48 protein-coding genes, 1 tRNA gene and 17 pseudogenes (2 of these 66 only partly in view) are annotated in these 57,671 nt (G+C 29.8%); 44 read left to right on the forward strand and 22 right to left on the reverse strand.

The window, feature by feature from the left end; genetic code table 11:
- The 3 genes and pseudogenes from gldE to mutY form a co-directional block, all read right to left on the reverse strand.
- On the reverse strand, window positions 1-869 hold the 5' portion of the coding sequence (gene gldE / locus ACZ1HD_RS01315) for a gliding motility-associated protein GldE (protein WP_472688420.1). 460 nt of this gene lie to the left of the window's left edge; the window shows 869 of its 1,329 coding nt (coding positions 1-869); its start codon is at window positions 867-869; the stop codon falls past the left edge of the window.
- Window positions 870-892: 23 nt separating this feature from the next.
- Window positions 893-1,318: a single-stranded DNA-binding protein gene (locus ACZ1HD_RS01320; protein WP_472688421.1), complete on the reverse strand. Its 426-nt coding sequence runs from the start codon at window positions 1,316-1,318 to the stop codon at window positions 893-895.
- A gap of 41 nt (window positions 1,319-1,359) precedes the next feature.
- Window positions 1,360-2,400 (reverse strand): annotated as a pseudogene (gene mutY / locus ACZ1HD_RS01325) (A/G-specific adenine glycosylase).
- A gap of 141 nt (window positions 2,401-2,541) precedes the next feature.
- Here mutY and ACZ1HD_RS01330 point away from each other — a divergent pair.
- Both ACZ1HD_RS01330 and ACZ1HD_RS01335 read left to right on the forward strand, forming a co-directional pair.
- Window positions 2,542-2,832, forward strand: a complete 291-nt coding sequence (locus tag ACZ1HD_RS01330; RefSeq protein ID WP_077810882.1) for an HU family DNA-binding protein — start codon at window positions 2,542-2,544, stop codon at window positions 2,830-2,832.
- Between the two features lie 328 nt (window positions 2,833-3,160).
- Window positions 3,161-4,690: an Rne/Rng family ribonuclease gene (locus ACZ1HD_RS01335; protein ID WP_472688422.1), complete on the forward strand. Its 1,530-nt coding sequence runs from the start codon at window positions 3,161-3,163 to the stop codon at window positions 4,688-4,690.
- Between the two features lie 88 nt (window positions 4,691-4,778).
- On the opposite strand, the pseudogene ACZ1HD_RS01340 reads toward ACZ1HD_RS01335, so the two are convergent.
- A pseudogene (locus ACZ1HD_RS01340) lies at window positions 4,779-5,833 on the reverse strand (endonuclease/exonuclease/phosphatase family protein).
- Between the two features lie 89 nt (window positions 5,834-5,922).
- Here ACZ1HD_RS01340 and ACZ1HD_RS01345 point away from each other — a divergent pair.
- From ACZ1HD_RS01345 to truB, 11 genes and pseudogenes are all read left to right on the forward strand, one after another.
- Window positions 5,923-6,750 (forward strand): carboxypeptidase-like regulatory domain-containing protein, encoded by an 828-nt coding sequence (locus tag ACZ1HD_RS01345; protein WP_472688423.1) that lies wholly within the window; start codon window positions 5,923-5,925, stop codon window positions 6,748-6,750.
- Window positions 6,717-8,702 (forward strand): TonB-dependent receptor, encoded by a 1,986-nt coding sequence (locus tag ACZ1HD_RS01350; protein ID WP_472688424.1) that lies wholly within the window; start codon window positions 6,717-6,719, stop codon window positions 8,700-8,702. The genes ACZ1HD_RS01345 and ACZ1HD_RS01350 overlap by 34 nt, the downstream gene beginning before the upstream one ends.
- 11 nt (window positions 8,703-8,713) lie before the next feature.
- Window positions 8,714-9,358, forward strand: coding sequence for a DUF5689 domain-containing protein (locus ACZ1HD_RS01355; RefSeq protein WP_472688425.1), 645 nt, complete (start codon window positions 8,714-8,716; stop codon window positions 9,356-9,358).
- A gap of 37 nt (window positions 9,359-9,395) precedes the next feature.
- Window positions 9,396-9,665, forward strand: a pseudogene (locus ACZ1HD_RS01360) (DUF5689 domain-containing protein); the annotation flags it as partial.
- On the forward strand, window positions 9,662-10,132 hold the full coding sequence (locus ACZ1HD_RS01365) for a choice-of-anchor J domain-containing protein (protein ID WP_472689428.1): 471 nt from the start codon (window positions 9,662-9,664) through the stop codon (window positions 10,130-10,132). The pseudogene ACZ1HD_RS01360 and the gene ACZ1HD_RS01365, both read left to right, overlap by 4 nt.
- Before the next feature lie 72 nt (window positions 10,133-10,204).
- Window positions 10,205-10,651, forward strand: coding sequence for a hypothetical protein (locus ACZ1HD_RS01370; RefSeq protein ID WP_472688426.1), 447 nt, complete (start codon window positions 10,205-10,207; stop codon window positions 10,649-10,651).
- Between the two features lie 23 nt (window positions 10,652-10,674).
- Window positions 10,675-11,076: a methylmalonyl-CoA epimerase gene (mce, locus tag ACZ1HD_RS01375; protein ID WP_472688427.1), complete on the forward strand. Its 402-nt coding sequence runs from the start codon at window positions 10,675-10,677 to the stop codon at window positions 11,074-11,076.
- 74 nt (window positions 11,077-11,150) lie between these two features.
- Window positions 11,151-12,030: pseudogene (locus ACZ1HD_RS01380) on the forward strand (cell division protein FtsX).
- Window positions 12,031-12,093: 63 nt separating this feature from the next.
- Entirely contained in the window at window positions 12,094-12,276 is a 183-nt protein-coding gene (locus tag ACZ1HD_RS01385; protein WP_472688428.1) for a DUF3098 domain-containing protein, read from the forward strand.
- Window positions 12,277-12,278: 2 nt separating this feature from the next.
- A pseudogene (locus tag ACZ1HD_RS01390) lies at window positions 12,279-13,071 on the forward strand (undecaprenyl-diphosphate phosphatase).
- Window positions 13,072-13,094: 23 nt separating this feature from the next.
- Window positions 13,095-13,786: pseudogene (gene truB / locus ACZ1HD_RS01395) on the forward strand (tRNA pseudouridine(55) synthase TruB).
- A gap of 7 nt (window positions 13,787-13,793) precedes the next feature.
- Here the strand turns inward: truB and ACZ1HD_RS01400 are convergent.
- The gene (locus ACZ1HD_RS01400) at window positions 13,794-14,984 is read right to left on the reverse strand and encodes an RluA family pseudouridine synthase (protein WP_472688429.1); all 1,191 of its coding nucleotides are present in this window, start codon (window positions 14,982-14,984) and stop codon (window positions 13,794-13,796) included.
- 642 nt (window positions 14,985-15,626) lie between these two features.
- Between ACZ1HD_RS01400 and ACZ1HD_RS01405 the strand changes: the two genes are divergently transcribed.
- The 3 genes from ACZ1HD_RS01405 to ACZ1HD_RS01415 all read left to right on the forward strand — a co-directional run bounded on the left by ACZ1HD_RS01405 (window position 15,627) and on the right by ACZ1HD_RS01415 (window position 16,958).
- Window positions 15,627-15,839, forward strand: a complete 213-nt coding sequence (locus tag ACZ1HD_RS01405) for a hypothetical protein (protein WP_472688430.1) — start codon at window positions 15,627-15,629, stop codon at window positions 15,837-15,839.
- Window positions 15,836-16,324, forward strand: coding sequence for a hypothetical protein (locus ACZ1HD_RS01410; protein ID WP_472688431.1), 489 nt, complete (start codon window positions 15,836-15,838; stop codon window positions 16,322-16,324). The genes ACZ1HD_RS01405 and ACZ1HD_RS01410 overlap by 4 nt, the downstream gene beginning before the upstream one ends.
- Window positions 16,325-16,484: 160 nt before the next feature.
- Complete coding sequence (locus ACZ1HD_RS01415) at window positions 16,485-16,958, forward strand: hypothetical protein (RefSeq protein ID WP_079737983.1); 474 nt, start codon at window positions 16,485-16,487, stop codon at window positions 16,956-16,958.
- Between the two features lie 172 nt (window positions 16,959-17,130).
- Here the strand turns inward: ACZ1HD_RS01415 and ACZ1HD_RS01420 are convergent, their stop codons facing one another.
- The 4 genes from ACZ1HD_RS01420 to ACZ1HD_RS01435 form a co-directional block, all read right to left on the reverse strand.
- Window positions 17,131-18,003, reverse strand: coding sequence for a lycopene cyclase family protein (locus tag ACZ1HD_RS01420; protein ID WP_472689429.1), 873 nt, complete (start codon window positions 18,001-18,003; stop codon window positions 17,131-17,133).
- Window positions 18,004-18,175: 172 nt separating this feature from the next.
- Window positions 18,176-18,661 carry an ABC transporter ATPase gene (locus ACZ1HD_RS01425; RefSeq protein WP_340931503.1) on the reverse strand — a complete coding sequence of 162 codons (486 nt, stop codon included), beginning with the start codon at window positions 18,659-18,661 and terminating at the stop codon, window positions 18,176-18,178.
- Between the two features lie 67 nt (window positions 18,662-18,728).
- Complete coding sequence (locus ACZ1HD_RS01430; protein WP_472688432.1) at window positions 18,729-19,358, reverse strand: thioredoxin family protein; 630 nt, start codon at window positions 19,356-19,358, stop codon at window positions 18,729-18,731.
- A 68-nt stretch (window positions 19,359-19,426) separates the two neighbouring features.
- A complete protein-coding gene (locus ACZ1HD_RS01435) occupies window positions 19,427-20,368 on the reverse strand; it encodes an NAD-dependent epimerase/dehydratase family protein (RefSeq protein ID WP_472688433.1) in 942 nt (313 codons plus the stop codon).
- A 173-nt stretch (window positions 20,369-20,541) separates the two neighbouring features.
- Between ACZ1HD_RS01435 and ACZ1HD_RS01440 the strand changes: the two genes are divergently transcribed.
- The gene (locus tag ACZ1HD_RS01440; RefSeq protein WP_340931499.1) at window positions 20,542-21,165 is read left to right on the forward strand and encodes a hypothetical protein; all 624 of its coding nucleotides are present in this window, start codon (window positions 20,542-20,544) and stop codon (window positions 21,163-21,165) included.
- Between the two features lie 5 nt (window positions 21,166-21,170).
- Window positions 21,171-21,686 (forward strand): nuclear transport factor 2 family protein, encoded by a 516-nt coding sequence (locus ACZ1HD_RS01445; protein ID WP_472688434.1) that lies wholly within the window; start codon window positions 21,171-21,173, stop codon window positions 21,684-21,686.
- Window positions 21,687-21,787: 101 nt separating this feature from the next.
- Here ACZ1HD_RS01445 and ACZ1HD_RS01450 read toward each other — a convergent pair whose 3' ends face one another.
- The 6 genes and pseudogenes from ACZ1HD_RS01450 to ACZ1HD_RS01475 form a co-directional block, all read right to left on the reverse strand.
- Window positions 21,788-22,264, reverse strand: a complete 477-nt coding sequence (locus ACZ1HD_RS01450; RefSeq protein WP_231963573.1) for a regulatory protein RecX — start codon at window positions 22,262-22,264, stop codon at window positions 21,788-21,790.
- Between the two features lie 74 nt (window positions 22,265-22,338).
- Window positions 22,339-25,850: pseudogene (locus ACZ1HD_RS01455) on the reverse strand (efflux RND transporter permease subunit).
- Window positions 25,851-25,863: 13 nt separating this feature from the next.
- On the reverse strand, window positions 25,864-26,343 hold the full coding sequence (locus ACZ1HD_RS01460; protein WP_472688435.1) for an efflux RND transporter periplasmic adaptor subunit: 480 nt from the start codon (window positions 26,341-26,343) through the stop codon (window positions 25,864-25,866).
- Between the two features lie 80 nt (window positions 26,344-26,423).
- A complete protein-coding gene (locus tag ACZ1HD_RS01465) occupies window positions 26,424-27,035 on the reverse strand; it encodes an efflux RND transporter periplasmic adaptor subunit (RefSeq protein ID WP_472688436.1) in 612 nt (203 codons plus the stop codon).
- Window positions 27,036-27,044: 9 nt separating this feature from the next.
- Window positions 27,045-28,130, reverse strand: coding sequence for a TolC family protein (locus ACZ1HD_RS01470; RefSeq protein ID WP_472688437.1), 1,086 nt, complete (start codon window positions 28,128-28,130; stop codon window positions 27,045-27,047).
- 251 nt (window positions 28,131-28,381) lie between these two features.
- Window positions 28,382-28,981, reverse strand: a complete 600-nt coding sequence (locus ACZ1HD_RS01475) for a TetR/AcrR family transcriptional regulator (protein WP_472688438.1) — start codon at window positions 28,979-28,981, stop codon at window positions 28,382-28,384.
- A 127-nt stretch (window positions 28,982-29,108) separates the two neighbouring features.
- Between ACZ1HD_RS01475 and ACZ1HD_RS01480 the strand changes: the two genes are divergently transcribed.
- From ACZ1HD_RS01480 to ACZ1HD_RS01490, 3 genes are all read left to right on the forward strand, one after another.
- Complete coding sequence (locus ACZ1HD_RS01480) at window positions 29,109-30,080, forward strand: polyprenyl synthetase family protein (RefSeq protein WP_472688439.1); 972 nt, start codon at window positions 29,109-29,111, stop codon at window positions 30,078-30,080.
- A 59-nt stretch (window positions 30,081-30,139) separates the two neighbouring features.
- A tRNA-Ile gene (locus tag ACZ1HD_RS01485) sits at window positions 30,140-30,213 on the forward strand.
- 85 nt (window positions 30,214-30,298) lie between these two features.
- The gene (locus ACZ1HD_RS01490) at window positions 30,299-30,478 is read left to right on the forward strand and encodes a PID-CTERM protein-sorting domain-containing protein (RefSeq protein WP_472688440.1); all 180 of its coding nucleotides are present in this window, start codon (window positions 30,299-30,301) and stop codon (window positions 30,476-30,478) included.
- Window positions 30,479-30,496: 18 nt separating this feature from the next.
- On the opposite strand, the pseudogene ACZ1HD_RS01495 reads toward ACZ1HD_RS01490, so the two are convergent.
- Window positions 30,497-31,088: pseudogene (locus ACZ1HD_RS01495) on the reverse strand (riboflavin synthase).
- A gap of 57 nt (window positions 31,089-31,145) precedes the next feature.
- Here ACZ1HD_RS01495 and pdxA point away from each other — a divergent pair.
- The 9 genes and pseudogenes from pdxA to ACZ1HD_RS01540 all read left to right on the forward strand — a co-directional run bounded on the left by pdxA (window position 31,146) and on the right by ACZ1HD_RS01540 (window position 37,662).
- A pseudogene (pdxA, locus tag ACZ1HD_RS01500) lies at window positions 31,146-32,184 on the forward strand (4-hydroxythreonine-4-phosphate dehydrogenase PdxA).
- 79 nt (window positions 32,185-32,263) lie between these two features.
- Window positions 32,264-32,799 (forward strand): annotated as a pseudogene (locus ACZ1HD_RS01505) (YceD family protein).
- Window position 32,800: 1 nt separating this feature from the next.
- Window positions 32,801-32,995: a 50S ribosomal protein L32 gene (gene rpmF / locus ACZ1HD_RS01510; RefSeq protein ID WP_068361688.1), complete on the forward strand. Its 195-nt coding sequence runs from the start codon at window positions 32,801-32,803 to the stop codon at window positions 32,993-32,995.
- Between the two features lie 153 nt (window positions 32,996-33,148).
- Window positions 33,149-34,138 carry a beta-ketoacyl-ACP synthase III gene (locus tag ACZ1HD_RS01515; RefSeq protein WP_472688441.1) on the forward strand — a complete coding sequence of 330 codons (990 nt, stop codon included), beginning with the start codon at window positions 33,149-33,151 and terminating at the stop codon, window positions 34,136-34,138.
- A 32-nt stretch (window positions 34,139-34,170) separates the two neighbouring features.
- Window positions 34,171-34,659: an acetyl-CoA carboxylase biotin carboxyl carrier protein gene (gene accB, locus ACZ1HD_RS01520; protein ID WP_472688442.1), complete on the forward strand. Its 489-nt coding sequence runs from the start codon at window positions 34,171-34,173 to the stop codon at window positions 34,657-34,659.
- An 80-nt stretch (window positions 34,660-34,739) separates the two neighbouring features.
- The gene (gene accC / locus ACZ1HD_RS01525; RefSeq protein ID WP_079737997.1) at window positions 34,740-36,077 is read left to right on the forward strand and encodes an acetyl-CoA carboxylase biotin carboxylase subunit; all 1,338 of its coding nucleotides are present in this window, start codon (window positions 34,740-34,742) and stop codon (window positions 36,075-36,077) included.
- Window positions 36,078-36,170: 93 nt separating this feature from the next.
- Window positions 36,171-36,621, forward strand: a pseudogene (locus ACZ1HD_RS01530) (Lrp/AsnC family transcriptional regulator).
- A gap of 69 nt (window positions 36,622-36,690) precedes the next feature.
- A complete protein-coding gene (locus tag ACZ1HD_RS01535; RefSeq protein WP_472688443.1) occupies window positions 36,691-36,942 on the forward strand; it encodes an Hpt domain-containing protein in 252 nt (83 codons plus the stop codon).
- Window positions 36,943-36,955: 13 nt separating this feature from the next.
- A pseudogene (locus ACZ1HD_RS01540) lies at window positions 36,956-37,662 on the forward strand (LytR/AlgR family response regulator transcription factor).
- Window positions 37,663-37,917: 255 nt separating this feature from the next.
- On the opposite strand, the pseudogene ACZ1HD_RS01545 reads toward ACZ1HD_RS01540, so the two are convergent.
- The 4 genes and pseudogenes from ACZ1HD_RS01545 to ACZ1HD_RS01560 form a co-directional block, all read right to left on the reverse strand.
- Window positions 37,918-38,936: pseudogene (locus ACZ1HD_RS01545) on the reverse strand (UDP-glucose--hexose-1-phosphate uridylyltransferase).
- A 5-nt stretch (window positions 38,937-38,941) separates the two neighbouring features.
- Complete coding sequence (gene galK / locus ACZ1HD_RS01550) at window positions 38,942-40,027, reverse strand: galactokinase (protein WP_472688444.1); 1,086 nt, start codon at window positions 40,025-40,027, stop codon at window positions 38,942-38,944.
- 76 nt (window positions 40,028-40,103) lie between these two features.
- Window positions 40,104-40,991 carry an aldose epimerase family protein gene (locus ACZ1HD_RS01555; RefSeq protein WP_472688445.1) on the reverse strand — a complete coding sequence of 296 codons (888 nt, stop codon included), beginning with the start codon at window positions 40,989-40,991 and terminating at the stop codon, window positions 40,104-40,106.
- Between the two features lie 3 nt (window positions 40,992-40,994).
- On the reverse strand, window positions 40,995-41,993 hold the full coding sequence (locus ACZ1HD_RS01560; RefSeq protein ID WP_472688446.1) for a GntR family transcriptional regulator: 999 nt from the start codon (window positions 41,991-41,993) through the stop codon (window positions 40,995-40,997).
- A 106-nt stretch (window positions 41,994-42,099) separates the two neighbouring features.
- On the opposite strand from ACZ1HD_RS01560, the pseudogene galE reads away from it, so the two are divergent.
- Together galE and ACZ1HD_RS01570 are read left to right on the forward strand one after the other, a co-directional pair.
- Window positions 42,100-43,112, forward strand: a pseudogene (gene galE, locus ACZ1HD_RS01565) (UDP-glucose 4-epimerase GalE).
- A gap of 55 nt (window positions 43,113-43,167) precedes the next feature.
- Window positions 43,168-44,783 (forward strand): annotated as a pseudogene (locus ACZ1HD_RS01570) (solute:sodium symporter family transporter).
- A gap of 911 nt (window positions 44,784-45,694) precedes the next feature.
- On the opposite strand, the gene ACZ1HD_RS01575 reads toward ACZ1HD_RS01570, so the two are convergent.
- Window positions 45,695-46,408 carry an AraC family ligand binding domain-containing protein gene (locus ACZ1HD_RS01575; protein ID WP_472689430.1) on the reverse strand — a complete coding sequence of 238 codons (714 nt, stop codon included), beginning with the start codon at window positions 46,406-46,408 and terminating at the stop codon, window positions 45,695-45,697.
- Window positions 46,375-46,587 carry a hypothetical protein gene (locus ACZ1HD_RS01580; RefSeq protein WP_472688447.1) on the reverse strand — a complete coding sequence of 71 codons (213 nt, stop codon included), beginning with the start codon at window positions 46,585-46,587 and terminating at the stop codon, window positions 46,375-46,377. The genes ACZ1HD_RS01575 and ACZ1HD_RS01580 overlap by 34 nt, the downstream gene beginning before the upstream one ends.
- 516 nt (window positions 46,588-47,103) lie before the next feature.
- On the opposite strand from ACZ1HD_RS01580, the gene ACZ1HD_RS01585 reads away from it, so the two are divergent.
- The 12 genes and pseudogenes from ACZ1HD_RS01585 to ACZ1HD_RS01640 all read left to right on the forward strand — a co-directional run.
- Window positions 47,104-48,465 carry a hypothetical protein gene (locus ACZ1HD_RS01585; protein WP_472688448.1) on the forward strand — a complete coding sequence of 454 codons (1,362 nt, stop codon included), beginning with the start codon at window positions 47,104-47,106 and terminating at the stop codon, window positions 48,463-48,465.
- Between the two features lie 42 nt (window positions 48,466-48,507).
- Complete coding sequence (locus tag ACZ1HD_RS01590) at window positions 48,508-49,530, forward strand: TonB-dependent receptor plug domain-containing protein (protein WP_472688449.1); 1,023 nt, start codon at window positions 48,508-48,510, stop codon at window positions 49,528-49,530.
- A gap of 92 nt (window positions 49,531-49,622) precedes the next feature.
- Window positions 49,623-50,447 carry a hypothetical protein gene (locus ACZ1HD_RS01595; RefSeq protein ID WP_472688450.1) on the forward strand — a complete coding sequence of 275 codons (825 nt, stop codon included), beginning with the start codon at window positions 49,623-49,625 and terminating at the stop codon, window positions 50,445-50,447.
- Complete coding sequence (locus ACZ1HD_RS01600; RefSeq protein WP_472688451.1) at window positions 50,416-51,066, forward strand: TonB-dependent receptor domain-containing protein; 651 nt, start codon at window positions 50,416-50,418, stop codon at window positions 51,064-51,066. Before ACZ1HD_RS01595 ends, ACZ1HD_RS01600 begins: the two co-directional genes overlap by 32 nt.
- 8 nt (window positions 51,067-51,074) lie before the next feature.
- Entirely contained in the window at window positions 51,075-51,248 is a 174-nt protein-coding gene (locus tag ACZ1HD_RS01605; protein ID WP_472688452.1) for a hypothetical protein, read from the forward strand.
- Between the two features lie 287 nt (window positions 51,249-51,535).
- On the forward strand, window positions 51,536-53,116 hold the full coding sequence (locus ACZ1HD_RS01610) for a RagB/SusD family nutrient uptake outer membrane protein (protein WP_472688453.1): 1,581 nt from the start codon (window positions 51,536-51,538) through the stop codon (window positions 53,114-53,116).
- A 21-nt stretch (window positions 53,117-53,137) separates the two neighbouring features.
- The gene (locus ACZ1HD_RS01615) at window positions 53,138-53,716 is read left to right on the forward strand and encodes a glycoside hydrolase (protein ID WP_472688454.1); all 579 of its coding nucleotides are present in this window, start codon (window positions 53,138-53,140) and stop codon (window positions 53,714-53,716) included.
- Window positions 53,717-53,741: 25 nt separating this feature from the next.
- A pseudogene (locus ACZ1HD_RS01620) lies at window positions 53,742-54,762 on the forward strand (glycoside hydrolase).
- 307 nt (window positions 54,763-55,069) lie between these two features.
- Window positions 55,070-55,804: a hypothetical protein gene (locus ACZ1HD_RS01625; RefSeq protein ID WP_472688455.1), complete on the forward strand. Its 735-nt coding sequence runs from the start codon at window positions 55,070-55,072 to the stop codon at window positions 55,802-55,804.
- Window positions 55,758-56,048 carry a hypothetical protein gene (locus ACZ1HD_RS01630; protein ID WP_472688456.1) on the forward strand — a complete coding sequence of 97 codons (291 nt, stop codon included), beginning with the start codon at window positions 55,758-55,760 and terminating at the stop codon, window positions 56,046-56,048. Before ACZ1HD_RS01625 ends, ACZ1HD_RS01630 begins: the two co-directional genes overlap by 47 nt.
- Before the next feature lie 315 nt (window positions 56,049-56,363).
- Window positions 56,364-57,168: pseudogene (locus ACZ1HD_RS01635) on the forward strand (glycoside hydrolase).
- Window positions 57,155-57,671 carry the 5' portion of a glycoside hydrolase gene (locus tag ACZ1HD_RS01640; protein WP_472688457.1) on the forward strand. It continues 251 nt past the right edge of the window, so the window shows 517 of its 768 coding nt (coding positions 1-517); it begins with the start codon at window positions 57,155-57,157; the stop codon falls past the right edge of the window. The pseudogene ACZ1HD_RS01635 and the gene ACZ1HD_RS01640 overlap by 14 nt, the downstream one beginning before the upstream one ends.

Consider the following 57,671-nt stretch of genomic DNA (forward strand, 5'->3'; position numbering starts at 1 on the left):
TGCCATTTAAATGATTTCTTATTTAAATGTGCTAGCAAGTCTTTAGCGTATAAAACACCAATAATATTGTCTATACTTTCTTTATAAACAGGGTTTCTAGAATAACCATTTACCAAAATCTTATTTAAAACTTCTTCGTAAGACTCATCATCAGAAATTGCAAAAATATCGATTCTTGGTTTCATTATCTGAACCGTTTCTGTATTACCAAAGTTTACAATTCCTTCTAAAATCTTTTGTTCGTCTTTACTAGTTGCACCTTGTGATGTTAATTCTAAAGCCTGCGAAAGTGTTTCTACAGAAAAATTACTTGCTTTGCTACCAAATTTTTTCTCTACCCATTTTGTAATAGCAATTAAAGGCATACTAAAAGGTGTAAGTAAAAAGCTAACAGACTTAATAAATTTAGACATTTTCCTAGAAAAGCCTAAAGCATTTCTAGATGCATAAACTTTTGGTAAAACTTCACCAAAAAGTAAAATTAAAAAGGTTACTAAAATAATTTCTAGTAAAAAACGAATAGAAACTGTAAATAAGTAAAGGTTTAAAGTAAAGTTAAAACTGCCAAAAAGTGTTTCTGCTAAAGAAGCAAACAATAAAACAATTAAAATATTTATAAAATTATTGGTTATTAAAATTGTTGCTAATAACTTTCTTGGTTTTTCTAATAATGTAACTACTATGTTTTCTTCTTTACCATTATTAGAAAGTTCGTTTAAATCTGTTTGAGAAAGTGAAAAAAATGCAATTTCAGAGCCCGAAATTAAAGCAGAACTAATAAGTAATGCAATTAAAGCAATGCTATTTAAAGTTGTAAAAAGGTCTATTGATGCTAAAAATATAAATATATGATTGGGATCTGGATCCAAAATTATGTGTTATTAATTAGTAATTAAAATGGTAAATCGTCATTTTCTTCTTCTTGAGCAATTGGCTTAGGTGTATTTTGTTGTGCAGCCATTGTGTTGCTTTCTGAATTTTTCTTAGATGATAACATCGTCATTTCAGAAACAAGAACCTCTGTAGAGTAGCGTTTTACGCCATCTTGTTCCCATTGCCTGTTTTTAAGTTTTCCTTCTACATAAACCTTATCTCCTTTAGATAAGTATTTTTCGCAAATTTCTGCTAACTTATTTCTTACAACAATATTATGCCAATCTGTATTGGTTACTTTTTCTCCGGTTTGTTTATTTGTATAACTTTCTGATGTTGCAATAGGAAAGCGACCAACACTATTTTTGTCATCAAAATAATGCATTTTAACATCGTCACCTAAATTACCAATAAGTATAACTTTATTTATTGTACCTGCTGCCATAATAATATTGTTTAACTAATCAAATGTACTAAAAATATCAATTACTTTTTAACGTCGAATACCTCTAAAAAATTAGCAATTAATATAGGTACAGGAAAATCTTGAATATTTTGCCAAAGTGTGGTTGCGTTTTTATGTTTGTTGGTTTCTACAATCCGAATTGTGTATATAAATGCTGATGAGAAAGTTTATGTACAATTTCTTTTTGATTAAATAATGATATCGTGGTTTCGTCAGGAAAAAGATTTTTAAAATCATCAGTAGCTATTAAATCTTCTTTATTTAGGTTTTTATTACTTTCAATTAAAGGAAATTGATACAAACCTTGCCAAATACCTTTGCCTTTTCTTTCTTCGATAATTGTTTTGTTGTCTTGGGTTTTAATAACTATAAAGTTAAAAAACCTTTTTTAATTTTAATTTTCTTCTCTTTAACAGGTAGTTCTTTAGTAAGTTTTTTTCTAAAGCGATACAACTGTCTGCTAAAGGGCAAGAATCACATAACGGATTTTGAGGTTTGCAGTGCAACGCACCAAAATCCATTATTGCTTGGTTAAAAGTACCTGGTTGCTTTGTGTCTATTAAAGATTGTGCTAAAATTTTAAATTCTTTAATTCCTTTTGTTGAATTTATTGGTGTATTAATGCCGTAATATCTAGAAAGTACTCTATAAACATTACCATCTACAACCGCTGCGGGTTCATTAAAGCAAATAGAAGCAATTGCAGATGCTGTATAATCTCCAATTCCTTTTAGTTTTATGATCTCTTTATAAGTAGAAGGAAATTCGCCGTTTAATTCATTTGCAATAACTTTTGCAGAATAATGTAAATTTCTTGCTCTAGAGTAATAACCCAAACCTTGCCACATTTTTAAAACGGTACTTTCGTCTGCATTTGCAAGATCAAAAACTGTTGGAAAACTGCTTGTAAATTTCATATAATAAGACAAACCTTGCGCAACTCTTGTTTGCTGTAGCATGATTTCGCTTAGCCAAATAAAATATGGATTCTTAGTTTTGCGCCAAGGCAATTCTCTGTTGTTTTGTAAGTACCAGTATATTAATGTGTTATAAAATTTCATGAATAAAAAATAGATTTGCAATATTACATTTTAAAATTCACATAAATTTAAGTCTTTATCTTTTTGGAATTGATTAATTATCATATATTTGCATCCGCATTTTTGAAAGTAAATTAATAAAAATATAGTAAAAATAGAGACATGACGAAAGCAGATATCGTATCGAAAATTTCAGATAAATCAGGAATTGAAAAAACAGATGTTTTGGCAACTGTGGAAGCATTTATGACTGAAGTTAAAGGTGCATTAGAAAATGGCGATAACGTTTATTTAAGAGGTTTTGGTAGCTTTATTATCAAAACAAGAGCAGAAAAGACTGGTAGAAATATTTCTAAGAATACAACTATTAAGATTCCTGCACATAATATACCAGCTTTTAAACCAGCTAAAACTTTTACAGAAGGAGTTAAAAGTAAAGTAGTAGTAAAATAACAAAATACTAATCTAAACCTAAATAAAAAAAGGTTTATAAAACAACAGACATTATGCCAAGTGGTAAAAAAAGAAAGAGAGCTAAGATCTCTACGCACAAAAGAAAGAAAAGAGCTAGAGCAAATAGACACAAGAAAAAGTAAGCGAATGCTTACTTTTTCGTTTATTATTTAGACGAAAAAAACAATCAACCAAACAAACAAAAAGTTCATTGACATTAGAAAATTTATTAGCTGTGTAAGGCTGTAAATTTTCTCACGGTATTAAAAATACCTTACAATATTAATCCATCTGCACAATTAAGTGCAGTGTTAAAACCAAATTCAGCATGAAAACAGAATTAATAATTCGTTCGAATTCATCTGATATTGATTTTGCCTTATTAAGAGATGGAAAACTTATTGAATTAAATAATGAAACAACTGGGAATAAATTTTCTGTTGGCGATATTTTTTTAGCCAAAATAGGAAAAGTATTAACAGGTTTAAATGCCTCTTTTGTAAATGTAGGTTACCCAAAAGATGGGTTTTTACATTATCATGATTTAGGAGCGCAAGTAAACTCATTAAATGCATTCATTAAGAAAGTAAGCACAGGTAAGTATAAAGAGTTCACTCTAAAAAACTTCCGATTTGAGGAAGACATTAACAAAGACGGTAGTATTAATGATGTACTTAAAACAGGGCAAAACCTGTTAGTACAAATTGTAAAAGAACCAATTTCTACAAAAGGACCAAGATTAAGTTCTGAGTTGTCTATAGCAGGTAGGTTTTTGGTGTTAGTTCCTTTTTCTAACAGAGTTTCTGTATCACAAAAAATAGCAGACCCAAAAGAAAAAGAACGATTAAAAAGATTAGCAAAAAGCATTAAACCAAAAGGGTTTGGTGTTATTTTAAGAACTGTTGCCGAAGGTAAAAAAGTAGCAGAACTAGACAAAGATTTGCAAAACTCATTAGATCGCTGGAAAAGAATGTGTAAAAGTATAGCAAATACAAACACACCAACTAAAATCTTAAGCGAGTTAAACAGAGCATCTTCTATATTAAGAGATGTTATGAATGAAACTTTTACAAGTATTGTTACAAATGATGAAACTCTAAAAGTAGAAATTAAAGAATATCTACAAGAAATTTATCGAGAAAAAGAAAAAATAGTGAAGTTACACAGATCGGAAACTCCTATTTTCGAAAAATATGGAATAGAAAGACAAATAAAAACATCGTTTGGTAAAACAGTTTCTATGAGTAAAGGTGCCTATTTAGTTATAGAGCACACAGAAGCATTACATGTTATTGATGTAAATAGCGGAAACCGTTCTAATAAAGCTGGCTCTCAAGAAGATACTGCATTAGAAGTAAATTTAATTTCTGCAACAGAAATTGCCCGTCAATTGCAATTGCGAGATATGGGCGGAATTATAGTTGTTGATTTTATAGATATGCATAAAGCTGAAAACAGAAACAAACTGTACCAGCACTTGAAAGAGCAAATGGCTTTAGATAGAACAAAACACAAAATATTACCTCCAAGTAAATTTGGATTGGTACAAATTACTAGACAAAGGGTAAGACCAGAGTTAAGTATAAAAACTACCGAAGCCAACCCAAACAAAAACGGAGATGTAGAAGCGCCAATTGTCTTATTAGACAAGATAGAAGCAGATTTAGAAAAGTTTATTTCTAATCCAAAGAATAAAAAGATTCAATTACACTTGCATCCTTTTATTGCTGCCTATTTATTAAAAGGCGTAAATTCTATACGTTTTAAATGGTATTTAAAACATAAAAAGTGGATTACTATTATACCTAGAGATGCTTACACATACTTACACTATAAATTTAAATCTCCTAGAGATTAATTAATAGCTGTAAAAGGCAATAATTTATTATCAAAAAAAACCCGAAACTTCTTTAGTTTCGGGTTTTTCTGTTTTAAAACAATAAATTTTAGTTTTTTTCTTTTATCAAATACATGTAAACAGGATAATGGTCAGAATATCCGCCAGTATAAGATCCGTTAGAAAAACTTCGAAACGGATATCCTTTAAACTTTCCTTTTTTATGACTTAAAAATTGCTTGTTAAAAATCATAGCTTTAAACATTTTATAACTAGAAAAATCTTTTTTGCCCTTGTTTAAAAGAGTAGATGAAATTAGAATCATATCAAAAAGATTTAACTTATCTCTATAAGCCAAAGTATTAAAGCCTCTTCGATATAAATCTTCATACGGATTATAAATGTCTTTTTCTAGCACATTCTTTTTTCTACTTTTAGTTTTAAGAACGTTTTTGAAACTAGAATTTATTGGGTCATCATTAAAATCGCCCATAGTTAAAATCTTAGCATTTTCATTTTCAGATCTTATTTTTTCGATAATTTTTAAATTCTGATACGCTGCTTTTTCTCTTAAAGGTCTGCTTTTAGATTCTCCGCCTCTTCTAGATGGCCAATGATTTACAATAACATGTATTAGCTCGTCATCTAAATAACCCGAAACTAGTAACTGATCTCTAGTAAAATCTTCTTGTTTTCTTTGTAAATATTTGGGTTGAATGATTCATGATAAATGGGTTTAAAATATCTTTTTTGATATAATAACGCTACATCAATACCTCTTTTATCTGGAGAATCGTAATGCACAATACCATAGTTTTTATCTTTTAAATGTTTCGAATTAATTAAATCTTCTAAAACATTTAAATTTTCTATTTCAGAAACACCAATTATTGCCGGACTTGTATTTGATTTTTCGAAACCAATTTTTGAAATTGTGCTCGAAAGTTTGTCTATTTTATCCCAATAAACCTTAGATCGATTAAATTTTAATTCCATTATGGGGCTAGCTTCATCATTTAAAGAAACATCATTAATCGTGTCAAATAAATTTTCTAAGTTGTAAAAAGCAATAGTTCTTATAGCATATTTTTTGCTGTTTTTCTGAGAAAAAGAATTAGAAGTACAAAGAATAAAGAGTAAGAAAAGACATAAATAATTTCGCATTTTTTTAAGCAAATCTATAAAACATTTAGATTCAAATAAAAGAAAAATAGAATTTAGTATTCTTTTTTAGAAAAAAAACTCTAAATTTAGTGCGCTATAAAACTGAAAAAGAAAACTTTATGATTAGAACTATTATTTTAATAGTTGTATTTCTATTGTGCTATACTAAAATTTTTACTCAAAATATTTTAGAAGGAATTGTGATGAGTCACCATTCTAAAGAGCCTTTAGAAAATGTTTCAATAAAAATTGAAAAATTAAATATTGAAACTAAAACTACAGAAAATGGAGTATTTATACTAAAAAATATTCCCAAAGGAAAACATCTTTTGCAAATCTCTTTTTTGGGTTACGAGACTCAAAATTTCCCCATTGATTTAAATACTACTAACATCAATCTTGGTGAAATTATACTTTATAAGTTAGATATAGAACAAGAAGACTTAAGTATTATTACAATTACAGATGACGAGTTAAATGATGATGCTAATTCTGCAGATAATATAGCGGGTTTGTTGCAATCTTCTAGAGATGTTTTTTTAAGAACTGCTGCATTTGAGTTTAGTTCATCTTTTTTTAGAGTTCGTGGTTTAGATTACGGTAACGGAAAAGTTCTAATAAACGGAATAGAAATGAATAAGATTTATGACGGAAGAGCTCAATGGAGCAATTGGGGCGGATTGAATGATGTGCTAAGAAATCAAGAGTTTACCAACGGTTTAACCGCTTCTAATTTTACTTTTGGCGGAATTTTAGGCGCAACTAATATAGATGCTAGGGCGTCTTTACAAAGACCCGGCAGTAGAGTTTCATATTCATCTTCTAATAGAAGTTATGTACATAGATTAATGGCAACTTACAGCTACGGGATTTCAAAAAAAGGTTGGTCTTTTACTTTTTCGGAAGTAGAAGATTAGGTAAAGAAGGGTTTAATGAGGGTACTTCTTACAATGCGTATTCAGCTTTTGCATCCATAGAAAAAAAATTTAATGAAGTACATAGTTTAAACTTTACAGGAATTTTTACACCAAATAGAAGAGGTAAATCCTCACCAAATACACAAGAAGTTTTTGATTTAAAAGGTATTGCATACAACGAATATTGGGGTTTTTTAAATGGTAATAAATTGAATGCGAGAATTAAAGAAGTTGCAGAACCTATTTTAATGCTGAATCATTTTTGGACTATTTCTGAAAAAGCGTCTTTACAAACAAATATTTCTTATCAATTTGGTAATATAGGAAACAGCAGAATCGATTTTAATGGTGGTGCAAACCCGAGTCCGTCTTATTATCAAAAATTACCAAGTTATTTTTTACGAACCAATAATTTGGCAGAAGCATATACTGCTCAAGAAAATTTTTTAGATGACGGCCAAATAAATTGGAGAACTATTTTTGATGCAAATGTAACTACAGCAAACACCTACTCTAATAGTGCTTTTGTTCTATATGAAGATAGAAATGATGACAAATTAATTACGTTAAATAGTATTTATAATTTAGAAATAAATGATAATTTTTCCATCAACTCTAAGTTAGAATATAAACAGTTAAAATCTGAAAACTTTGCAGAAGTAATAGATTTGTTAGGCGGAAATGGTTATTTAGATGTAAATAATTTTGCAGCTTCTAAAGCTCAAATGCAAAACGATTTACAAAATCCTGATAGAATTGTTGGTGTAGGAGAAAAATTTAAATACAATTTCAACTTAAACTCAACAGTTATAAATGCTTTTTTACAAGCACAGTTTAAATATAATAAGTTAGATTTTTTTGCTGCATTAAAAATTTCTAATTCTGCTAGTTATAGAGAAGGGCTTTATAAAAACGGAAGATTTGAAAACAATTCTTTAGGCAATTCAGAAAAACTAAATTTTACGAATTATGGTTTTAAATCCGGCGCTACTTATAAAATAAACGGTCGAAATATAATCAATGCTAATTTTGGTTACTTAACTCAAGCACCAACATTAAGAAATTCTTTTTCCAATTCTAGAGAAAATAACAATTTAGTTGATGATTTACAAAGTGAAAAAATTTTAACTACAGATATAAGTTATATTAGAAGGAGTCCTGTAATTACAGCAAGATTAACAGGTTATTATACAAGCATAAAAGACGCTACAGAAATTTCGTTCTATTTTGCAGATGGTTTAGGTGGTGATAACACAGCTTTTGTACAAGAAATTTTATCAGGAATAGAAAAAAGACAATTAGGTTTAGAATTAGGATTAGAAGCACAAATTACAGCGACTTTAAAATTAAAAGGAGCAGCCTCTGTGGGTAGTTTTGTTTACAATAATAATCCAGATTTATATTTAACATCAGATATTTCTAATACTGGTATTTTCGATGAAAACGGAAGATCTAAAAATTACACATCAAATCTTAAAAATTATAAAATTGCAGCTGGCCCACATAACGCCTATTCTATAGGCTTCGAATATAGAGATCCAGATTATTGGTGGGTTGGTGCCACAACCAATTTCTTTTCAAATACATATGTAGACATTGCTCCGTTAACAAGAACAAGCAATTTTTATACAGATTCGGATGGTTTAAGTTTTTCTAATTATAACACAGAAATTGCTAGAGAATTATTAAAACAAGAAAAATTTGATAGTTATAAAGTTGTAAATATTGTTGGTGGTAAATCTTATAAAATTAAAAAATACTACATAAGTGTATTTGCTACCATTAATAACTTATTAAATAAAGAATATAAATCTGGCGGTTTTGAACAAGGTAGAAATGCAAACTACAACGAATTAAAAGCAGACAAAAGTTTGGCAAAACCGGTGTTTGGTAATAAATATTGGTACGGTAGAGGTACAACTTACTTTTTAAACCTAAACATCAGCTTCTAAAAATATTTAAAATGAAAAGAAATACATTAACAACTTTATTAATTATTACAAGTTTGCTATTTATTACTTGTGTAGCAGATAGCGATTATACAGTCCCAGAAAATTTAGGTGAAGAAGAAAACAAAAATCTTACAGCAGTTTTAGATAGTATTGATAGTAATCTCTTAGAATTGAAGTCTATAAAAGCATTAAAAGAATTATACATTTCTGGCAACAAGCCATTAAAAATTACTTCTGATATTGTTGTGAAAGGCTATGTGAATTCTTCTGATGAAAACGGGAATTATTTTAGAGAGTTTTATATGCAAGATGCTCGAGAAAATCCTACTGCCGGAATAAAAATAGCAGTTAACCTAACCAATACTTTCAATAAATTTAATTTGGGTAGAGAGGTTTACATTCGGTTAAAAGATTTATTTATTGGCGAATTAAATTCAGGTGACGGAATTATAACAATAGGTGGTAAATTAAGTATTACAAATGAAAACGAAATAGAAAGTGTTTCTTCTAAACAAATAGATGGTCATTTTTTTCGTTCAGAAAAAGCAGAAATAATTGTACCTAAAGCAGTTTCTTTAGCAGCATTAAGTGCTTATGATATAGGTACTTTTGTTTCTGTAAATAATGTAATTTTTCCGAGAAAATTTAGCAGGTAAATCTTATGTAGATCCTACAGAAGATTTTGATACTCAAAGAAAAATTCAAACTTGCCAAAGATTAGGTTTTGCAGATCTTGTTTTAGAAACAAGTTCTTTTGCAAACTTTGCAAATAATGCGCTACCAACTGGTGGCGGAACAATTAACGCATTGGTTTCTAAAGATTATAGTGGCGATTTTTTAGTACTTGTATTAAATTCTACAGAAGATGTTTTAATGTCTAATGAAAGATGTACCACGCAAACCGAACAAGATTTTAATATTACTTTATTAGAAGAAGGTTTTGAGACAACTTCGGAGAAATAAGAGTAGCAGATTGGTTAAATTATAGAGAAGAAGGTACAAAATCTTGGCGATCTTACACTGATACTTATTCGCAAAGTAAAGCCGCAAGAATAGGTTCTGCTAATTCTTCTGATGCAAGTACAATAACTTGGCTGATAACCAAAGGTGTTGATTTAGATACTACTTTAGAGGAGTTTCTTTCTTTTGAAACATCAAATAGTTTTGCCAATGGTAGCGAATTAGAAGTTTTAGTTTCTACGGATTTTAATGGTGATTCTAATAATATTAGTACAGCAAATTGGACCGTTTTACCTGCAAAAATTGTTTCTGATGGAGAAGGTTTTAAAAATTGGATACATTCTACATATATAGATTTATCTAATTATTCGGGCACTGCATATATCGCTTTTAAATACAAAGGTAATGGCAATGTAAACTTTGATGGAACTTACGAATTAGATAATATTAAAATTATAGCAAAAGATTAAAATACTGCTATTTATGGGTGTTTTTCCTTAGATAAATACAAAAATCTACATGTATTTTTGAAATAAAAAATTATGGAAATTGTATTAGATAAAACTACCGGATTTACATTTAATGAGGAATTAAAAGAACTAACAATATCTGGTGATGTAGATTTTAATTCTAAACATGGTTCTGTTACGAATAAGAAATTAACTATTCCTGTGTATGGTATTTATAAAATAGATTGGGGTTTTAGTCAAAACTCTTTAAGTACATTTTATAAAGATGCTGTATCAGAATTAAGTTTATATGTAAATAATTATAAATCTGAAATTACCGCACTAATTAACAAAGAAACTAAAAGTTATCATGCTGTAAAATCTATTAATAAATCTATAACTTTATTATTAAGAGAAAAAGATTCTTTGTTTTTGAATGCAGTAAATTTAAATTCAGAAAACTTATTAATGAATAATGTTTATCTAAAAATAGAAAAATTAGAGGTTGAAGACAAAAGTGGTTTTGGTTATGATGGTTAAATAGCTTTTACTATTTTTACCCTATGGATAAAATAGAGCACATAGGTATTGCAGTTAAAGATTTAGAGGTCTCAAATAAATTATTTGCATCACTTTTTGGCGAAAAGCATTACAAAGAAGAAGAAGTTGAATCCGAAGGTGTTAAAACTTCATTTTTTAAAACAGGACCCAATAAAGTAGAGTTGTTACAAGCAACAAAAGAAGATAGCCCAATTGCTAAATTTATAGATAAAAAAGGAGAAGGAATTCATCACATAGCATTTGCTGTAGCAGATATCAATGCAGAAATAACTAGATTAAAAAACGAAGGTTTTATTGTATTAAATGAAACACCAAAAAAAGGAGCTGACAATAAATTAGTTGCTTTTTTACACCCTAAAACAACAAACGGTGTTTTAATTGAGTTATGTCAAGAGATAGAATAGTTAAAATACTGCTAACAGACACTGTTAACTGCATACTAATTATTATCTTGCCACAGTTTTAAAAGTTATTGTAAATGCCTTCAAAATTCGAATCTTATCAAAAAAGACGCTTAGCATCTTCTTACATTTCTGTTGTAATTAGTATTGCTTTAGTACTTTTTATGGTTGGTGTGTTAGGTTTGGTACTTTTAAAATCTACTTTGGTTTCTAATCGAGTCAAAGAAAAAGTAGCAATAACACTATTTTTAAAGGATAATGTAAACAGAAAGCAAATCAATTCTTTTAAAGAGTCAATTCAAAAAGAAGTGTTTACAAAACGAGTAATTTATACTTCAAAAACCCAAGCTGCAAAACAATACAGTAAAGAAATTGGAGAAGATTTTATGAAGTTTTTAGGCGAGAATCCTCTTAAAAACGGAATAGACATTTACTTAAAAGCAGATTTTGTTACTCCGAGAAAAAATGGAAGAGTTAGAATCTAGGTTTTTAAAAAATGCATTTGTTGCAGATGTTTCTTACGATAAACCCTTAATAAATATACTTACCAAGAATATTAAAAGAATTAGCTTTTGGTTATTAGCTTTAAGTGGTTTTTTTAGTTTGGTGGCAATTATACTAATTAATAGTGCTATTAGATTATCTATTTACTCGAAAAGGTTTAATATAAAAACCATGCAAATGGTTGGTGCTACAAAAGGTTTTATTAGAAAACCGTTTATTTGGCAAGGTATAAAATTAGGTATAATTGGTGCAATTTTAGCGCTTATTGGTTTAGGTTTAGTAATCTATTATTTAGATAGTTTAGCACCAAGTTTAAGGTTGTTAAAAGATTACGTTACTATTAGTTATTTGGTTGCAGGTGTGTTATTATCTGCTTTTATTATAACATGGTTAAGTACGTTTTTTGCAACACAGCGCCTTTTAAATTTACAAACAGAAGAACTTTATTATTAATACTATGAAAGACGAACAGGTACAAAATCCGAATTTCTTTTTGGGAAGAAGAATTATATTTTTATGATTATTGGTATTGCAGTAATTAGTTTAGGATTTATTTTTATGTCTGGCGGCGGTAGTGATAACCCGGAGGTTTTTAATAAAGAAATATATAATTGGCAAAGAATTAGACTTGCGCCAACATTAGTAATTCTTGGTTTGGCAATAGAAATTTATGCAATCTTATTAAATCCTAATAAATAAATATGGATATTTTAGAAGCTATAATTCTTGGAATTATACAAGGTTTAACAGAATTTTTACCTGTTTCTTCTAGCGGTCATTTAGAATTAGCAAAAGCTATTTTAGGTGATACTTCTGTGCCGAAGAAAGTTTAACTTTTACGGTGGTTTTGCATTTTGCAACAGCTTTAAGTACAATTGTAATATTTAGAAAAGAAATTTTAGAAATTTTTAAAGGATTGTTTCAATTTAAATGGAACGAAGAGTTTAAGTTTTCTCTTAAAATTATAATTTCTATGATTCCTGCAGTAGCCATAGGATTATTATTTGAAGAACAGTTAGAATCTTTCTTTGGCGGTAAAATTTTGCTTGTAGGTTGCATGCTTTTATTAACAGCTTTGTTATTATTGTTGGCAGATAAAGCTAAAAAGACAGAAAAAAAGTATCATTTTTTAATGCAGTAATTATTGGTGTTTCGCAAGCAATTGCAATGTTGCCTGGTATTTCTAGATCTGGTGCAACAATTTCTACATCAGTATTATTAGGTATTGATAGGACTAGAGCAGCTAAATTTTCTTTTTTAATGGTTGTACCTTTAATTTTTGGTAAAATAGGGAAAGATGTTTTAAGCGGAGATTTAAATTTTCAATCATCAGAAATGATGCCAATTATTGCAGGTTTTATAGCTGCTTTTTTAGCGGGTTTATTGGCTTGTAAATGGATGATTTCTTTGGTGAAGAAAAGCAAACTTTCTTACTTTTCTGTGTATTGTGCTATTGTAGGTTTTATTGCAATAGGATATTCTCTTTTAAATTAATTTTACAAAACGATTCAGCATAAATGACTGAAGAAGATTATAAAAACGGACAGGTTTTACTGATTGATAAACCACTAACTTGGACTTCTTTTCAAGTAGTAAATAAATTGCGTTGGGAAATTAGACAACGCTTTAATATCAAGAAAATAAAGGTTGGTCATGCTGGTACTTTAGATCCTTTAGCAACGGGTTTGCTTATTATTTGTACAGGTAAACAAACCAAGCAAATAGATACATATCAAGGGCAAATTAAAGAGTATACAGGTACTTTTACAATTGGTGCAACAACACCTAGTTACGATTTAGAAACAGAAATCGATAAAACATTTTCTACAGCACATATTACAGAAGATTTATTGCACGAAACTACAAAGCAATTTGTTGGCGAAATTCAGCAAAAACCACCTATTTTTTCTGCAATTAAAAAAGACGGAAAACGTTTGTATGAATTGGCTAGAAAAGGAGAAACAACAGAAATTAAAGCAAGAACTGTTACGGTTTCAGAATTTGAAATAACAAAAGTAAATTTACCGAAGTAGAATTTAGAATCGTTTGTAGTAAAGGAACTTATATAAGGTCTTTAGCTTTTGATTACGGAAAGGCTTTAAATTCCGGTGCACATTTATCAGTATTAAGAAGAACTAAAATTGGAGATTTTTCTGTTGATAATGCTCTTTCTGTTGAAAGCTTTATAGAAAATTTAAAAAAAGAATAAAGTTCATTTAAAAATCGGCATCAACTTTTAAGCTCATTCTTTTAAGAGTTACAGGATGATTAAACTCTATAAATTCTGCATGTAAATGCAATCTATTTTGTTTGTTTCCATAAAGATCATCCCCCACAATAGGCGTGTTTAATCCGTTTTTATGAGCCGCATGAACTCTTAACTGGTGAGTTCTACCAGTTATTGGATAAAAGTAAACTTTCGTTTTGTTATTAATTTCAGAAATTATTTCCCAATCGGTTTCCGCAGGTTTCCCAAACTTAAAATCTACAAGTTGTTTTGGTCTGTCGTCTAAATCTACTCGAAGCGGTAATTTTATTTTTCCTTTATTTTTTGGTAAAATGCCGTCTAGCAAAGCAACATAACGTTTTTTAATAGTTCTATTAATAAACTGACTTTGCAAAACTTTATTAGCTTCTTTCGTTTTGGTTAGTAATAAAATACCAGATGTAGACATATCTAATCGATGCACAATTATTGGTCCAGTTGCTTCCGGATATTTATCTTTAATCCTGGTGTAAACAGAATCTTTAATGTCTTTACCAGGTACAGACAAAAACTCTGCAGGTTTGTTTACCGCAAGTAGTACATCATCCTCATAAATTATTTCTAATTCTTTATTTTCGGCTAAATTTTCCAATAATAAATTGTCATCCATTTTAACACCTTTCAACATATGAGATAAAATGGGTTTACATCTACTTTGACAAGCCGGATAATAGTTTTTATGCTTTCTAATTGCTGAGTTTGGCGAAATTCCCCACCAAAATTCTGCCATTGTAATTGGGGTTAAATCATTCTTAAAAGCATACTGTAAAAGTTTAGGCGCAGAACATTCTCCGTAACCAGCAGGTGGTTTAATTGCTGGATCATTAAATATATCTAATAAGTTTTTAAGTTCTTTGTCTTTATTTAAAAAAGCATATTTGCTAAATAAGGTTTGCTGTAAATAATTCGATTTTTCTTTTCTAGATTTTTTTAATGCTGATATTTCATCTTTAAGTAACAAATAATTGCTACAAACTTTTGATAATTTATCTTGATAATACTCTTGTAATTCTTTCATAAAAAACTGATTGTTGTAACTTTCTTGCATCAGTTTTTTGGTAAGCTTATCAAATTCTAATTTACTTAAAGACTTTTCAGCATTCTTTTTAATTGCTTTTCTTTCAGACTTTAAAGACTTCATTTTTTTCTTTGAAAAGCCAAGTCATCTTCTATTTCTTTAGATAATTTTTTTACATTTTTTTAGCAGTTATAAATTCGTTGCTATTTGTTATTGCACTAAGTTTTGCATTTATAGCGTCTATTTCTAATTCGCCTTTTATGTAAAAACTTCCTTCTGTACGCATGTTAAAAACAGGAGGTACAAATTTTTCTCGGCAAACTTTTATCTGCTAATTTGCCGAAAAAAGCTGCTAAGTAACCAATATTATCATCTTTGTCTTTAACTATTAAAACACCAAACATTTTACCTATTGGTAAAGTTGTTGTATCGTTATTTAAACCAAAATTGTGTTTAAAATCTTGCTGATTTATTAAATATTCTTGCAGCTCATTACTCGCAATTTTAGCTAAAGGATGTGGTTCGTAATAAAACGGAAATGTAAATTTCTCTCGGCAGTTGTATGCTAGAAATATCTGTCTTAAAAGATTGCAAGTGCTTTAACATATTTATTTTAAAACCTCAAAGATAGTTAGTTTATCAGTAACAAGAATGTTTATAATAGTATAGAAATAAGCTTTATTGAAAGAGTCAACATAATTTTTGAATGCGTTAAAAAATAGTTTACATATCTTATAGTTTTGTATCGAACTTAAAATGAATATTATGAAAAATATAAAAATGAATTCGATAAAATTATTCGTAACAGCATTAACAGTATCTAGTTTTATGCTTGTTTCTTGTGATAATACAAAAAAGAAAACGGAAGAAGCTAAAGAAGAAGTTGCTGAAATGATAGATTCTGCAGAAGAGGGTTTAGAAGAAGGAGCAAACGAGATGGATGAGGAAATGGAAGTGAAGACCGAACCTACAAAATGAAGGATGGAACTGCGATTGTTTATAATTTAGATGAAAAAGGTATTGTTGGTTTTGATGATTGGTCTGATTATACAGTTGTTAATTCTGAATTAGCAGAGATTAGAAAAACAAATTATGTTACAACTGCCCAAAGAGTAAGAAACATGAACTATAGAATTGCTAACTTAGGTAACACAATTCCGGCTTGGTTAAAAACCGAAGAGGTGATGGAAGATGTAGCAGATGTGCAGAAAGAATATTTAGAATTAATAGAAGATGCTGATGCTTCTGAAAGTGAAATGAAAGAAAATTTAGAAGAATTATCTGAAAAATTTGACGATTTAAGAGAAGAGTTAGATGAAACTGTAGAAGAGTATACTAAAATTAATGAGTCTGCAATCGAAGAATTTAATGAAGAATTTAAAAAAGGAAAGATCGATGCAGCAATAGAAGAATATAACGAAGAAATTAAAAAATTAGATAAAATGATTGAGAAGGAACAATAATAAAACTTCTTAAATAAAATTTTAAAAAGGTAGACTTTAGGTCTACCTTTTTTGTTGAAATCGATTATTAGCTCTTTTGCAAAGAGTTAATAATCGATTTATCTGCGTTAAAAAACAGTGCTTGTTTCCTTTAATTTTGTATCAAATTAAAACACATATTATGAAAATTATTAAAAAATTTACAGCAGTTTTAACAGTTACAGGTTTATTATTTATGTCTTGTAATAATGCTACAGATACTGAATATAAAACAATGGAAATTAAAATTGCAGACGGACAAACAGTTGAGTACAAAGTAGACTCAGAAGGACATTTAGCGTTTAACGATTGGGATGGTTTTAACGATGCAAATCGTGAGTTGATGGAAATTGAAGAGAGAGATTTAGCAGTAAATTCAGAAATTATCGAAGGCTTAAATAATTCTGTAAACAATTTAGGTAACACGATTCCTGCTTGGTTAAAAACAGAAGAAGTTTTAGAAGATATCGATGATGTGCAAGAAGAGTATAAAAAACTTTTAGATGAAAGAAATGAACCTGCTAAAAACGTAAAACAGAACTTAGAAGAATTAAACGAAAAGTTTGATGATTTACGAGAAGAGTTAAATGAAACAATAGAAGATTATAATTCTTAATAGCGCATAAAATAGTTAACACAAAAGGATAGATTTTAAATCTATCCTTTTTTTGTTTTAAATTATCTTTTGGTAAAAAGTTGTCGAATACCAGCCATTAAAAAAGGAAGAAGAGGTAAGTTTTTCATAATTAAAACATCTTCTTTCAAACTACTTTCATTTCCTAAAAAAGCTAAAATTTTTTCTGGGAATTCTTTTTGAATATTCTTGTAAAAACCTCTTTACCGGTTAATTTATTAGAAAGTAGTACATCAATTAAAGTTCTATCGTACCAATTATAAAGTTTGTCTTTAAAAGTAGTTTTATTTAAAATTGGACGATTATTTTTTAAATCTAATATAATTTCTGATACATTTTTTTGAATAAACTGAAACGTATAACCACTGCTTGCTTTTGTGAATCCGCCAGCAGTACCAATGTTTATTATTGTTTTGTCTTCGGTTCTTTTAAAATTGGCAAGAGACATTGGTATAATTCCAAATTCTTCGTGAGTAATTGTGTACTTTTCTATTTTTAAATCTTCTTTAATATATTTTACCAAAGCTTTCTTGTAGTCTTCTTTTTCTATAAGTTTTGGTGTAAATAAAGTATATTCTACCAAAGCTTCTGTGCTAGAAGTAGGTAAAACGTACATAAAAGTTGCGCCATGTTCTTGCGAAACGGTAAAATCCATTAATCTACCAACATTTTTGTCGAATTGTGCAGTTTCAGTTTTAATAACCCAACCTTTAAAATGTTGTAAAAGAGAGTTTTGTTCTGTTATAACAGGATTGAATAAACTTGTTGAATTAAATACTACTTTACTCGTATAACTAGCAAGGTTTGTTTTTACAATGCCAACACTATCATCAGAAGAAATGGAAAGAATATTTTCTTGAACAAAAGTTACGTTAGTAAACTTTTGGGCATAATTTAATACATACTGATAAAAATCTAACCCTTGAATCATCTTGTAAGTATAACTGCCTAAATCTAGATTTTTTTCAAAACCTGTAGTTAGAAAAGCAAGATTATTCCATTTTGAAGAAACAAGCTCATCAAAAATACCAGCTTCTTTTTCCCAATAACACCAAGTTCTATCATTGTTTTTTTAGAGTCTTTATCGATTACTAAAATAGATTTATGTTGTAGTGTAGGTTCTTTTAATATGCGATATAGCAAGCTTAAACCTGCGCATCCGAACCTGCAATAATATAATCGTATTTTTTCATCAATAGTTATTTCAAAAAACGGTTATACCAGCTGTCTTCAATAGGGATTTTCCAAAAATTCTCAAAATCTTCTTTTGTTGTAATTAAGTTATCAAAAACAATAGATTTACCTGTTAAAGCTTTGTTTTTTAATAACTTTTTAAAGTCTTTTAAATCTTTGTATTGTACAAATTCTCCTTGTTTAAAACAAACATTCATTCTGTCTAAAAGTTCTACCTCATATTCTTGCTGTAAACCTAAAATAAAAGATACAGAAGCATCTATATCTGCGCCCTTTAAAGGAGTTGTAACATTGTCTGCAGTAATTACAATAAACCGATTGTATAAAATTTTATAAGAAGCTTTAAAAGTATCGTCATCTTGTTTCCAAGTGCTAATAAATGCTTTTACCTTTTCTTCTAAGGGTTCAATTTCATTTGCGTAAAATTTTCTACTAGAAGGATATACCCAAACTTTTGCATCTTCCGGTATTTCTTTAAAATCTACAAACATTCTATTTTATTTAGAGTACAAATATAACCAAAAGAAAAACCGCAAACAGAAAATGTGTTTGCGGTTTTTAAAAAGGTGAATAATTATTATATTTTTTTGCCGGTATTTGTGTAGCAAGCTTAACTAAATCTTCTTGTACATTTTTACCTTTATTTTTATTATACCAAACTTGTAAATCTTGTTTAAATTGTGCGTCTAAACTACCATGTTCTTCTTTATAATCTGCAACCATTTTAGTTGCTGTAGAAGGTCTTGGTCCCCAAGTATTGATAACATTATTATCTTTATCTAAAGCAATTAGTTTAGGTATGCTTCTACCTCCGTTTGTAAGAAACAAATCCATTAAAGGTAAGTTTTCGTCTCTTAAAACTATTTTTAAATCTACTTTATCTGTAAAATCTGCAATTTTTTGAAGTACAGGAATATTTTGTGCAGCGTCACCACACCAACCTTCTGTTATAACCAACCAAGTTTGAGGTACGGTTATCTTTTGAAATTCAGATATTGTTTCTTCAGAAATTTTAATAGTTTTATCTAAACGCTTCATACGTTTATCATTTAATAAACTATAATTGGTTAAAGCTTCAGATTGTATTGGTCCTGTTGCTTTACCTTCTTCTAACATACTACTAACTAAACTTCTGTACTCTGCGTAAGAAATTGTGTTTTTAAGACTATTTTCTATAATTTCTTTCATGCTAAAATTGCTTAACTTAATTCAAGAGTTTAGACGTGTGTTTTTAATAAACTTACAACGCTTATATTTTACTTTTTTAAGTTAGTTAAAATTTCTTTGGTCATGGTTTCTAAATTAAATTTATGTTGCCAGTTCCAATCTTTTCGCGCTTCAGAATCATCGATTATAGAAGGCCAACTATCTGCAATTTCTTGTCTAAAATCTGGTTTGTAAGAAATTTTAAAATCGGGTAAATGTTTTTTAATTTCTGATGCAATTTCTTCTGGTGTAAAATCTATAGCTGCTAAATTGTATGCAGTTCTTACTTTTACATCTTTTGGTTTTGCTTGCATAAGTTGTATGGTTGCATTTACAGCATCATCCATAAACATCATTGGTAAACGTGTTTTTTCTGATAAAAAACACTCATAATTACCTTCTTCTAATGCTTTAAAATAAATATCTACAGCATAATCTGTTGTGCCTCCGCCAGGTTTTGTTTTCCAAGAAATAATACCAGGATATCGAATGCTTCTAACATCAACCCCAAATTTTTCGTGATAATAATTACACCAAAATTCACCCGAAAGTTTACTAATTCCGTAAACAGTACTTGGTTCCATTATTGTTTTTTGTGGTGTATTTTCTTTAGGAGTTGTTGGTCCAAATACGGCTATAGAACTTGGCCAATAGACTTGTTTTATATGTTTTTCTTTAGCTAAATCTAATACGCCGAGTAAAGATGTCATGTTTAAATCCCAAGCTTTTTGTGGAAATTTCTCTGCAGTTGCAGACAACATTGCCGCTAATAAATAAACCTGAGTAACATCGTACTTTTTAACCATTTTTAAAATGGTTTCTTTATCTGTGGCGTCTATAATTTCAAAAGGACCAGAAGTCATCATGTCTGCATTTCCTTCTCTAATATCAGAAGCAATAACATTGTTATTACCGTAAACTGTACGTAGTTTTTGGGTTAACTCGTTACCAATTTGCCCGCTGGCGCCTAAAACTAAAATAGTTTCACTCATTTTTAGATTGAATTAAAATCAACAACAAAGGTACTTAATTTAAGTATTCGTAATAATTATTTAATAAAATAATTATTCAGTAATTTATTAGCTTATATAACCAATTTGTTATCATTTCTTTAAAATCTAATTTACGCTTAAAAATGTGTATTTTTACTTTTTTAAATAACATCGTGAAATATATATACCTTTTAGTACTAAGTGTTTTTGTAGTTTCTTGTGGAAATAAACAAGAAAATAAAGAAGAAATTAAACCGAAACCATTAATGACTTTGGTGCAATCTCATGCCAAAACAGCGCCAGTTTTACCTACATTTTATGATGAAGTAAAAGACTGGAAATACCTAAAAGAAGTTGATTCTTTTTTTGTTAAATATCAAAAAATATCGCCTAACGAAGCCTTAAGTAACGCTGTCGAGTTAAAAGATTTGGTTAAAAGTTTAAAAGATAGCCTTAAACCCAAAAAATTTGATATTCCGTCTGTAAATGCTAGAATCAATATTTTGTATAATGAGGTTTTAAGACTTGCAGATATTACAGAAATTAGTGCAATAGAGGCAGCAGAAGTTAATAACCAAGTAGACAAAACCATGTCTGCTTTTTCTGATATCAACACAAAAATAAATACCGTTTTAGCTAAAATTAGATTCGAAAATGAAATTGATATCGATGTAGATTTTATTGGTTTAGATTCTACGCGATTAGACACCGTTTCTAAAAAATCGATAGATTTAAGAATGAAAGAAAAGTTAATAGAAAAAAATAATTTAGACAAAGGTTCTAGAAAAAGGCAGTAAACATCATGAAAAAAGCAGTTGCATTATTAATAAGTATTTTAGTTTTAAGCGCTTGTTCTACATCAAAAACTATAAAAAAGGATGTTGAAACCATAAAAGAAGAAGTAAATGTTTTTATGGTTAATTGGCACAAAGCTGCAGCCGATGCAAATTTTGACAATTACTTTAATGCAATGTCTAAAGACGCAGTTTATATTGGTACCGCAGCCGAAGAAATTTGGACTAAAAAGGAATTTATTGGCTTTAGCAAACCTTTTTTTGATAGAGGTAAAGCATGGTCTTTTACAACTTTAGAAAGAAATGTTTATGTAAACCAAAACAAAAATTTTGTGTGGTTTGACGAGCTTTTAAATACTTGGATGGGTACTTGTAGAGGTTCTGGAGTTTTAGAAAATAGCAATGGTAAATGGCAAATTAAGCAATATGTTTTATCTGTAGCAATACCAAACGACGATGTGCAAAAAGTTATAAAAGCAAAAAAAGAAAACGATGCTAAATTCTTAGAAAAATATAAGAATTAATTTTAGAAGCTATTTCCTGCTTTCGCAACTCGCTTTTTTCGTTCCTCAAAAGAGCTCAAACAAATTGCTCTATCAGGGCTAAGTGTGTTTGTTAGCTTGTTTTAAGAACTAACAACTTCGTTTACTACTTTAAAAATAAGCTCATTTTCAAAACCTTTTCGCATCAAAAAGCCTATTAGTTTGTTTTTACGTTTGTAAATATCACTTTCAGAAATTACAGCATTTCTATTTTCGGTAATCCTATAAATAGTTTCAATATATTCTTCTTCGTCAATCTCTTTAAGTGCGGTTTTTATATTGTAAGCAGAAATATCTTTAAACTTTAACTCTCTAACAATTCTTTGTTTGCCCCAATTTTTAATTCTGAACTTTCCTCTTGCAAAACTTTTAGCAAAGCGTTCTTCGTTTAGAAAATTATCTTTCATTAAACTTAAAAGTATAAGTTCTCTAGCTTCCGGAATTAAATTATAATCGCGCATTTTTTGTTCTACCTCTTTATGGCAACGATCTTGGTAGACACAATACTGTTCTATCTTGCGTTTAATTTCTTCTACGGTAAAAGATTTTTTCTGCATCATTGGTTCAAAAATATAAAAAGGGATGAAACCTAAACGATTTCATCCCTTTATTTATTTACATTTTCTACTAAAAGCTATTCTTGTACTTCTGTGTAAGCAATTTGTGTATTGTCTACATCATTGTTCAATTGTCCTTTAATTCTCATTTTAAACTTCGTAATTAAGAAGAATAAAATTGGTACAACAATAAGCGTTAAGAAAGTTGCAACTACAAGACCGTAAATAACTGTCCAAGCTAATGGTCCCCAGAAAACAACATTATCTCCACCAAAATAAATATGCGGGTTAAACTCGCTAAATAATGTAAAAAAGTTAATGTTTAAACCAATTGCCAAAGGTATCAACCCTAAAATTGTGGTAATAGCAGTTAATAAAACAGGTCTTAAACGCGCTTTACCTGCTTGTACAATACTAGCAAATAATTCTTCTTTTGGTAAAAATTCATCTTCTTCTAAATCTAAACTATCTTTTCTTCTATCAATTAATAATTGTGCGTAATCTAGTAAAACTACACCATTATTTACTACAATACCAGCAAGAGAAATAATTCCCATCATTGTCATCATAATAACAAAAGGAGCGCCGAAATAACCAAACCACCAAACACGCCAATAAAACTTAAAAAGATAGCAAGCATTATAATTCCTGGTTTCGAAACTGAATTAAATTGGAAAATTAAGATAAAAAAGATCAATGCTAATCCTGTAAAAAACGCTCCAACTAAAAAGTTCATTTGCTTTTCTTGTTCTTCTAGTTGACCAGTATAATCTATTTTAATTCCTTTAGGTAAATTTTTAAAGTTTTTCATTTCTTCTCTAATTTTACCAACAACAGCACCTGCGTCTGTTTCACCAGGAGCTAATGCAGAGTAAACCGTTACAACACGTTTTAATTTTTTATGCTTAATTGCACTAAAACCAGAGTTGTTTGTTTGTGTAGCCACTGTAGAAACCGGAATTTCTTTTATTTTACCGAAGCCATGTCTCTAAAGATTATATTCTGATTAAAAACGGCACTTTTATTGTATCTATCTTCTTTATTAAAACGAACATAAATATCATAATCTTCGCCATCTTCTTTATAAACACCAGCTTTGTTACCAAAGATAGAAGCTCTTAACTGTTGCCCAACTTGACCGGTAGAAACACCTAATTCACCTGCTTTTTTTCTATCTACAACAACTTTCATTGCTGGCTTGTCTCTGTTAACATCAATTTTTAATTCATCAATACCGGAAATACTTTTAGTATTAATAAAATCTCGCATTCTTTGCGCAGTTGTAATTAATTCTGCGTAATCATCACCTTGAATTTCAATATTAATTGGCGCTCCAACAGGTGGCCCGTTTGCATCTTTTTCAACAGAAATTAAAACACCAGGATAAATACCTACCAAAGCAGTTTGTACTTTTTGTCTTAAAAGTTCACTATCTAAACCTCTTCTATATTTGTATTCTCTCATAGAAGCGGTAATTTTACCTTTGTGCGGCATTTCTGCTGCAGAACCACCATCTGTTTGTGGGTTTCCGGCACCTTCACCAACCTGAGAAACTAAACTTTCTACCATAAAGTTGTAGTCGCCATCCATATAATCATCACTATATAAAACATCAGAAACTTTTTGTTCTATTAATTTAGTAATGTTATTAGTTTTTTCGATATCTGTACCTTCCGGGTATTCTATATATACAATAATTTGATTTGGTTTGTTATCTCGGAAAAATTCAACTTTTGTTCTTTGTGATTGTAAAGACATACCAAAAGACATAAAAGCTACAATTAATAAAACAAAAGTACCTACGGTTAAAACATAAGGAGTCCAACCGAGATAATGCTCTTTTTAATTGTCTTTCGTACCAAGATTCTAATTTTGGTAATACTTTATTTTGAAAACTATTTGCCCAACCTCTTAAAAACAATCTGTAAGCCCAAAGCATTATTGCAGTAAAAATCATTAAAGTACCTAAAGCTCTATAAGCGCCACCAGTTATTAAAACCAGAACACCTAAAGCTGTCATAATACTTGTAATAATTACAATTCTTTTTACTGGCATATCTTTATCTTCTACACTCATGTATTGTGATACAAGTACAGAGTTAAAGAAAATTGCAACTAATAAAGAAGAACCTAACACAGTAGAAAGTGTAATTGGTAATAACTTCATAAAATCTCCCATAATTCCTGGCCAAAGACCTAAAGGAATAAATGCAGCAACTGTTGTTGCAGTAGAAATAATAATAGGAAAAGCAATTTCACTAATACCTTTTTTGGCGGCATCAACTTTGTTCATTCCTTCTTCATCCATTAAACGGTATACGTTTTCTACAACTACGATTCCGTTATCAACCAACATACCAAGTCCCATAATAAGTCCGAAAAGTATCATGGTATTCATGGTGTAACCTAACATGTTTAAAATCATTAAAGACATAAACATAGACATAGGAATTGCAAAACCAACAAAAACTGCGTTTTTAAATCCTAAGAAAAACATTAAAACAACAACCACTAATATTACACCAAAAATAATATTGTTTACTAAATCATCTACTTGCCCAATAGTTTTAGGAGATTGATCATTGGCAATTGTAACTTTTAAATCTTTTGGAAACTCGTTAGCAATAGCATCATTTACAATTACTTGAATTTTTTCTGCAGCGGCTACCATGTTTTTACCAGCACGCTTTTTAACATCTAACATTACAACCGGTTCACCACGTTCTCTTGCATATGTTGTTTTGTCTTTGTCTTTAAAAGATACTTTTGCAACATCTTTTAAGTAAATAGGATTATTAAATTCAGATTTAATTACAAAATTTTCTAATTCTGAAGGTTTATCTATCTCTCCAATAATTCTAATAGTTCTTCTTTGACCGCTATTTATAAAATTACCAGCAGACATGGTAACGTTTCCGTTTCCTATTGCAGTTGTAATATCATTAAAGCTAACTTTATTAGCCATCATTTTGTAAACATCAACAGCAACTTCTACTTCTTTTTCTTGAGCACCTCTAATATCTGCTTTTTTAATTTCTGGTAAATCTTCAATTTCATCTTGCAAATACTCACCAAACTCTTTTAATTTATAAACAGGATAATCGCCAGAAATATTAATATTTAAAATTGGCATTTCTTCAGACATACTTAAATTAAATACGTTTGGTTCTACTTTTGCGCCATTAAAAGTAGGCCAATCTTCACTAGAAGTTTCTGTATCTATTTCGTCTTTAATCTTTTGTTTAGCCTGTTCTACGGTAATGTTTTCATCAAACTCTACAATTACAATAGAATAATCTTCTTGAGAAGTAGAGGTAACTTCTACAACATTACTTACTGTTTTTACTTTATCTTCTAAAGGATCTGTAATTAGTTTTTCTATATCTTCTGCAGTGTTACCAGGATATACAGTACTAATATATATTTTAGTTTCTTTTACTTCCGGAAAATTTTCTCTGGCCATACTAAAATATGCAGTAATACCATAGAAAAACAACACACCCATTATTACATAAATGGTAGTTTTATTGTTAATTGCCCAAGAAGATAATTTAAACTCTTTGTCTACTTTCTTTTTTTCTTTTGACATCTTAGATGAGTTTTTATTTATTGATAACCTTTACAGTTTGACCATTGTTTACACTTCTTGCACCTTCATCAATAATTTCTGTACCAACAGGTAAGTTTTCTAAAACTTCTATAAGGTTGCCTTGTGTTTTACCAGTTTTAATAATTACTCTTTCTGCTGTAGCTTCTTGTGCGTCATTTTTATCTCTAATAACATAAATAAACTGCTCTCCGTTAGCATTTTCAGAAATAATACTTTGAGGAATTAATACAGATTCTTCATCAGAATAATCATTAATTTGAAGTTTTGCCGTTAAGTTAGGTTTTACATTTCCGCTTTTGTTAGCAACAGGAACTTCTATTTTAAAAGATCTGTTGTTAGGATTGATGTAGCTACCAACCTGATTAACTTTACTGTCTAAAGAAATTCCTAAAACAGGAAAACTAACTTTAACAGCTTTGTTTTTTGTAATGCTTGTAATATATCTTTCTGGCACTTCTGCTTCGATATACATATTGTTTAAGTTAACAATTCTAAAAACTTCAGAACCTTGCCCTGGTGCAATTACTGTACCTGCTTCTTTAAAAACATCATCTATAACTCCGAAAAAGGAGCTCTAATAGAAGCTTTTGCTAACTGACTTTTTAATTGCTTTAAACTGCTTGTTTGTGCTTGGTAATTTGTTTTTGTTTGTAAAAACTGTATTTCAGAACCAATTTTTTGTTCCCATAAACGTTTTTGACGCTCGTAAGTTGTTTTAGCTAGTTGCGTAGTTGCTTCTAATTGAGCAACTTGATTTGCCAAACCACCATCGTCTATTGTAGCCAATAACTGTCCTTTATAAACTTTTTGACCTTCTTTAACCAAAACTCTTTTTAAAATACCAGGCATTTCCGGATATACTAATATGTTTTGTTTGGTAGTTACGTTTCCTTGTAATTCTAAATAATGATTAAAAACTGTGTCTTTTGCTACAAATGTTGTAATTAAAGGTAGTTTTTTTACTGTGTCTTTTTCTGAAATAGCTGTGTTTATAGCTTCTAAATCTTTGTTTATTTCTTCTAACTTAGAAGTTATTTCTTTCTTCTTTGCTGTTAATTCTGTTAAATTACCGTAAGAAATGATGCTTTCTACAGATGTTTCTTTGTTTTTACCACAAGAAACTAAAATAGCTGATATAACGAATAATGAATATATTTTTTTCATTGTAATGTATTATTTGATTGGTAGGTTTAATGCGTTTTCTAATGTTGCTTTTTTAGCAATAACTTCTAACATAGACTGTATGTAGTTTTGTTGCTGCGTGTATAATTGATTTTGAGCTTGTAATAAATCGAAACTAGAAGAAATTCCTTCAAAAAACTTTACACGTTGTTTCTTTTCGATTCTTTCTGCCAAACCAACATTCTTTTTATTTGTTTGATAATTGTCTATGCTAATTTGGTAATCGTTTTTAGCTTTCTGAGCTTCTAAAGACAGTTTTTGCTTTATTTCTTGCAACCTTAAGTCGGCCGTTTCTAATGCAATTTTAGCTTGAGCAGTTTTTGCACTTCTACCAAAACTACTAAAAATAGGAATTTTTAAACTTACGCCCAATAAAGAAGAATCGAACCAACGCTGATTACTATTTAAAAAAGTAAAAGAATCTGAGTTTGCTTGTGCGCCATAATTTAAAAAGGCACTTAAAGTAGGTAATGCCTTACTTTGCTCTAGTTTTACCATTAATCTTTTAGTTTCTAAGTCATTTTCAGAGATTTTAAAATCGATGTGATTGTTAACGTTAAATGTTTCTGAAATTAGTTTTAAGCTGATGTTATCCTCAGCTAAAGAATCTAAAGAATCTGTTAGAATTAATTTTGTAGAAATAGGATTACCTAAAGAAAGATTTAACATTTGGTATGCAATCTCTTTCATTCTTTTAGTATTATTCAACTGATTTTTTAAGTTACCTAATGTAATTTCTAACTGTTCTACATCTTCTTCTTCATTTAAACCGTTTTCGTAAATCTTTTTAGCATCATCAAAATTTTTCTGAAGAATTTTAATGTTTCCTTCTAAAATTGCAATACTATTTTCTGTAACTAAAACATTACCGTAAGCGTTAATAACAGCTTCTTTGGTTAGCATTTCTGTTTTCTCGTTTGCTTGTTCAGAAATTTTTAAATAAGTTTTAGATGCTTGTAAACCTACAAGATAAGAACCATCAAAAAGCAATTGCCTTAAAGTTACGGTTGCATTCATGTTTTGTTTTGTACCAAAAATAAACTCTTCGTTTGTACCGTCTTGGTCAAAATCTGCCAACGTAATTGGTTGTTTTATAAAGTTTTGATAATCGATATTACCATCAATTTGCGGTAAACCAATTGTTGTGGTTTCCCAAACTTTTTTTCTGCAGCTAAAATGTCGTTTTTAGAAGCTTTGGTGTTATAACTATTCTCTAATGCAAAGTTAATTGCTTCTTTAAGAGATAGCGTTTGTGTTTTTTCTTGGGCATTTGTTATTAAGAAAAAACAGGTGCTAAAGTATACCAGTATTCTTTTTTCATGGTAGATTTATTTCAGTTTTAATTGGGTTTCTAATTGTTGTATTCCGGATTCTGTGCAAATACCTCTTAAATGGTATTCTAAGTGATATTGCATTAATGTGTTCATAGAATAATCTCTTAACGGAAAAAGGTCTTTGTCTTTAATACCTATCATACCGTTAAAATAAATTCTAGAAATAAATTCTACATCAATATCTTTTCTATATAAGCCTTTATTGATTCCTTCATTTAAATTCTTAATTACAAAGTCTTGCATAATTAAAAATTGCTTTTTCTTTAAAGGAGCGTAAATCTTTGGATAATATTTTTGAAGTTGATACTGAGGTGAAGATTTTTCGTCCTTTAAATTTTCCATAATAAACTTTTTAATGGTAAAAAGTTCGTCTATAGGATTAAGGTCTAAACCACATATAGAGTCAATGCCACAACATACATTATCAAACATGTATAATGTTACAGCGTCTACAAGTTCTGTTTTGTTTTTAAAATACTTGTAAATTGTTTTTTTAGAGACACCTAAAGAACTGGCAATTTCATCCATAGTTACACTCTTAAAACCAAGGTTTAAGAAGAGTTCTTTAGATTTGTCTAATATTTTTTCTCTCATAATTCGGGTGCAAATGTACAAAAGGAAACTTTAGAAACAAAAATAGTTTCCAAAGTTTTAAACATTTTTTAACGTTATAACTTCAAATAAGAATTTCTTTACATTATTTTTACAAAAAATTTTAGATTTGGACATTTTACAATATCAAAAGGAATTTCTTTCTTATTTAGAATCAAAAAAATGGATTCACGAGCCTAAAAACTTGTACGAACCAATAGATTACATTTTGCAATTAGGCGGAAAAAGAATTAGACCTGTCTTAACTTTAATGGTTGCAGATATATTTTCTAACAATGTAAGTAAGGCTTTGCCAGCTGCTTTAGCGGTAGAGGTTTTTCATAACTTTACATTGGTACATGATGATATTATGGACGATGCGCCTTTGAGAAGAGGTAAAGCAACGGTTCATGAAAAATGGAATATAAATACAGGTATACTTTCCGGGGATGCTATGCTAATATTAGCTTATCAATATTTCGAGAATTACGAACCTGTGGTGTTTCAGAAGTTAGCCAAATTATTTAGCAAAACCGCTTTAGAAGTATGTGACGGACAACAGTTGGATGTTGATTTTGAAACTAGATCTGATGTTACGATTCCGGAATATATAAACATGATTCGTTTAAAAACATCAGTTTTAGTTGCTGCTGCATTAAAAATGGGTGCAATTGTTGCTGAAACAACTGAAGAAAATGCGAGTTTAATTTACGATTTTGGTTTAAATCTAGGTTTAGCATTTCAATTACAAGACGATTATTTAGATACTTTTGGAGATCCAGAGACATTTGGTAAGCAAGTTGGAGGCGATATTATTGAAAATAAAAAAACATATTTATATCTAAAAGCGTTAGAAGTTGCTAATGATGATGAGAAAGGTAAGTTGCAATATTTTTATAAAAAGAAGCTTAACGAGAACTCTGTTAAGATTTCTGAGGTAAGAAGAATCTTCGAATTGAACGATATTCCGCTTTTAATTAAGCAAGAAATAGCAAATTATACAGAAAAAGCTTTTGATACTTTGGCTAAAATGAGTATCGAAGATGTTGATAAACAATCTCTTAAAGATTTTGGTCTTTGGTTGATGAATCGATCTGTATAAGATTTTTATTTTTTTACTAGATTATTAAAAATTATAGTACATTTGCATCCAATAATTTTGGTCCCATAGCTCAGTTGGTTAGAGCACCTGACTCATAATCAGGTGGTCCTTGGTTCGAGCCCAAGTGGGACCACTTTATTTTTTTAGCATATATCAAATAAAAATTAGATATTTGTAAAAAACAAAAAATTTCAAAATTTTAATCTGGGGGATATAAAATGAAGAAAATAAAATACTTAGTACTAATTATAGTGCTCCTTTCTACTCAATTGATTTGTGGTCAAATGGTACCACCACCAATTCCACCACCACCACCACCGGGTTTATCTGTAGATGGCGGAGTAATATTTTTACTAGCTTCTGCTTTAATTTATGGTGTAGCAAAATTAAGAAACTAATCTTAATTTTTAAATTTCTTATGATCTTTTAGTAAGACGACTTACGTATTTACCAATTACATCGAATTCTAAATTTACTTTATCATCTACTGCTAAAGTTTTAAAAGAAGTGTTTTCTAAAGTGTAAGGTATAATTGCAACACTAAAAGAATCATCTTTCGAGTTTACAACCGTTAAACTTACTCCGTTTACTGTTATAGAGCCTTTCTCAATTGTAATATTATTATTTATTGTTGCATTATAACGAAAAGTAAAAACAGTACTTCCGTTCACGGTTTTCAATATTTGTACAAATCCCAGTTTCATCTACATGTCCTTGCACTATATGACCGTCTAGTCGATCGCCAAGTTTCATTGCTCTTTCTAAGTTTACAATAGAATCTATTTTTAACGCTCCTATATTTGTTTTGTTTAAGGTTTCTTTAATAGCGGTAACTGTATATTCATTTTCGTTGATACCAACAACAGTTAAACATACGCCATTGTGGGCAACGCTTTGATCTATTTTTAACTCGTTTGTAATATTGCTACTTACTGTTATATGAAGATTATCTTGCTCACTTACTAAGTTTGTTACTTTACCAAGTGTCTCTATTATTCCTGTAAACATTTCTCTAAATTTTAGTTACTTTTGTAGAACATCAAAATTAAGAATATTACAAGAGTTATGGCTGATAAAACTGATAAAATAATCGTCGGAATTTCAATAGGAGATTTAAATGGTATAGGTATTGAAGTTATTTTAAAAACATTTGAAGATAAACGAATGTTAGATTTCTGTACACCAGTTTTATTTGGAGCAATGAAAGTTGTTTCTTATCATAAAAAAGCTTTAAAATTAGAGGTTCCTGTGCATGGAATTAACCAAATTAACCAAATAAATCATTCTAAAATAAATGTTTTAAATGTTTGGAAAGAAGATGTTTCTATTAAATTAGGAGAGGAAACTAAAGTTTCGGTTCGTATGCAGCAAAATCTTTAGAAGCTGCGGTAGAGCATTTAAAGAATAAAAGTGTAGATGTTTTATTAACCGCACCTATTAATAAAGAAACCATACAGTCAGAAACATTTAATTTTCCGGGTCATACAGAATATTTAGAAGAAAACTTGCCAGGTAAAAGCTTAATGATTCTTATGACAGATGTATTAAGAATTGGTTTGATAACGGGTCATATTCCTATTTCGAAAGTAGCAGAAGCTATTACTCCAGAAATTATTAAAGAAAAAGTGTCGACAATGCATGCTTCTTTAAAGAAAGATTTTGGTATTGCAAAACCAAAAATTGCAGTTTTAGGTTTAAATCCTCATTGTGGAGATAAAGGTGTAATTGGTAAAGAAGATGATGAAATTATTAAACCTACTATAGAAGAAATTAAAGAAAGTGGCAAGTTAGTTTTTGGACCTTATGCTGCGGATGGTTTCTTCGGATCTGAAACATATAAGCAGTTTGATGGTGTTTTGGCAACTTATCACGATCAAGGTTTGGCGCCTTTTAAAGCATTGTCTTTTGGTAATGGGGTAAATTTTACAGCAGGATTAAGTGAAATTAGAACTTCACCAGATCACGGAACAGGTTTTGATATTGCAGGTAAAAACCTAGCAAACCCATCATCTTTTAAAGAAGCATTGTTTTCTGCAATTCATATTTACAAGACCGAAACGATTATAAAGAACTAACTAAAAACCCACTTTTAGCAAAGCATTAAAAATAATTTTCTTTTTTTAAAGAAAACAGTGTATAAAAACATTTTTTTATATCTTTGCACGCTCAATTGATGTTTGATAATGAAAGACTTGAAACAATACAACATACAGTTTGTAGGATTAAAGGAAGGTAAACATCTATTTGAGTATAGTATTGATAATACGTTCTTTGAGTTTTATAATTATAGTGAGTTTAAAAAATCTTCTATAAATGTTACTTTAGAATTTGTAAAAAAAGCACTTTTTTTGAGCTTTTATTTACAGCTTCAGGGACAGTTAATGTGCCTTGTGATGTAACAAATGAGTATTTTGACCTTGAAATTACCTCTAAATTACCTTTAGTTGTAAAATTTGGACCAGAATATAATGATGACAATGAAGAGATTTTAATTTTACCACATGAAGTATATCAATTTAATGTAGCACAGTTTATTTATGAAATGATTGTGTTAGCTGTTCCAAGTAAAAGAGTTCATCCAAAAGTACTAGATGGTACGATGAAATCTGAAGCTTTGAGCAAATTAGAAGAGTTAGAAATAAAAGAAGAAAAAACTGTTGAAACAACAGACCCTAGATGGGATAAATTAAAGAATTTAATAACAGAAAAAAAGACATAAAATGGCACATCCTAAAAGAAAAATATCGAAAACGAGAAGAGATAAAAGGAGAACGCATTATAAAGCATCTGCACAACAGATTGCTACAGACCCAACAACAGGTGAAGCGCACTTATATCACAGAGCTCACTGGCACGAAGGTAAACTTTACTATAGAGGTCAAGTAGTATTAGAATCTGCAGCAGCAGAAGCATAGAAAATTTTTATTTTACATAAAAAACCCTCAAATTTGAGGGTTTTTTTGCGTTTTTATACGAAATCCCATCGTTTTAATACTTTTTATTCTAAAAAGTAAAATAAATTTCATTTCTTTGAAATTCCTTAACATTGGGATAACAAACTAAGTATTATGACAAAAATCACTGCAGCAATTACAGCAGTAGGGAAATATGTTCCTGAATATGTTTTAACTAACAAAGAGTTAGAAAGCTATGTAGATACCAATGACGAATGGATTACTACTAGAACTGGTATCAAAGAAAGAAGAATCTTAAAAGGTGAAGGTCTTGGTACTTCTTATATGGCTATTAAAGCGTCAGAAGATTTAATCAGCAAGAAAAATTTAGACCCTAAAGAAATAGATTTGGTAATTGTTGCTACTGCAACACCAGATTTACCAGTTGCATCTACAGCGGCTTATGTTGCTACAGAAATAGGTGCAACTAATGCTTTTGCTTACGATTTACAAGCTGCTTGCTCTAGTTTTTTATATGGTATGTCTACTGTTACGAGTTATATAGAATCTGGTAGATATAAAAAAGTTTTATTAATAGGAGCCGATAAAATGTCTTCTATAATAGATTATACAGATAGAGCAACTTGTATTATTTTTGGTGACGGAGCAGGAGCTGCTTTATTTGAACCAAATACAGAAGGTTTAGGTTTTCAAGATGAATACTTAAGAAGCGATGGTATTGGTAGAGATTTCTTAAGAATTGAAGCAGGTGGTTCTCAAATGCCAGCTACAAAACAAACAGTAGAAGAGGGTAAGCACTTTGTTTATCAAGAAGGTAAAACTGTTTTTAAATATGCCGTTTCTAATATGGCAGATGTTGCAGAAAAAATGTTGGTTAGAAATAACTTAACAGAACCAGATATTCAATGGTTAGTTGCACATCAAGCTAATAAAAGGATAATAGAAGCAACAGCAAAAAGAGTTGGTGTTTCTGCAGAAAAAGTAATGATGAATATTCATCGATATGGTAACACTACTTCTGCAACCTTACCATTATTATTAGCTGATTACGAAAATAAGCTTAAAAAAGGAGATAATTTAATATTTGCCGCATTTGGTGGTGGTTTCACATGGGGAGCTGCGTACCTTAAATGGGCTTACTAATTTATATAAAATAACAACTAAACAATAAGGAAATGGATATTAAAGAAATTCAAAATCTTATAAAATTTGTAGCTAAATCTGGTGCAAGCGAGGTAAAGTTAGAAATGGAAGATGTAAAAATTACAATTAGAACGGGTTCAGGTAAAACAGAAACTACTATTGTGCAAGCTGCACCAATGCAAGGTTTACCTCAAATGCCTGCACAACAACATGCGCCATCGGCACCAGTTGCTGTTGCAGAACAAGTTGCTGCACCTGTGTCTGATAATGATGATTCTAAATTTATTACTATAAAATCTCCAATTATTGGAACTTTTTATAGAAAGCCTTCTCCAGACAAACCAAATTTTGTAGAAGTTGGTACAGAGGTTAAAGTTGGTGATACAGTATGTGTTATCGAAGCTATGAAATTATTTAACGAAATTGAATCAGAAATTTCTGGTAAAATTGTTAAAGTATTAGTAGACGATTCTTCTCCGGTAGAATTTGATCAACCATTATTTTTGGTAGACCCATCATAATAATTAATTATGAATTAAAATTACGAACAAGATATGTCTAGCTTGTAATTACAAATTCATAATTCATAATTTTTTATAATATGTTTAAAAAAATATTAATTGCCAATAGAGGTGAAATAGCATTACGTGTTATTAGAACCTGTAGAGAAATGGGTATAAAAACTGTAGCAGTATATTCTACCGCAGATGCAGAAAGTTTACACGTTAGATTTGCAGATGAAGCCGTTTGTATTGGTCCAGCACAAAGTTCAGAATCTTATTTAAAGATGTCTAACATTATTGCTGCTGCAGAAATAACAAATGCAGATGCTATTCACCCAGGTTACGGGTTTTTATCTGAAAATGCTAAATTTTCTAAATTATGTGACGAGCATAATATTAAGTTTATTGGTGCAACAGGTGAAATGATTGACCAAATGGGAGATAAAGCAAATGCTAAATCTACTATGAAAGCTGCTGGTGTACCTTGTGTACCTGGAAGTGAAGGTGTAATTACCGATTTTGAAGAATGTGAAAAGTTAGCTGTAGAAACAGGTTACCCAGTAATGCTTAAAGCTTCTGCCGGAGGTGGAGGTAAAGGTATGCGTGCCGTTTGGAAACCGGAAGACTTAAAAGATGCTTGGGATTCTGCAAGACAAGAATCTAAAGCAGCATTTGGTAACGACGATATGTATATGGAAAAGCTTATTGAAGAGCCAAGACATATCGAAATTCAAATTGTAGGAGATTCTTTCGGGAAAGCATGTCATTTATCAGAAAGAGATTGTTCTGTACAAAGACGTCATCAAAAATTAACAGAAGAAACACCTTCTCCTTTCATGACAGATGAATTAAGAGAAGCAATGGGTAATGCAGCCGTAAAAGCCGCAGAGTTTATTAAATATGAAGGTGCAGGTACTGTAGAGTTTTTAGTTGATAAGCACAGAAACTTCTACTTTATGGAGATGAATACTCGTATACAAGTAGAGCACCCGATTACAGAAGAGGTTGTAGATTACGACTTAATTAGAGAGCAAATTTTAGTTGCTGCTGGTGTGCCAATTTCTGGTAAAAATTATTATCCTAAAATGCATTCTATAGAATGTAGAATTAATGCTGAAGATCCTCATAATAATTTTAGACCAGCTCCGGGTAAAATTACTACTTTTCATGCTCCTGGTGGGCACGGAATAAGAATCGATACGCACGTATATGCAGGATATATGATTCCGCCAAATTACGATTCTATGATTGCTAAATTAATTACGACTGCTCAAACAAGAGAAGAAGCAATTAATAAAATGAAGCGTGCATTGGATGAGTTTGTTATTGAAGGAATTAAAACAACGATACCTTTTCATAGACAATTAATGGATCATCCAGATTATGTTGCAGGTAATTACACAACTAAGTTTATGGAAGATTTTACAATGAGTTAAAATCTTACTATTTAGTTATAATAATAAAGTTAAATAGAGAATACAGTTTGTATTCTCTATTTTTTTACCTTTATAGTTAATATATGTTGAATTATGAAAATTGATGGTATTGATAAAACAATAATTAGAACTTTGGTTAAAGATGCTAGAACACCTATTTTAAGTATTGCTCGAGAAGTAGGTATATCTCGGTGCGGCAATTCATCAAAGATTAAAAAAATTAGAAAAATCTAAACTGATAGAAGGGTACAATATGATTATTAATCCCAAATCTTTGGGTTATACAACGACTGCTTTTGTTGGGGTTTATTTAGATTCTTCAAGCCAGCTATCATCATCAATAAAAAGATTAAAAGAAATACCAGAGGTTATAGAAAGCCATTATACAACTGGTAATTATGCTATTTTGGTTAAAATACTATGTAAAGATAACGAGAGTTTAATGCGTATTTTAAATGATAAAATTCAGCCAATAAAAAATGTATTAAGAACAGAAACATTTATTTCATTAGACCAACAAATTAAAAGACAAATAAATATTTAATCCTTTGGAAAACCCTAATCTAAATTATTTAAAAGAAGTTTCGGTGGTGATGCTAGTTTTGAAAATAGTATGTTAACTATTTTAAAAACTGATTTTCCGGAAGAATTATTATCATTAAAAAATTTTTACAAGCGTAAAAATTATGAAGAACTAAGTTTGTGTATCCATAAAATAAAACACAAAATAGGTATGTTGGGTATGCCAATGGCCTTAGAATTTGCTTCTAAAGTAGAAATTGATGCAAAAAAAGGTAATATTGAACAATATACAGAGCTAGTATTTATTTTAGAGAGAATTAACGTATATTTAAAAAACCAATAGTACTAACTACACTATGAACTGTATAATAATAGATGATGATGTATCTGCTAGATTAATAATTAGGCAGTTATGTAAAGAAACAGATTTAGAAATAATAGAAGAGTTTTCTTCTGCTATAGAAGCAATTAAGTTTTTAAATTCAAATAAAAATATCGATGTAGCTTTTTTAGATATTCATATGCCTACTTTTTCGGGTATTGACTTTATTAAAACAATCAAATCAAACGTAAAAATTATACTTACAACATCAGACAAAAACTTTGCTTTAGAAGCTTTTGAATATAAAAGTGTTGTAGATTATTTATTAAAACCAATAGCAAAAGAAAGGTTTTTAAAATCTGTAGATAAGTTAATTAATTTAAATACAGATAAACCAAAAGAGAAACAGCCTAGTAAAAGTATAGAAAATAAAGATTACATTTTTGTGAATGTAGAAAAGCGTTTGGTTAAAATTAATATACCGTAAATACTTTTAATAGAGGCTAAAGGAGATTATATTGGTATTAGAACAGATAAGAAAAGTTTTATTGTACATTCTACTTTAAAAAAATAGAAAAGAAGCTTCCGTTAGATTCTTTTCTTAGAATCCATAGGTCTTATATTATTAATACTTCAGAAATTATAGATATAGAAGATAACAGTGTTTTGATTAAAAAGCACGTGATTCCTATTAGTAGGTCTCATAAAACCGAATTGATGAAAAGGTTAAACTTGTTGTAAACAGTTTGTCTAATAACTAATGCCATTCGTCGATAATTCTAAATCACTTATCGAAAATTAAATTTAACAACACATATACGATGTATCTTTGAAGTGTATTTAGAGGTAGATACATTTTCATAATAAAAAGTTGAGTTATTTTATCAAAATTAGTTACGTTTATGAGTTGGGGAACTTGTAAACAGAAAAAAATAAAAATATTTATTTTTTGAATTGATAATAAAAAAAGCCTTTGTTTAATTACAAAGGCTTTTTTTATATAAGATTTTTTAATCTTTTTGCTGCTAATTCTGCAGTTATATCTCGTTGTGGTGATCCAAACATTTCGTATCCAACCATAAACTTTTTTACAGTTGCACTTCTTAATAATGGCGGATAAAAACTCATGTGCCAATGCCAGTGTTTGTTCTCTTTATTATTAGTTGGCGATTGATGTATACCACTAGAATAAGGAAAAGAGGTGTTAAATAATTTGTCGTAAGCTTTGGTTATTACAGATATGGCTTCAGCATAATTTAAAGCTTCTTCATCTGTCATCTTAGTAATATTTTCTTGTGCTTTTTTTGGAGCAATCATTACCTCAAATGGCCAAATGGCCCAAAACGGTGTTAATACAACAAAATCTTTGTTTTGAAATATAATTCTTTCGTTAGCTTCTAATTCTTGTTTTAAATAATCTTCTAAAAGGTTGCTATTTTTAGTATTGTAATATTTTAATTGTTGATTGTCTTTCTTTTCAACTTCATTAGGTAATGTAGATTGACTCCGATTTGACCGTGTGGATGCGGATTACTACAGCCCATTACTGCGCCTTTATTTTCGAAAATTTGAACATAATTGATATCTTTATTTTTACCTAAAGATATATATTCTTGTTGCCAAACATTCACTACTTTTTTAATGTCTTTAACGTCAATATCTGCTAAACTTTTAGAATGATCTGGACTAAAGCAAATAACTTTACAAATTCCGATTTCGCTTTTTGCTTTAAACAAATCATCGTCTATTTTAAAAGACGGTGAATCTTTTTGTAGTGCAGCAAAATCGTTTGTAAAAACAAATACATCTTTATAATCCGGATTTACTTCGCCATTAATTCTAGTATTTGTTGCGCACAAATAACAGTTTTCATCATATGAAGGTCTTTTCTCATTCGAAATTTCTTCGTTTTGACCTTGCCAAGGTCTTTTAGATCTATGTGGTGAAACTAGAACCCATTCACCAGTTAAAATATTTAATCTCTTGTGTGAATAATTTTGTAAGTGTGTATTCATAGCAATTATTTTTTTATGATTCTTGTTCCTTCAGATAATTTCACCTGATAAATAGAACATTCTTTGCCAAATTCTTTTTTGAAATTTTTAGAAATTTCATTTTTAAAATCTTCAATTTCAGATTTTTTAATAAGGTTTATTGTACATCCGCCAAAACCACCACCCATCATTCTTGCACCTAAAATTTTAGAATTATTTCTAGTTTCATCAACTAAAAAATCCAATTCTTTACAGCTAACTTTATATTTAGAACTTAAACCATCATGAGATTGATAAATTAAATCTCCTAAAGTTTCAATATCATTTTTTTGAATAGCTTCAGAAAATTTTTCTACTCTAGAATTTTCTTCAATAACATAAGAAGTCTTTTCATAGTCTGCATTAGATATTTTAGATTTTATTGAATTTAAATCTTCTAACGAAGCATCTCTAAGAGCAGTTACGTTTAATAATTTAGAAACCTTTTCACAAACCGCTCTTCTATCATTATATGCACTTTCAGATAAGTCGTGTTTAACATTACTATTAATTAAAAGGAGTTTGTATTTTTTAAAATCAATTTTAAAAGATGTAGATTCTATAGATCTACAATCTAACAAAAGCGCACTTTTCTTTTCGCCAAACATACTAGCATACTGATCCATTATACCGCACTTTACTCCGGCATAATTATGTTCTGCTTTTTGAGAAATTAAAATCATTTGTTCTTTTGTGAGTTTTAAATCAAACAATTTATTCAAACCAAAAACAACGCTATTTTCTAATGCTGCTGATGATGACATACCAGCCCCACCAGGAATATCTCCCGCAAAAACACAATTAAAATTATCTAATTGAATATTTAATTTTTGAATTTCAGAAACGACACCTAAAATATAATTTCGCCAACCACCATCTTTTAAAGGAGTTATGTTCTCTAAACCGAAAGAATACATTTCTTCTTTGTTTAAAGCGTACACATTGCTCACATTTTCGTCATTTTTATAAATTGCTAATGCAATACCTTTATCTATAGCAGCCGGAAAAACAAAGCCATCATTATAATCTGTATGTTCTCCTATTAAATTAATTCTACCAGGAGAAAACACCATAATTGGTTTTACATTAAAGTGTTTCTTGAAACTTTTTTAACTTCTTTTATTAATTCTTTTTTCATAATATGATGTGCTAAATATCTACTGATAAGGTATAAATTGAAGAAAAACTTTTGTTCGGTTTTAATAGTTGAAGTCCTACTTTATTATTAAAACTATCTGATATACCTGTTATTGGTTCAATAGCAATGGCATTTTTATTTTCCGGAGTATAAATTTGTAGATAATTTTCTTTTAAATTAGAATTTAAAGTAAAATTGTAAGTCGGAGTTTCAAAAATAACTTTACTACTTCTTAAACTAAAACAATCATCGTAATTACCGGAATCTAAATCTTTTAGTTCGTTTATATTGGTTGCCTCTAAGTTTTTAGTAATCATTTTATTATTATGATTTACTTTTTTATCAGCATTAAATTTAAGGGTACTTTTAGATAAGTTTTTAGAATAGAAATATGGATGCCAACCTAAGGTAAAAGGAAAACTCTCTGAATCTATATTATCAACTTTAATTTCTAAAGCAACACTTGTATTAGAAAATGTGTAGATTAATGTAATTTTATATACATATGGAAATGCAGGATTTTTATCTTTTTCTGTATAACTTAAAGTAACCGATGTGCTATTTGCTGTTGTATTTTGGTTTTCAAAAATAAACTCTTTATTAAAAACTAAACCATGCAATGCATTTTGATTGGCAGGTTCATTTATTTTAAATTGAAATTCTTTTTTATTAAATATGTATTTTCCGTTATCAATTCTGTTTACAAAAGGAAATAGAATTGCCGAGTGATAGCAAGTTTCGTATGGAACAGGATGCATGTCTGCAAGAATTTGTTCGCCATTAATTTGAAGTTTTTGTAAACTTCCTCCTAATTTTAAATTGATAATAGCAATAGAATTATTTAGCGTGTTTTTAAACTCTATAATTTTATTATCTTCTAAATGTTTAACCGTTATCATAATTTACAAGGAGTTTCTAATAATTATTTTTGATGGATTTTCTATTTGAACTTTTTCTTTTGTCGTTAAAATTGATGCAAGATTTTTACCCATTGCTGTAAAACCTGTAGAGATAGTTGTAATGCCGCCTTCTACAATTTCTTTTAACATAGTATCGTTATAACAAATTATACCAATATCTTTTTTAAGAATTAAATTGGTCTCTTTAATTTTCTTAATAATTCGTATTAGATTTTTATCTTCAGGAATAATATAAACTTCACCCTTTTCAATTTTTCTTGTAGTTAAAGTGTCAATAACTTCATTTTCAAAATTTTCTTTTTCACAGAAACTTTCGAAGCCATCTAACATTGCTTTAGGCTGAGTTTTTTTATCATACACAAAAATCAACTTGATGTAGTTTGCTAGTTTATCTTTAACTTCATTTAAACCAGTAAATATATTTTTTTCAAAATTTTGAAAAATTGCCGAATATGCTTTTAATTCTGGGTTTAGTTGATCTAAAATAAATACTTTCTCTTTTGGTAAATTTTCTAGAATTAACTCTGTGTTTTCTAAATTGGCTGGCATAATTATGTAATGATTATAATCGCCAATATTGTCTAGAATTAAAGCGTTAAATATTTTAGGATTAAAATGATGAAAGTAAATATCAACTTTAATATTAGTATCTAAATTACTTAAAAAAGAATTGTATAAATCTTCTTTAAAAGCATTAAACTCATCAAAAAGTAAAAATATTTTTTGAGAAACACTTACATTTTCTGATGATAAATAATATCCTTTACCAACCACAGAATGTATAATTCCTCGGTTTTTTAATTCATTAAAAGCCATTAAAACAGTATCTCTAGATAATTTGTAAGTATCTCTTAAACTGTTTATTGATGGTAGTTTATCTCCTTTTTTAAGCTTACCGTTTTGTACAGCACCTTCAATTGACGCTATAATTTGTTTGTACTTTGGTATTTTAGATTTCTTATTTAAGGTTACTAAACTCATGTTGCAAATATATAATTATTTTTTAAAAAAAGCAACTAGTAGGTGCTAGTAGGTTTTTAAATATTAATTTTGTATAATTGCATATCATAATTATATTTAACACAGCATGAATAATAAAATTATAGTAACTGGTGGTTGCGGTTACATAGGTTCTCATACGGTAATAGAATTGATAGAGAATAACTTTGAAGTAGTTATTATAGATGATTTATCTAACTCTTCGAAAAAAACTTTAGATAGAATACATCACATTACAGGTGTAAAACCAATATTTGTAGAACTCGATTTAAAAGATGCATCTAAAACAAATTTGTTTTTTTCTGAACACAAAGATGCAAAAGCTGTTATTCATTTTGCTGCTTCAAAAGCAGTAGGAGAGTCTGTGAAAAATCCTTTAAAATATTACAAAAACAATTTATATTCTTTAGTTAATTCTTTAAGTGCGCAGATAGATAACGGAATTAACAATTTTATTTTTTCTTCTTCGGCAACAGTATATGGTACACCGGAAATTTTACCAATAACTGAAGAAAATAAAACGCAACGACCATTTTCTGCTTACGGAAATACAAAAAAGATTGCTGAAGAAATTTTAGAAGATTTAATAAACTCTAACGATTCTTTTTCTGCAATATCTTTACGTTATTTTAACCCTATTGGTGCGCATGAATCTGGTTTAATTGGCGAATTACCAAGTGGTATACCAAATAATTTAATGCCGTATATAACTCAAACAGCAGTAGGTTTAAGAGAAAAATTAATGGTTTATGGTAATGATTATCCAACACCAGACGGAACACCAATTAGAGATTATATCCATGTTTTAGATTTGGCAAATGCGCATGTAATTGCTGTAAAAAGATTGTTGTTGCAAAAACAAGAAACAGCTTTAGAAACTTTTAATTTAGGTACAGGTAAAGGTTTTTCTGTTTTAGATGTAATAAAATCTTTTGAAGAAGTTTCGGGATCAATTTAAATTATGAAATTGTAGAAAGAAGACCAGGAGATGTACCTCAATTATTTGCATCTACCGATTTAGCAAAATTAAAATTAGGTTGGTCTGCAAATAAAACTTTAAACGAAATGATAAGTTCTTCATGGCAATGGGAAAAAAATTAAGAGACGGTAATTTATAGTAATTATAAAATTATTACATTACCGTAAATATTAAACTATGCAATTATTAACATTTTTAAGTTTTACGGTTCTTGTAGCCCTAATTTCTTATTTATTAACAAGGTCTTCAAAAGAGACATCTAAAGATGGTTATTTTTTAGGAGGAAGAAGTTTGACTGGAATTGTAATTGCGGGATCTCTTTTGTTAACCAATTTATCTACAGAACAAATAGTTGTTTTAAATGGGCAAGCATACGAGCAAGGTATTTTAGTAATGGCTTGGGAAACTTTAGCAGCCATAACTATGGTTATAATTGCAGTTTTTCTTTTACCTCGTTATTTAAAAGGTGGTATTTCTACAATTCCGCAATTTTTAGAACGTAGATATGATAAAACCACGAAAGCAATTGTTTTCGGATTGTTTTTATCTGGTTATGTAACTATTTTTTTACCCGTAGTTTTATATACGGGTGCATCTGCAATTAATACAATGTTTGATGTGCCTGCAGTTTTTGGAGTTTCAGAAAATATAGCGCTTTGGTTTACAGTATTTGGTATTGGAATTATTGGTTCTATTTATGCGGTATTTGGTGGTTTGAAAGCGGTTGCTGTTTCAGATACAATAAACGCTATAGGATTAATTATTGGAGGTTTAATGATTCCGTATTTTGGTTTAACTTACATCGGAGACGGAGATATGTTTGCGGGTATAAATACTTTAATGACCACGCATCCAGAGAAATTTATTTCTACAGGTTCAGAAGATTCCTACGTTCCTTTGTCTACTTTATTTACGGGTATGCTATTAATCAACCTTTTTTATTGGGGAACAAACCAAGCAATTATTCAGCGAGCTTTAGGAGCTAAAAACTTAAAAGAAGGTCAAAAAGGTTTGGTATATGCTGCCTTTTTAAAAATATTAGGTCCGTTATTATTGGTTTTACCAGGAATCATAGCTTTTCATATTTTTAAAGGTGAATTGGCAAAACCAGATCTAGCATACGCATCTTTAGTAACAGAAGTATTACCAAAACCATTGGTTGGTTTTTTTGCAGCAGTTTTATTTGGTGCTATTTTAAGTTCTTTTAATTCAGCCTTAAATAGCTGCGTAACACTTTTTGGTATTGATATTTATCAAGAATACATTAAAAAAGATGTAACAGATAAGCAGGTTGTAAAAGCAGGAAAAACGTTTGGTGTATTTCGGCAGTTTTAGCGATGATTGTTGCGCCATTTATAGCAAATGCAGGAAGTGTTTTTGGTTATTTACAAGAAATTAATGGTACATATTCGATTCCTATTTTAACAATTGTAGTAGTTGGTTATACTACCAAGTATGTGCCAGCAATTGCAGCAAAAATTGGTTTAATATCAGGTGTTGTATTATATTCTATTAGTCAGTTTATTATTCAGCCTAATTTTGATGTAATTGAAATTGTAAATGACGTAGAAACTGTAACAGGCAATACATATCCACATTTTTTACATATTTTGGCTATACTCTTTTTGTTTAATGTTATCATTATGTTGTTGATAGGAAAGTTTTATCCAAGAAAAGAAGCATATATACAGTTTGATTCTAAAGAAGTCGATATTACTCCGTGGAAATATTTAAAACCAGTAGGAGTTTTCATTTGTGTAATAGTAATTGGTATTTATATATACTTTTCTTAATTAGTATTAAAAACATTAAAAGAGGCTAATTTTATTTATAAAATTAGCCTCTTTTAATGTTATAATTTATCTAGGAGTTAGCAATCAAGTATTTTAAAAGTCTTAAAATAGCGCATAAAAAAAACCGTAACAAATAAATGTTATGGTTAAAATAAAATATTTATTAAGATGTAATATGGTATTAAAGCTGTTATCAAGTAAATCCCAATTTGATGAACTTATCTTTTGCCAATTAAAAAAAACAATTGTTTATAAGATGAGGTTTTTCCTTTTGTAGATGTTGGTATCTGCTCCTCATTCCTGAAAAAAAGATTTTGAATTAGGTGTTAAATTGATTCAAAAGGCTTCAAATTTTTAAGAACAAAATATTTCTAGATATGTAAATTTAGTTTCATTTTTCACATAAAATTATACAGAAATCGACTAATAAAATGAGTATAACAACTGTATGAGAGGAGTAGGGGACATGCTTCGTAGAGCAATGGTAAAATAGTTAAGTAAGGAAACAAAATAGGCGTAACACCTATGAGCGGTTTTACTCGTTTAGCATGAAATATTGAAATTGGTAAAATTAATCATAAAATCCATTTTTTAAGGGGATATGCTATTGCATCTGCTTTTCAAAGTTATTACCAAGATTTAATAATAAATCAGCAAGAAAAACTATCATCAAAGACAGGTTTGCGAATACTTTCTCTAGATGGTTTACCATTTATTGGAAAATCATCAAAATGTAAAAATGTAACTTTTGCTTCAGGTCATGCATTTGTGGGGTGGAGTTTAGGGCTGCAACTGGAAAACTAGTTTCTGAAATTATTTTTGGTAAAAAAGTTCTAGCGATACCAGTCCTTTTCATTTAGGTAGAAAATTTTAAACTTTACAGTAAAAATATAAGTTATAAAAACTTAAGTTTATAACTTAAGTTTATTTCCGTTGACTTTGCTTATAGTTCCTGGGAGATTTCCCCATAAAATTTTTAAAAGTTCGGAGAAATATAATGGGTCGTCAAAACCAATTTTATAGCTAATTTGTTTGATGCTTAAATCTGTGTAACTAAGATATTCACAAGCTTTTTGAACTTTTTTTAATTTAAAAAATACAAGTATTGGGTAGCCAGTTTCTAATTTGAATTTTGTGTGCAGGTAAGATTTTGAATAATTAAATTTAGATGCGATTTTATCAAGCGTAAAATTCTTGTCTAGATTGTTCATTAAGTATTCTTTGATAGAGGCTATTAGATTGTCTTTTGGGTTTGTGGTGCTAATCGAATTAAGTTTGTGGTAAACAAATGAACTGATAAAGTTCAGGCCTAATAGATTTGCATATTCAATACTGTCTAATAAATAATTATTGTTTAATAAATCGAAAATTTTATTAAATTGGTCAATAATGTTTTTTGAGAAGGGGATGTTTTTATCGTTATTGTTTTTTGAATATCGATTATATATTTTTTCACTAATAGAACCCTTGAAATGAATCCAATAAATACTCCAAGGATCATTATCGTCAGCCCTGTATTCGTGTCTTATATTTTTTGGTATTATGCAAAAATGATTCGGTGAGATTAAAGTTTTTTGATTATCAATAGTAACTATTCCTTTTCCTTTAGTGCAGTATATAAAAATATATTCTTTAGCTCCTTTTTTCTTAACCTATAATGATGACTTGCAACAGGGTAATATCCCAAGTCACTAATGTAAAAGTTTCTTGAAATAGGATTGTTTTTGATATCCACTAAAAATGATTTTGGAAAAGCTATCATTTTTTGTCCAAGAAATCCTTTTTTTAAAGTGTTTTCATCCATTTATTTTTTGTTTATGTGTTTTTTAGACTTTATTAGAGTTAATTTAACATAGAATAAAGATAAAAAAATATATTACAATATTTGTTCTTTTTTATTTTATTTACTTTTTTTACTTTGTGTTAATTTGTTTTATTCAATTTTACTTCGTTTTTATTGAGGTTTTTCAAGAAAAGCCTTTTTTATATTAGTAATTCATAAATTTCTAATCTTTTCATTTCTCCTTTTTGAGCTATATATAGCTATTAAAAGTTATATTATCCATGTTTGTGCTTTTTTTGTCTATTGTTTGAGTTCTTGTAAGCTGTACATTTGTGTGATATTCTCAATTTATTTGTGATATAATTATCATTTTAACAAAAAGAGATTTGGTTGTTGTAATTAATCGAGTGTTTTATGGAGTTAGTTTATAGCTTCTTTTTCTGTGCCGATATAAATAAAGTAGAACTTAAATTAAAAAATTAAAAAATGAAAACAGTTAAAACAAAAATACTTTGCATATTCTGCATAATAGTAGTTATGGTAAGTTGTGATAATGATTCTTTAAAGGTTGATTCTGAGCCAAAATTTAATTCGTTTCTAGAAAATATTTCGACTTTACCTGGTGAAGTAATTACTTTCGAAGCAGTGATTTCCGACCCGGCAGGGGTTAAATCTATTAATATTAATTATGATAATTGGTTTTTAGATAAAACCATTGTTAATGATTCTTTGCAAGATATTTATAATTTGTCTTATCGTTTTAAAGTGCCGGATACTGAGGATGAATTTAGTATCCATAAAATATCAGTTACTGTGACTAATTCAGGTGATTTAGCAACTGTAAAAGATGTGGTGGTAACTTTAGATAAAGATATTGTAGCGCCAGTAATAGTAGTGAATAGTCCTTCTGATGCATCTACCGTGTTGATGGGTAATGGTGATGAGATAAGTTTTGATATAGATTTAACGGATAGAGAGTTGTCAGAGTTTAAGATTGAAAGTGATATTCTAAATGAAACCATAACTTTAAATGAATCAGCTACCTATAAATATAGTAAGTCTTTAGATGTGTTAACACCTGGTAGTTATACTTTTAATATGACTGCTAAAGATATGTCAGGCAATGATGCGCAAACTTCGGTTACTGTTAATGTTGCAACAGATTTGCAGTTTACGGCAATGTATTTGACAGATGAAACAAGTGATGCTGCATTAAATCAGGACTTGTTTGGAATTCCTTTCAGTACAGCAGCAAGTCAGGCTACAGGAGAAAACGGATATGTTTTTACAGCGTTGTATTATTCTAAAAGTGCAAATTCTGAAGTAAGATTTATTCCTCAAAAAGAATCGTTTTCACCTTTCGCATTTGGGGCAAACGCAAACAGCGAAGGTAAATTAACATTAGGAGCAGATGCTACTGTTAACCCAATAGTGGTGCCTGGTGTTGGTTATTATGAAATATCAATGGATGTTAGAGATTTGTCATATACTGTTACACCTTACATGCCAACAGATGCAGCGTTTGATCAGGTGTATGTTTTAGGAAGAGGAATATTTGTAGATGCAGCTACTTCTACTTGTACAAATAACGCAGACGGTTCTACTCAATGTTGGCATTTTAAATCCGGTAAACCTTTTGTTCAAGATCCTAATAATTCATATTTATGGACATTAGATGTTACAGTGAAAGATCAACCAGATGATAATGGGGCTAATGGGTTTATATTAAATGCTAACCCAAATGGATGGGCTCCTTTTTGGAGAACCAATACCGAAGATCGTTCTATTGCAGTTCCAGGTGGTGGTGGTAATTATGTCTTTGAGGATAGTGCTTTAGATAAAGATTATACCTTCATATTTGATACACATCTAAATAGGGTGATAATTAAAAATAGATAATCAAATATTTCACAAAAATAATATCAATCAAATAATAAATAAATGAAGCAATTAATTATAATTATAATAAGTATTCTTTGTTTTAGTTTTTCGGCTACAGCTCAGAAAACTGTTAAAGGAACGATTACAGACGAATTGGGGGAGCCTATACCGGGTGTTAATATTTTAGAAAAAAATACATCAAAGGGTACATTTTCTGATTTTGATGGTAAATTCACCATCTCTGTTAGTGAAAAAGCTACTTTAGTCTTTAGTTATCTTGGTTTTAAAACGCAAGAGGTAAATGTTAATGGCAGGTCACAAATCACTGTTAAGATGGAGTCTGATGATACTCAATTAGATGAAATAGTTGTAATTGGGTACGGTTCCGTGAAAAAAGACAAAATAGCTACATCTATAGCAACTGTAGATGGATCAGAAATTTCAAAACAAGTTGCAAGTAACCCTGCAGAAGCGTTACAAGGTAAAGCAGCAGGTGTCCAGGTTTTGTCTTCCGGAGGTTCTCCAGGTGCATCTCCTAGAATTGTAATACGTGGTATTACTACAGCTAATGGTAGTACAAATCCACTTATTGTTATTGATGGAATTTTACAACCGGATGGAACATCGTTAAATTCTGTAAACTCTCAAGATATAAATAGCTTTCAAATTTTAAAAGATGCAGCAGCATCTGCAATTTATGGTTCAAGAGCATCAAATGGTGTTGTTCTTATTACAACTAAAAGAGGTAAGGCAGGTAAAACCGTAGTTGGTGTAGATTTAAATTATGGTGTGCAATATTGGCAAAAAATAGAAAGTGCAGATGCGCAAGAGTATATGAGAATAATGAATACCGGAAGAACAAATGATGGTAATGCACCATTGTTTGACCCTAATAATTTTCAAGGTGAAGGTACAGATTGGTGGAATGAAGTTGTTCAGAACTTTGCTCCAGTTTTAAATGCTAACGTAAGGGTTTTCGGAGGTTCAGAAGATTTAAAATATTCGGAAGTGTTAGTGTTTTTGACCAGCAAGCAAATTACTCTAAAGGATTTTATCAAAGGATTACTGGAAGGTTTAATGTAGACTATAAGATTTCTGATAAAGTAACTCTTAAGCAGGATCTTAGTCCAAGAATTGAAAAATGGGAAAATACACCGAATTTGTTATTCAATTCAATGAGAATTGATCCTCTAACACCGGTATTTATACCTCAAAGTGAACGAGTAGGTAGAAATCAATATAGTATTTATGGTTTATCTCAAAATTTGGTACCAAATCCCGTGGCTCAATTGGCAAGACAGTTTAATGAAAATGATTTTTTTGGGTTTTTCTCTAATACACAATTAGATTATAAAATAGCGCCAAGTTTAACATTTAGGTCTCAACTTGGTTTAAATATTTCAAGACAAACTTCGCAGACATTTAATCCTGAGTATTTTATTGGTCCTAACAGACAGTTAGAAATTAATAATTTAACCAAAACAGTTACAAATAATTTTGACTATGTATTAAATAATACATTAACTTTTGATAAAACCTTTAACGATAAGCACTATTTAAATATCACTGGTGGTATTGTGTTTGATTCAGAAAATTGGGATTATTTAAGGGGATATAGTGATGGTATTCCTAGTAATACAAATATGAATCTGTGGCAATTAGATGCAGCTGAAGGGGAGACTATTAGAGCAAATGCTAATAAGGCTACAGACAATATTTTGTCTGGTGTTTTTAGAACTATTTATAGTTATGATAATAGATACTTTTTCAATGGATCTGTAAGAGTTGATAAATCTTCAAGATTCCCAAAAAATGGAAGAACAGGAGTTTTCTCTAGTGTGTCTTTTGCTTGGGATATAGATTCAGAAGATTTTTTCAAAAGTGAGACTATTAATAACTTAAGAGTTAAAGTTGGTGCTGGTGAAGTAGGTAATCAAAATATAAGTCGTAACGGTCAGTTTTTCTCAATTGGTTCTCGGCGATTTTGTGTTTGGAGGTGATCGTGTTGTAGCTAACTTTTTGTCGCAATTTGGTAACCCTAATCTAAGATGGGAAACTGTAAGAGATAAGAATTTTGGAATTTCAATGGGTTTATTTAATAGTGAAATTACTATTGAAGCAGAGTATTATGAGAAAACTTCAGAAGATTTATTATTTAGTGTAGAAACACCAAATTATACAGGTATACCTGGTACTGTAGCTCAAAATGTAGGTAGTTTTCAATCTAAAGGTTTTGATCTAACTTTAGGATATAATAAGACTTGGAATGATTTTAAATTAAATGCAAATTTAACATTTTCTACTAATGAAAGTAAAGCAATAGAATTAGCTCCTGGAAACGAAGTGATTTTGGGGCAAAGAAGACCTCGATTAGGAAATAGATTTGTGAAAATTACCGAATTAGGGGAAACTGTAGGTTTGTTTCAGGGTTACCAAACTGCAGGGATATTTCAAAACCAAACCCAGTTAAATTCTCATACCTCAGAAGACGGAACTATAATTCAGCCTAATGCTCAAGTAGGTGATTTGATATTTGTAGATCAGAATGGAGATGGGGTTTTAAATGATGATGATTTAACCACAATTGGTAATCCATTTCAGATTTTTATGGTGGTTTAAATCTTAATATGAGTTATAAGAATTTTGACTTTTCTATGCAATGGTATGGAACTTTTGGAAATGATGTATTTAATATAAATACAGAATATATACGTGCTGGTACTCAAAATCTAAATGTGTTAGCTGGTTTAGAAAATCGGTATGGTCCCCAACAAATACAGGTGCACAATACCCAAGATTAACAGAGCTTGATAGAAATGGTAATTATCAAAACCCATCAGACATTTTTATAGAAGATGGCTCTTATTTAAGATTGCGTAACATTCAATTAGGTTATAATTTTAAATTAAAAGGTGTTAATAAATTTAGATTATACATAGCAGGGCAAAATTTACTAACATTTACGAAATATTCGGTTTTGACCCTGAGGTAAGTAGTGGTGGTATTATTAATGGTCTAGGAGTTGATGCTTCAAGTAACCCTGTGGCAAAAACATTTTTATTAGGATTAAATTTAACATTATAAAATTATGAAAAAACTTATTTTATTTTTAGGATTTTGTATTGCTTTTCTTAACGTAAGTTGCGATGCAGACAAAATATTAGATCAACCTTTACAAGGTAGACAGCAATTAGATGATTTTTTCTCATCATCAGAAAATGCGGAGTTATTTGTCAATAGTATTTACCAAATGGTTAATGGGACAAATTGGAATCAAGTAAATTTTCAGCGTCAAATTAACGAAATGGCTTCTGATGATAATTGGGCAGGAAATACAAGGCAACCAAGACCAGATATTACTGGTATAGCACAATATAACGTATTTCCTGGTTCTACTTACTTCAATTTATTTTGGGAAAACCATTATATTGGAATAACAAGAGCTAATATAGCTTTAGATAGAATTCCTGAGGTAGAAATTGATGATGAAACAAAAGCTAGATTAATTGCGGAAGCAAAGTTTTTAAGAGCGTTCTTTTATTTTGATTTAGTTAGAAACTTTGGAGGCGTGCCTATTGTAACTACGTACAATGAGATTTTAGAACCAACAATTAATGATAAAGTTAGATCTTCTGTAGCAGAAGTTTATGATTTTATTGAGTCAGATTTAAAAGATGCCATGAATTCATTGCCATTAAGAAGTCAGCAAACTCTTGGGCAATCAGGAAGAGCAACTAAAGGTGCGGTACAATCTTTATTGGCAAAGGTGTATCTCTTTGAAGAAAAATGGGCAGAAGCTCAAGCTATGGCAAAAACCGTTATGGATTCAGGGGAGTATAGTTTAGAGGCAGATTTTGCTGATGTTTATAAAGTAGGTAATTTAAATGGTGTTGAAACTATTTTTGAAATTCAATATATTAATAACCCAACATTTAATGGTGTTGGTGGTCAGTTTTCCATTACTAATGGAAGTCGTGGAGATCGTGGTTGGGGATGGGCATCACCTTCAAGTGACTTGGAAAATGCTTTTTTAAGTGAAGGTGATAATATTAGGTTAAGATCTACGATTATAAAACACGGAGAACCTGTTTTTGGTGATCCTGCAGTAACTTCATTTGATGGAAAGCCAAGTGAAAATAAATCTGGTCGTACAAACAGAAAGTATTACATTCCAACAGATGAAAGACCAGATCCATATCAAAGAGGTCAATTGCCATTACATTACATTCATTTAAGATTAGCAGATGTTGTCTTAATTCATGCAGAAGCTGCATATTTTAATGGAGATGAGGCAGCTGCTAAAAGCTCTTTGCAATTGGTTAGAGATCGAGTTCAATTGCCTTCTAAAAATAATTTATCCGGAGACGCTTTAAGAGATGCAATATGGAAAGAAAGAAGATTAGAGTTGGCTTTAGAGCAGCATAGGCTTTATGATCTTAGAAGACAAAAAATAAATGGAGTTCCTAGAATTGCTTTAATATTAGGGCCTAATGGATCTTTTGTAAAGTACAATACAGAGGTGAGTACAGATCCTTTTGAGACAACTAATTTATTGGAACCTCAAAATAGTGGATCATTATTTGATCCTAATATTCACTTATTATGGCCAATACCACCGGAAGAGATTCAATTGTCTAGAGGTAATATCGTGCAGAATCCTGGATATTAATTCGGTTTTAATAAATTCAATATGTTAAATAAGTATTTTAATTATTTTTTTGGAGTAGTTTTTAGTTTGGTTTTTGTGGGCTGTAGTCAAGATATGGCTATAGATCCAAATGACCCAAAATTTGATGTTCCTGAAGAAGGTATAATACTTAACATTAATAACACATTTCAAGTTATAGATCATTTTGGTGCTTCAGGTGGTTTTCAAGATCAATGGGTCGGAAAATGGCCTGATGCATCCAAAAATAAAGTAGCTGAATTGCTTTTTAGTTCAGATACTGATGTGCAAGGTAATCCTAAAGGAATTGGTTTGTCTTTATGGAGAACAATTATAGGTGATGGAGCAGCTGATCAAGCTAATAGTGGTTTTTCTGCATCCAATTGGTTTAGAGAAACAGAGTGTTATTTAGATGCTTCCGGAAATTATAATTGGTCAAAACAGCAGGGAGAGAAGTGGTTTATGAATAAAGCAAGAGAATTTGGAGTTTCTAAATTTACTACATGGGCAACAGCACCTCCTTATTTTATGTCTAAAAATGGTTATGTTTTTAGTACTTCAGATGTGAGTAATTTTAATTGTAAGCCGAGAAAATTATGCTAAATATGCAGATTTTTTAGCAACTGTAGTGAAGTATTATGAAGATCAAGGTTTTAATATTACAACTGTATGTCCTTTTAATGAAACTCAATATCAATGGAATGCAGCCGAAGGTTCTGCTCAGCAATCAGGAACAAGGGCAACAAATGCAGAAATAGCTCAAGTAACTAAAATTATCGATAACGCATTTACTCAAAAAGGTGTAAAAGCAAAAATTATGCTTCGAAGCAGCGCAACTAAAATATTTGTTTGAAGGTGGTAATAACACTAGTAATCAGGTTAATGATTTTTTTAGTGAGTCTAGTTCAAATTATATTGGAAATTTAAAAAACTTATCAAAATACATAGCGGGTCACAGTTATTTTAGTAACGGTACTACTCAAGAGTCTTTAAGACAAAGAAAAACGTTAAAAACAACTTTAGCAAATTACAACTTAGATTATTGGCAGACAGAATATAGTCTATTAGGTACTGGTTATCAACAAGGTTTAGGTGTTTCAACTTTTTCAGAAATTGATTATGCATTATGGATGGCTAGAATCATTCATACTGATTTAGCTTTTGGAAATGCTACAGGTTGGAGTTTTTGGACGGCTTTAAATCAATCGACTTTTGGAGATCATCCTTTTCGCTTTAATTTAATTCTATATCAACCAAATTCAAACAGTCCTGCACATACCGATGGTACTTTTACTCCTAATAAACTTCTTTGGGCGTTAGGTAATTATAGTAGGTTTGTTAAACCAGGAATGGAAAGGTTTGAGGTTGTTGATGCAGATTACAATGATGAAACATCGGTTGAAAACTTTATGATTTCAGGTTACAAAAATCAAAACACAAAAGAAATTGTATTGGTATGTGTTAATAACACCGATGCAAACAGAGATTTAAAATTAGAAAATTATAGTACAGATTTTGAAGTTAAGGGAGATGCTTTTGAGGTATATACAACTTCAAATTCAAGTAATCTGAAAAAATCTACATCCTCTGTAGAGTCTGTTAGTGTTCCAAAGAAATCTATAGTAACATTAAAAGCGGTCTTAAAGTAAGTCTAGCTGAAAAAAATTAATTAAAATAAAATTAGTACAACATGAAAAAGCATATCGAATTGAGATCTTTTTTTTAGTTATAATATTTGGTCTTTTTGTTTTCGCTTGTTCAAGTGAGGGAGGTACAGATCCTAACGATCCTATTTTTGATGATATTGGTGATGGAGGTGGGGTTACAGGTGATATAGCTTTTGATATAACACTTAAAGTTGATGCAACTGATGGTGTAAATATAAATCCAGATATATTTGGAGTAAATAATGATTGGAGAAGAGTGCCGAATACGGGTTTTTCTACTTTTACAAATATGCTTGAAGATATGGGGTTAAATTCTAAAGTTTTTAGATTTCCTGGTGGTTGGGAGTCAGAATTTTATGCTTGGACAAGTAACACAACTCCAAATTGGAAAGACGCTCCAGCAGAACCTGGGGCTTCTGTATCTGCGTTAAAAGAGAACTTTAATAATTACAGTATAGTAATACCTACTGTAGATGCTATGAATACAAACCCTGGTTCTTCTCAATGGAACAATGCAATAAAAAAGTTAGAGCAAGTTGCAGAAAATGCAATTGTAGCATCAGGTATTGATAATGGTATTGTAGAGATTGGTAATGAGTGGTGGTTACAATGGGCAGGAGGTGTTTCTAGGGCTCAGAAGTTAGATAAATATGTAAAAATTGCTATGGAAATAGCAGCGCATTTAGATGAAAAATTCCCAAATCACACCTTTAAACTTTTAGTGAATGGTGATTATACTTTTCCTGATGAGTTTACAACGATGAAGCAAAAATTTACAAAAGCATACGATGTTATAGATGGTGTGGCCTTACATACTTACACAGGATATACAACAAATACACACAATATAAAAGACTTAGAAAAAAGAATAATAGATTGTGCTAATAACTTCAACCCAAATAAAAATTTCAAGTATTTGTCAGAGTGGATGCCTTCTAGAGACTATAATGAAAGAGCGCTTTATATGGAGGCAGCTAATGTTATTCCGAGATATAATTCATATTTACGCAAGATCTGGTTCTGAAGCAGCAGCTTATTGGCCACCGGTAAATACTCCTGTTCCAGGTTTAGGTTTAACGAATTGGAATTTTTCTAAAATTTTCCCAACAGGTCAAATTTTAGGAGAAATGGCAAGTGAATATAAAGGTAAGGCATTAAAAACAACATCTAATACATTTCATATTGCAGCAGCTCTACAAGATGCAAGCACTATGGTTTTATATGTTACAGGAGCCGAGAAAGTGGTAAAAAAGTTGGAGTCAAAGTAGAGGGGTTTACCATAACTTCTATAGAAAGTGTTCATCGTTTTGTTCCTTTTGATTACAGTGATACTGCCAAAGCAGAACCATACATAACAGAAGTAGCTTCTGCAGAATTATCTTCAAAGAATGAAGTAGTTTTTGATATCAATAAAGATGGTTTACATCAAATATATAAGATTATTTTAAAGGGTAATTAATTTTTGATATAAGTGTTTTTGTCCATAATTATGCTTTTGGTGTCTATTTTTTTAATAGATGTTTTGTTAATTTTGTTAATGAAGTATAGTAATAAATTAGGTTTTTGTTAATTTTTCATAATAAATGAATAAGAGTAGTATTTTATATGTTTTTATAATTTTTATATTTCTGATAAATTGTGAGTCTAAAGCTCAACAACAAGTTTCAAAAATAAATATTAATTCTAAAGAAATATATCAAACAATTGAAGGTTTTGGCGCGTCTGATGCATGGAGATGTCAATTTGTTGGTAAAAATTGGCCTGAACAAAAAAGAAAAAAATAGCTAGGTTACTTTTTAGTCAAGAAGTTGATAAACAAGGAAACCCTGAAGGAATTGGATTATCAATTTGGAGATTTTATATAGGTGCAGGAACAACCGAACAAAAAGATAGTTCTTATATAGAAAATGAATGGAGAAGAAGTGAATCTTTTTTAGATGTTAAAGGAAATTATGATTGGACAAAACAGAAAGGGCAGCAATGGTTTTTAAATTCGGCTAAAAAATATGGAGTAGATCAATTTTTAGCATTTTCTATTTCAGCTCCTGTTCAATGGACAAATAACGGAAAAGGTTTTAATGGCGATAATAAAGATGGAGAGATAAATTTAAAACCGGAGCATTTTGATGATTACGCTCAGTTTATGGTTGAGTTTTTAAAACACTTTAAATCTAAAGGAATTGCTTTTGATTATTTAAGTCCAATTAACGAACCACAATGGGATTGGGAAAAAAATCGCAAGAAGGAACCCCAGCAACCAATGCTAATATTTTAAAAATTTCAAAATCATTAAATCAGAAAATAGAAGAAAATAATCTATCAACAAAGATTGTATTAGGAGAAGCTGCAGATTTACGATGGTTGTATTCAGATTTTGGTAAACCGTGAAAGAGGAAATCAAATAGAGTACTTTTTCAATCCCAATAATAAAATAGAAAATGTAAAACAAACCATTTCAGGACACAGTTATTTTACAACCTGGCCAGTAGATAGTTTAATATCGATCAGAAAAAAATTAAATACTAAACTAAAAGCGTACAACCTAAATTATTGGCAAAGTGAGTTTTGTATCCTTGAAAATACAGATGATATTGGAGGAGGATGGAAAAGAGATTTAGGTATAAATACTGCACTTTATGTAGCACGTGTAATTCATGCAGATTTAACTATTGCAAATGCAAGTTCTTGGCAGTGGTGGACAGCCTTAACAAATGCCAACTTTAAAGACGGTTTAATTTATTTAGATACAGGAGATCAAAAAGATTTATACAATTTGAATAAAATGAAATCGGATGGAAATTTCCATGATTCTAAATTATTATGGGCTTTTGGTAATTTTTCAAGATTTATTAGGCCTAACATGCAACGTATAAAGATTCAATTAAATGAAA

The organism is Polaribacter sp. HA6-7, from assembly GCF_055693625.1.

Bases quoted from the DNA above. Each gene is read 5' to 3' on its own strand.
- ACZ1HD_RS01320 (WP_472688421.1), bottom strand. From the start codon at position 1,318: ATGGCAGCAGGTACAATAAATAAAGTTATACTTATTGGTAATTTAGGT.
- ACZ1HD_RS01330 (WP_077810882.1), top strand. From the start codon at position 2,542: ATGACGAAAGCAGATATCGTATCGAAAATTTCAGATAAATCAGGAATT.
- ACZ1HD_RS01335 (WP_472688422.1), top strand. From the start codon at position 3,161: ATGAAAACAGAATTAATAATTCGTTCGAATTCATCTGATATTGATTTT.
- ACZ1HD_RS01355 (WP_472688425.1), top strand. From the start codon at position 8,714: ATGAAAAGAAATACATTAACAACTTTATTAATTATTACAAGTTTGCTA.
- ACZ1HD_RS01370 (WP_472688426.1), top strand. From the start codon at position 10,205: ATGGAAATTGTATTAGATAAAACTACCGGATTTACATTTAATGAGGAA.
- mce (WP_472688427.1), top strand. From the start codon at position 10,675: ATGGATAAAATAGAGCACATAGGTATTGCAGTTAAAGATTTAGAGGTC.
- ACZ1HD_RS01385 (WP_472688428.1), top strand. From the start codon at position 12,094: ATGATTATTGGTATTGCAGTAATTAGTTTAGGATTTATTTTTATGTCT.
- ACZ1HD_RS01400 (WP_472688429.1), bottom strand. From the start codon at position 14,984: ATGAAGTCTTTAAAGTCTGAAAGAAAAGCAATTAAAAAGAATGCTGAA.
- ACZ1HD_RS01405 (WP_472688430.1), top strand. From the start codon at position 15,627: ATGAAAAATATAAAAATGAATTCGATAAAATTATTCGTAACAGCATTA.
- ACZ1HD_RS01410 (WP_472688431.1), top strand. From the start codon at position 15,836: ATGAAGGATGGAACTGCGATTGTTTATAATTTAGATGAAAAAGGTATT.
- ACZ1HD_RS01415 (WP_079737983.1), top strand. From the start codon at position 16,485: ATGAAAATTATTAAAAAATTTACAGCAGTTTTAACAGTTACAGGTTTA.
- ACZ1HD_RS01425 (WP_340931503.1), bottom strand. From the start codon at position 18,661: ATGTTTGTAGATTTTAAAGAAATACCGGAAGATGCAAAAGTTTGGGTA.
- ACZ1HD_RS01430 (WP_472688432.1), bottom strand. From the start codon at position 19,358: ATGAAAGAAATTATAGAAAATAGTCTTAAAAACACAATTTCTTACGCA.
- ACZ1HD_RS01435 (WP_472688433.1), bottom strand. From the start codon at position 20,368: ATGAGTGAAACTATTTTAGTTTTAGGCGCCAGCGGGCAAATTGGTAAC.
- ACZ1HD_RS01445 (WP_472688434.1), top strand. From the start codon at position 21,171: ATGAAAAAAGCAGTTGCATTATTAATAAGTATTTTAGTTTTAAGCGCT.
- ACZ1HD_RS01450 (WP_231963573.1), bottom strand. From the start codon at position 22,264: ATGATGCAGAAAAAATCTTTTACCGTAGAAGAAATTAAACGCAAGATA.
- ACZ1HD_RS01460 (WP_472688435.1), bottom strand. From the start codon at position 26,343: ATGTATATCGAAGCAGAAGTGCCAGAAAGATATATTACAAGCATTACA.
- ACZ1HD_RS01465 (WP_472688436.1), bottom strand. From the start codon at position 27,035: ATGAAAAAAATATATTCATTATTCGTTATATCAGCTATTTTAGTTTCT.
- ACZ1HD_RS01475 (WP_472688438.1), bottom strand. From the start codon at position 28,981: ATGAGAGAAAAAATATTAGACAAATCTAAAGAACTCTTCTTAAACCTT.
- ACZ1HD_RS01490 (WP_472688440.1), top strand. From the start codon at position 30,299: ATGAAGAAAATAAAATACTTAGTACTAATTATAGTGCTCCTTTCTACT.
- rpmF (WP_068361688.1), top strand. From the start codon at position 32,801: ATGGCACATCCTAAAAGAAAAATATCGAAAACGAGAAGAGATAAAAGG.
- ACZ1HD_RS01515 (WP_472688441.1), top strand. From the start codon at position 33,149: ATGACAAAAATCACTGCAGCAATTACAGCAGTAGGGAAATATGTTCCT.
- accB (WP_472688442.1), top strand. From the start codon at position 34,171: ATGGATATTAAAGAAATTCAAAATCTTATAAAATTTGTAGCTAAATCT.
- accC (WP_079737997.1), top strand. From the start codon at position 34,740: ATGTTTAAAAAAATATTAATTGCCAATAGAGGTGAAATAGCATTACGT.
- ACZ1HD_RS01535 (WP_472688443.1), top strand. From the start codon at position 36,691: ATGTTAACTATTTTAAAAACTGATTTTCCGGAAGAATTATTATCATTA.
- galK (WP_472688444.1), bottom strand. From the start codon at position 40,027: ATGGTGTTTTCTCCTGGTAGAATTAATTTAATAGGAGAACATACAGAT.
- ACZ1HD_RS01555 (WP_472688445.1), bottom strand. From the start codon at position 40,991: ATGATAACGGTTAAACATTTAGAAGATAATAAAATTATAGAGTTTAAA.
- ACZ1HD_RS01560 (WP_472688446.1), bottom strand. From the start codon at position 41,993: ATGAGTTTAGTAACCTTAAATAAGAAATCTAAAATACCAAAGTACAAA.
- ACZ1HD_RS01580 (WP_472688447.1), bottom strand. From the start codon at position 46,587: ATGGATGAAAACACTTTAAAAAAAGGATTTCTTGGACAAAAAATGATA.
- ACZ1HD_RS01585 (WP_472688448.1), top strand. From the start codon at position 47,104: ATGGTAAGTTGTGATAATGATTCTTTAAAGGTTGATTCTGAGCCAAAA.
- ACZ1HD_RS01590 (WP_472688449.1), top strand. From the start codon at position 48,508: ATGAAGCAATTAATTATAATTATAATAAGTATTCTTTGTTTTAGTTTT.
- ACZ1HD_RS01595 (WP_472688450.1), top strand. From the start codon at position 49,623: ATGAGAATTGATCCTCTAACACCGGTATTTATACCTCAAAGTGAACGA.
- ACZ1HD_RS01605 (WP_472688452.1), top strand. From the start codon at position 51,075: ATGAGTTATAAGAATTTTGACTTTTCTATGCAATGGTATGGAACTTTT.
- ACZ1HD_RS01610 (WP_472688453.1), top strand. From the start codon at position 51,536: ATGAAAAAACTTATTTTATTTTTAGGATTTTGTATTGCTTTTCTTAAC.
- ACZ1HD_RS01615 (WP_472688454.1), top strand. From the start codon at position 53,138: ATGTTAAATAAGTATTTTAATTATTTTTTTGGAGTAGTTTTTAGTTTG.
- ACZ1HD_RS01625 (WP_472688455.1), top strand. From the start codon at position 55,070: ATGCTTGAAGATATGGGGTTAAATTCTAAAGTTTTTAGATTTCCTGGT.
- ACZ1HD_RS01630 (WP_472688456.1), top strand. From the start codon at position 55,758: ATGTTATTCCGAGATATAATTCATATTTACGCAAGATCTGGTTCTGAA.